This is a genomic window from Neobacillus driksii, assembly GCF_013409995.1.
Taxonomy (GTDB): Bacteria; Bacillota; Bacilli; order Bacillales; family Cytobacillaceae; genus Neobacillus; species Neobacillus driksii.
Window position 1 is genome coordinate 461374 of the sequence record NZ_JACCBX010000004.1, and the last position, 57671, is coordinate 519044.

At 37.0% G+C, this 57671-nt stretch carries 47 protein-coding genes and 3 pseudogenes (2 of these 50 only partly in view); 16 read left to right on the plus strand and 34 right to left on the minus strand.

Annotation, left to right across the window (positions count from 1 at the left end; genetic code table 11):
- The 3 genes and pseudogenes from F4694_RS11625 to F4694_RS11635 form a co-directional block, all read left to right on the plus strand.
- Positions 1–167, plus strand: the 3' portion of a protein-coding gene (locus tag F4694_RS11625; protein ID WP_179597996.1) for a hypothetical protein. The gene continues 109 nt to the left of window position 1, outside the view; the window shows 167 of its 276 coding nt (coding positions 110–276); its start codon lies beyond the left edge, outside the window; the stop codon is at positions 165–167.
- 629 nt (positions 168–796) lie between these two features.
- Positions 797–1309, plus strand: a complete 513-nt coding sequence (locus F4694_RS11630) for a DoxX family protein (protein ID WP_179597998.1) — start codon at positions 797–799, stop codon at positions 1307–1309.
- Positions 1310–2093: 784 nt separating this feature from the next.
- Positions 2094–2180 (plus strand): annotated as a pseudogene (locus tag F4694_RS11635) (NADPH-dependent oxidoreductase); the annotation flags it as partial.
- Between the two features lie 63 nt (positions 2181–2243).
- Here F4694_RS11635 and F4694_RS11640 read toward each other — a convergent pair.
- Positions 2244–2996, minus strand: coding sequence for a GTP cyclohydrolase II (locus tag F4694_RS11640; RefSeq protein WP_179598000.1), 753 nt, complete (start codon positions 2994–2996; stop codon positions 2244–2246).
- A 231-nt stretch (positions 2997–3227) separates the two neighbouring features.
- Between F4694_RS11640 and F4694_RS11645 the strand changes: the two genes are divergently transcribed.
- Positions 3228–4097: a cation diffusion facilitator family transporter gene (locus F4694_RS11645; protein ID WP_179598002.1), complete on the plus strand. Its 870-nt coding sequence runs from the start codon at positions 3228–3230 to the stop codon at positions 4095–4097.
- Between the two features lie 475 nt (positions 4098–4572).
- Here F4694_RS11645 and F4694_RS11650 read toward each other — a convergent pair.
- The 3 genes and pseudogenes from F4694_RS11650 to F4694_RS11660 form a co-directional block, all read right to left on the minus strand.
- Positions 4573–5151 (minus strand): annotated as a pseudogene (locus F4694_RS11650) (transposase); the annotation flags it as partial.
- 192 nt (positions 5152–5343) lie between these two features.
- Complete coding sequence (locus F4694_RS11655) at positions 5344–6753, minus strand: SpoVR family protein (RefSeq protein ID WP_179598004.1); 1410 nt, start codon at positions 6751–6753, stop codon at positions 5344–5346.
- 80 nt (positions 6754–6833) lie between these two features.
- The gene (locus F4694_RS11660; RefSeq protein WP_179598005.1) at positions 6834–7829 is read right to left on the minus strand and encodes a M14 family zinc carboxypeptidase; all 996 of its coding nucleotides are present in this window, start codon (positions 7827–7829) and stop codon (positions 6834–6836) included.
- A 156-nt stretch (positions 7830–7985) separates the two neighbouring features.
- On the opposite strand from F4694_RS11660, the gene F4694_RS11665 reads away from it, so the two are divergent.
- Entirely contained in the window at positions 7986–8237 is a 252-nt protein-coding gene (locus tag F4694_RS11665; RefSeq protein WP_179598007.1) for a YhdB family protein, read from the plus strand.
- A gap of 143 nt (positions 8238–8380) precedes the next feature.
- Here the strand turns inward: F4694_RS11665 and F4694_RS11670 are convergent, their stop codons facing one another.
- Complete coding sequence (locus tag F4694_RS11670) at positions 8381–10123, minus strand: phospho-sugar mutase (protein ID WP_179598009.1); 1743 nt, start codon at positions 10121–10123, stop codon at positions 8381–8383.
- Between the two features lie 157 nt (positions 10124–10280).
- Entirely contained in the window at positions 10281–10667 is a 387-nt protein-coding gene (locus F4694_RS11675; protein ID WP_034675142.1) for a YhcU family protein, read from the minus strand.
- A gap of 133 nt (positions 10668–10800) precedes the next feature.
- Here F4694_RS11675 and F4694_RS11680 point away from each other — a divergent pair, with 133 nt between their 5' ends.
- Positions 10801–11718 carry an RluA family pseudouridine synthase gene (locus tag F4694_RS11680; protein WP_179598011.1) on the plus strand — a complete coding sequence of 306 codons (918 nt, stop codon included), beginning with the start codon at positions 10801–10803 and terminating at the stop codon, positions 11716–11718.
- A gap of 46 nt (positions 11719–11764) precedes the next feature.
- Here the strand turns inward: F4694_RS11680 and F4694_RS11685 are convergent, their stop codons facing one another.
- Entirely contained in the window at positions 11765–12019 is a 255-nt protein-coding gene (locus F4694_RS11685; protein WP_179598013.1) for a GlsB/YeaQ/YmgE family stress response membrane protein, read from the minus strand.
- Positions 12020–12338: 319 nt separating this feature from the next.
- On the opposite strand from F4694_RS11685, the gene F4694_RS11690 reads away from it, so the two are divergent.
- Complete coding sequence (locus tag F4694_RS11690) at positions 12339–12953, plus strand: DUF47 domain-containing protein (protein ID WP_179598015.1); 615 nt, start codon at positions 12339–12341, stop codon at positions 12951–12953.
- An 11-nt stretch (positions 12954–12964) separates the two neighbouring features.
- The gene (locus tag F4694_RS11695; RefSeq protein WP_179598017.1) at positions 12965–13957 is read left to right on the plus strand and encodes an inorganic phosphate transporter; all 993 of its coding nucleotides are present in this window, start codon (positions 12965–12967) and stop codon (positions 13955–13957) included.
- Between the two features lie 51 nt (positions 13958–14008).
- Here F4694_RS11695 and F4694_RS11700 read toward each other — a convergent pair whose 3' ends face one another.
- Positions 14009–14308, minus strand: a complete 300-nt coding sequence (locus F4694_RS11700; protein ID WP_179598019.1) for a hypothetical protein — start codon at positions 14306–14308, stop codon at positions 14009–14011.
- A 223-nt stretch (positions 14309–14531) separates the two neighbouring features.
- Between F4694_RS11700 and F4694_RS11705 the strand changes: the two genes are divergently transcribed.
- Positions 14532–15086, plus strand: a complete 555-nt coding sequence (locus F4694_RS11705) for a YitT family protein (RefSeq protein ID WP_179598148.1) — start codon at positions 14532–14534, stop codon at positions 15084–15086.
- Positions 15087–15771: 685 nt separating this feature from the next.
- Here the strand turns inward: F4694_RS11705 and proC are convergent.
- From proC to F4694_RS11745, 8 genes are all read right to left on the minus strand, one after another.
- Positions 15772–16575, minus strand: a complete 804-nt coding sequence (proC, locus tag F4694_RS11710) for a pyrroline-5-carboxylate reductase (RefSeq protein WP_179598021.1) — start codon at positions 16573–16575, stop codon at positions 15772–15774.
- Between the two features lie 17 nt (positions 16576–16592).
- The gene (locus tag F4694_RS11715) at positions 16593–19835 is read right to left on the minus strand and encodes a hypothetical protein (RefSeq protein ID WP_179598023.1); all 3243 of its coding nucleotides are present in this window, start codon (positions 19833–19835) and stop codon (positions 16593–16595) included.
- Complete coding sequence (locus F4694_RS11720) at positions 19832–21244, minus strand: glycosyltransferase family 2 protein (RefSeq protein WP_179598025.1); 1413 nt, start codon at positions 21242–21244, stop codon at positions 19832–19834. Before F4694_RS11720 ends, F4694_RS11715 begins: the two co-directional genes overlap by 4 nt.
- A gap of 3 nt (positions 21245–21247) precedes the next feature.
- Complete coding sequence (locus F4694_RS11725; protein WP_179598027.1) at positions 21248–22279, minus strand: HEAT repeat domain-containing protein; 1032 nt, start codon at positions 22277–22279, stop codon at positions 21248–21250.
- Entirely contained in the window at positions 22276–22698 is a 423-nt protein-coding gene (locus F4694_RS11730; RefSeq protein ID WP_179598029.1) for a response regulator transcription factor, read from the minus strand. Before F4694_RS11730 ends, F4694_RS11725 begins: the two co-directional genes overlap by 4 nt.
- A 263-nt stretch (positions 22699–22961) precedes the next feature.
- The gene (locus F4694_RS11735) at positions 22962–23129 is read right to left on the minus strand and encodes a XapX domain-containing protein (RefSeq protein WP_179598031.1); all 168 of its coding nucleotides are present in this window, start codon (positions 23127–23129) and stop codon (positions 22962–22964) included.
- A gap of 22 nt (positions 23130–23151) precedes the next feature.
- A complete protein-coding gene (deoC, locus tag F4694_RS11740; protein ID WP_179598033.1) occupies positions 23152–23826 on the minus strand; it encodes a deoxyribose-phosphate aldolase in 675 nt (224 codons plus the stop codon).
- Positions 23827–23950: 124 nt separating this feature from the next.
- Entirely contained in the window at positions 23951–24895 is a 945-nt protein-coding gene (locus F4694_RS11745) for a sugar-binding transcriptional regulator (protein ID WP_179598035.1), read from the minus strand.
- Positions 24896–25163: 268 nt separating this feature from the next.
- On the opposite strand from F4694_RS11745, the gene F4694_RS11750 reads away from it, so the two are divergent.
- Complete coding sequence (locus F4694_RS11750; RefSeq protein WP_179598037.1) at positions 25164–27338, plus strand: MMPL family transporter; 2175 nt, start codon at positions 25164–25166, stop codon at positions 27336–27338.
- A 25-nt stretch (positions 27339–27363) separates the two neighbouring features.
- Here the strand turns inward: F4694_RS11750 and F4694_RS11755 are convergent, their stop codons facing one another.
- Both F4694_RS11755 and F4694_RS11760 read right to left on the minus strand, forming a co-directional pair.
- Entirely contained in the window at positions 27364–27705 is a 342-nt protein-coding gene (locus F4694_RS11755) for a cupin domain-containing protein (protein ID WP_179598039.1), read from the minus strand.
- A gap of 513 nt (positions 27706–28218) precedes the next feature.
- Complete coding sequence (locus F4694_RS11760) at positions 28219–28539, minus strand: hypothetical protein (RefSeq protein ID WP_179598041.1); 321 nt, start codon at positions 28537–28539, stop codon at positions 28219–28221.
- 200 nt (positions 28540–28739) lie between these two features.
- Between F4694_RS11760 and F4694_RS11765 the strand changes: the two genes are divergently transcribed.
- Positions 28740–29861 (plus strand): metallophosphoesterase, encoded by a 1122-nt coding sequence (locus F4694_RS11765; protein WP_179598043.1) that lies wholly within the window; start codon positions 28740–28742, stop codon positions 29859–29861.
- 113 nt (positions 29862–29974) lie between these two features.
- Here the strand turns inward: F4694_RS11765 and fabF are convergent, their stop codons facing one another.
- The 11 genes from fabF to F4694_RS11820 form a co-directional block, all read right to left on the minus strand.
- Positions 29975–31216, minus strand: coding sequence for a beta-ketoacyl-ACP synthase II (fabF, locus tag F4694_RS11770; protein ID WP_179598045.1), 1242 nt, complete (start codon positions 31214–31216; stop codon positions 29975–29977).
- Between the two features lie 150 nt (positions 31217–31366).
- On the minus strand, positions 31367–32929 hold the full coding sequence (locus tag F4694_RS11775) for a response regulator (protein WP_179598047.1): 1563 nt from the start codon (positions 32927–32929) through the stop codon (positions 31367–31369).
- Positions 32922–34724 (minus strand): sensor histidine kinase, encoded by a 1803-nt coding sequence (locus F4694_RS11780; protein ID WP_257029205.1) that lies wholly within the window; start codon positions 34722–34724, stop codon positions 32922–32924. Before F4694_RS11780 ends, F4694_RS11775 begins: the two co-directional genes overlap by 8 nt.
- Before the next feature lie 141 nt (positions 34725–34865).
- Positions 34866–35987 carry a type I phosphomannose isomerase catalytic subunit gene (locus F4694_RS11785; RefSeq protein WP_179598049.1) on the minus strand — a complete coding sequence of 374 codons (1122 nt, stop codon included), beginning with the start codon at positions 35985–35987 and terminating at the stop codon, positions 34866–34868.
- A gap of 87 nt (positions 35988–36074) precedes the next feature.
- The gene (locus tag F4694_RS11790) at positions 36075–38978 is read right to left on the minus strand and encodes a fibronectin type III domain-containing protein (RefSeq protein ID WP_179598051.1); all 2904 of its coding nucleotides are present in this window, start codon (positions 38976–38978) and stop codon (positions 36075–36077) included.
- Between the two features lie 97 nt (positions 38979–39075).
- Positions 39076–40197 (minus strand): glycoside hydrolase family 88/105 protein, encoded by a 1122-nt coding sequence (locus F4694_RS11795; RefSeq protein WP_179598053.1) that lies wholly within the window; start codon positions 40195–40197, stop codon positions 39076–39078.
- Positions 40198–40288: 91 nt separating this feature from the next.
- Positions 40289–41632 carry an ABC transporter substrate-binding protein gene (locus tag F4694_RS11800; protein WP_179598055.1) on the minus strand — a complete coding sequence of 448 codons (1344 nt, stop codon included), beginning with the start codon at positions 41630–41632 and terminating at the stop codon, positions 40289–40291.
- Positions 41633–41659: 27 nt separating this feature from the next.
- Positions 41660–42496, minus strand: coding sequence for a carbohydrate ABC transporter permease (locus F4694_RS11805; protein ID WP_179598057.1), 837 nt, complete (start codon positions 42494–42496; stop codon positions 41660–41662).
- A gap of 8 nt (positions 42497–42504) precedes the next feature.
- Positions 42505–43446, minus strand: coding sequence for a carbohydrate ABC transporter permease (locus tag F4694_RS11810; protein WP_179598059.1), 942 nt, complete (start codon positions 43444–43446; stop codon positions 42505–42507).
- A 151-nt stretch (positions 43447–43597) separates the two neighbouring features.
- On the minus strand, positions 43598–44935 hold the full coding sequence (locus F4694_RS11815) for an ABC transporter substrate-binding protein (RefSeq protein ID WP_179598061.1): 1338 nt from the start codon (positions 44933–44935) through the stop codon (positions 43598–43600).
- Positions 44936–45092: 157 nt separating this feature from the next.
- Positions 45093–46400, minus strand: a complete 1308-nt coding sequence (locus F4694_RS11820) for a Gfo/Idh/MocA family protein (RefSeq protein ID WP_179598063.1) — start codon at positions 46398–46400, stop codon at positions 45093–45095.
- Between the two features lie 218 nt (positions 46401–46618).
- Here F4694_RS11820 and F4694_RS11825 point away from each other — a divergent pair, with 218 nt between their 5' ends.
- The gene (locus F4694_RS11825) at positions 46619–47629 is read left to right on the plus strand and encodes a DUF1646 family protein (RefSeq protein ID WP_179598065.1); all 1011 of its coding nucleotides are present in this window, start codon (positions 46619–46621) and stop codon (positions 47627–47629) included.
- Positions 47630–47676: 47 nt separating this feature from the next.
- On the opposite strand, the gene F4694_RS11830 is transcribed toward F4694_RS11825, so the two are convergent.
- Positions 47677–48702: a GGDEF domain-containing protein gene (locus F4694_RS11830; protein WP_179598067.1), complete on the minus strand. Its 1026-nt coding sequence runs from the start codon at positions 48700–48702 to the stop codon at positions 47677–47679.
- Positions 48703–48934: 232 nt separating this feature from the next.
- On the opposite strand from F4694_RS11830, the gene F4694_RS11835 reads away from it, so the two are divergent.
- Positions 48935–49594 carry an FMN-dependent NADH-azoreductase gene (locus F4694_RS11835; protein ID WP_179598069.1) on the plus strand — a complete coding sequence of 220 codons (660 nt, stop codon included), beginning with the start codon at positions 48935–48937 and terminating at the stop codon, positions 49592–49594.
- 42 nt (positions 49595–49636) lie between these two features.
- Here F4694_RS11835 and F4694_RS11840 read toward each other — a convergent pair whose 3' ends face one another.
- Positions 49637–50638: a DoxX family protein gene (locus F4694_RS11840; RefSeq protein ID WP_179598071.1), complete on the minus strand. Its 1002-nt coding sequence runs from the start codon at positions 50636–50638 to the stop codon at positions 49637–49639.
- A 147-nt stretch (positions 50639–50785) separates the two neighbouring features.
- Here F4694_RS11840 and F4694_RS11845 point away from each other — a divergent pair, with 147 nt between their 5' ends.
- The 3 genes and pseudogenes from F4694_RS11845 (at position 50786) to F4694_RS11860 (ending at position 53353) form a co-directional block, all read left to right on the plus strand.
- Positions 50786–51352 (plus strand): LytS/YhcK type 5TM receptor domain-containing protein, encoded by a 567-nt coding sequence (locus F4694_RS11845; RefSeq protein ID WP_179598074.1) that lies wholly within the window; start codon positions 50786–50788, stop codon positions 51350–51352.
- An 85-nt stretch (positions 51353–51437) separates the two neighbouring features.
- Positions 51438–51934: pseudogene (locus tag F4694_RS11855) on the plus strand (diguanylate cyclase).
- A 156-nt stretch (positions 51935–52090) separates the two neighbouring features.
- On the plus strand, positions 52091–53353 hold the full coding sequence (locus F4694_RS11860; RefSeq protein WP_179598079.1) for a sensor histidine kinase: 1263 nt from the start codon (positions 52091–52093) through the stop codon (positions 53351–53353).
- Positions 53354–53397: 44 nt separating this feature from the next.
- On the opposite strand, the gene yhbH is transcribed toward F4694_RS11860, so the two are convergent.
- The 3 genes from yhbH to nfsA form a co-directional block, all read right to left on the minus strand.
- Positions 53398–54564, minus strand: coding sequence for a sporulation protein YhbH (gene yhbH / locus F4694_RS11865; protein ID WP_179598081.1), 1167 nt, complete (start codon positions 54562–54564; stop codon positions 53398–53400).
- A 296-nt stretch (positions 54565–54860) separates the two neighbouring features.
- On the minus strand, positions 54861–56756 hold the full coding sequence (locus F4694_RS11870) for a PrkA family serine protein kinase (RefSeq protein ID WP_179598083.1): 1896 nt from the start codon (positions 56754–56756) through the stop codon (positions 54861–54863).
- 390 nt (positions 56757–57146) lie between these two features.
- Positions 57147–57671, minus strand: partial view of an oxygen-insensitive NADPH nitroreductase gene (gene nfsA, locus F4694_RS11875; RefSeq protein WP_179598085.1) — the 3' portion only. Its footprint extends 225 nt past the window's final position; only the last 525 of its 750 coding nucleotides appear in the window; the start codon falls outside the window, past its right edge; the stop codon is at positions 57147–57149.

Consider the following 57671-nt stretch of genomic DNA (forward strand, 5'->3'; position numbering starts at 1 on the left):
TAGTAGAGGAAATAACAAGAGCCTACCTCGTAAACATAACAGGTTGTTTAAAAAATTCTTCTACCATTTGTCCTATGGGACAATTCCTTCCAGATAAAACAATTAACAAGAAACCTATTACAGAAGGTGGCAATACCAATGGATGGAAACTTTATCTGTTTTGGTAAGGCCACCGAATGCCTTAATCTTTTTTTTGAATAGTTTCGTAGGTACCATTAATACTAATTCATTTCCAACTATATCTGTTCCTTTTGACTTGTCGTTTAGTCCGTCTTGCACCAGAGTATTAAATTTGTCCTCAGCGGCATAGAAGAAATGATTGACAGGTGCTCTCTGAGAAAATTTGTTCTTGAAGTGCTCCTGAAGCTCTAAAGTTATAGTTTACTTTCAAATTAGAATGTTTTTTCTCAAAGGTTCCTTTAATCTCATTTAAGGCATCTTATAGGCTAGCAGCTGCTGAAATCGTCAACTCCACTTTCTTTTCAGAACTTCTTGTTTATGCGTAAAAGGAACTTTGAATAATGTAATCTTTACTTACAGACATCCCTGCTTATTTCATTTTTTACAATATATTAATATTAAGTACTCCGGTATTTAACAAATAAAAGTTAATATTAAAACAAGAAAAGAGATGGAAAGAATTGAGTTCTAGCAAAATAACTTACTTATTATAGGAATATTTAACTAAATTAGAAAAATTATTGGTCCCTTTTCCTTATTGAAAATAACAATAGAATAATTGATAATGATAATCAATATCAGTGATAATAGTTATCACTTACTTAGGAGGTTTATTATGTTTATTCAATTTTTAAAAGAAAACCGTTATGTAACACTTTTGCTAACTGTATTCCGACTCTATCTTGGATGGCAGTGGTTAAATGCTGGTTGGGGAAAAATCTCTAGTGGAAAATTTGACGCAAGCGGCTTTATTAATGGAGCAATAAAAAATATGACTGGTGAACACCCTGCTGTACAACCTTGGTGGGGAAATTTTTTAAAAGAGGTTGCATTACCGTATGTTGATCTTTTTAACGTTATAGTTCCTTGGGGAGAATTTTTAGTAGGTCTCGGATTAATTTTAGGTATTTTCACATCATTTTCTATACTAATGGGGCTTACTATGAACTTTGCTTATATGTTATCAGGAACAACGAGTACAAATCCCCAGATGGTTTTACTAGGAATGTTGATTCTTATGGCAGGATTGAATGCTGGAAAAATTGGATTGGATCGTTGGTTCATACCATTACTTGGAAAATTGATATATAAAAAAGAAAGGAATGAACAATTTTCCCAAAGTGCATAATGAAAATAGCCCTTTTCATAGTTAAGAGGGGTTTTATTTTAAAAAAGCTATTTATCAACATAGTATTGAATTAAATTTTCTTATTAAGATCAATACTAAACACATAATTTCCTTGATATATTCTTAAAGAGACTTGGGACTACTCCTCTGCTAGAGTAGTCTTTTTACTCTTATTATTCAACCTGTTGGATTTGTAGCAGATACGAGGGACTTAAAACTTTATGTACTACTTACCTTGAAAACCACATATGTTCCAAAAGAAAGGTTGCCCACCTTTTTCTCAATCCATCCGTAGGCCAAACTGCTACGGATTTTTTATTTATTTAATTCGAGATATTTTGCTCATTCCATAATATCTTCAAAGCGTACATTAAAGTATGTTGATTCATGCATCCTCCTTCAAGCCATCCTTGTGATGGTTTTTTGCATATATCGTCCGAACTTGTTTTTACTAACCCTTTATTTTAAGTACATTAATTCACAATTATTTCTACATCAGTTAACAAAATTAGATTTAGGTCCCCAAAGTCACCCCTATCGTCATTCAATTGAGACCTAACACATTTATTTAACAAGAATAGACCACCTCAATATACCTTGAAGTGGTCTGTTCTTTCATCTTTATACGTTCATTGATAACATTAAAGCAAAATACATGGTAAATATAAAACTACATCCTAAAAAAACAGCAACAATCGGTTTTACTTTCTTGAAACTAATAACAACAAATGCTAAAAAAATTAGCGAAATCAATATTAACAATAAAGTAAGTATTCCGAAATCAAAACCTCAAGATTTGCACCTTAATAATGTGAATGCGATGCTTGACCAAGTTATTGCTTGGAGTGGTGCATTAAAAACTTTGCGATAAAAAATAAGAAAAAGCACAAGCCCATAGAGCAAATGGCTCCGTTGGCTTATGCTTTTTCTGTTTTTAATCATTACAACAAGTGCCCTCGACTTCTAAATGCCCTGATTTGTTCACCTTTGTTTTCAAATACTTCTCATTATATTTGGAAATATCCCCCCATAAAGGTTCTCTTCCTGAAACCTCAAGTCCAGCATTCTTTAGTGCTTGTAATTTTTTAGGATTGTTTGTAATAAGTGTAACAGGTTTTGTGCGTAATGCTTTAAGAACAAGAATGGCGTCTCCATAATTTCTCGAATCGTCTACAAAGCCAAGAGCTTCGTTTGCCTCAACCGTGTCATAACCGTTTTCTTGGAGAATATAAGCCATTGCCTTACTGAATAATCCAATTCCTCTTCCTTCGTGGTTAGCGAGATAAAATAACGCACCATTCCCGTGTTCAGCAATCATTTTCATCGACTGCTTTAGCTGGAAGCCACAATCACATCTTTTACTTCCAAATATATCTCCCGTATGGCAGATAGAATGAAATCTTATAATTGCATCTTTGTCATATTCAAAGTCACCATATACTAGGACGCTGGATTGTTGTAGCTCAGCTAAGTTTACAGAAGATAATTTATTAATGATCCTTTCAAAATCCTCCGTTACCTCGTCGCAATTCAGCCAACAATACCATTGAAAAACCACAGTTTCTCCATATAAATTAACTGGGAGTCTAATAGGACCTACTAAATATATGGCACCTTTATCCGTTTTAATTAACTTGATCTTGTCCTCCAAAACCTCTAAAACTTTAGAATCAAATGTTTTTTTCATTTTCGAACCCCTTTTTTAGAATAGTTTTTACTACATTTAAAAATAAACTCATGGAAATGAATTTACCCTTAATTTTCATCATGATTTTAGAATATCCTTATAAAGTTTCCTGCGAGAAACTTTTTTTCGTCACTTTTATATTGTTAGAGAGCAGACAAAAGGTTTCTCTAGACCCACTAGATATTTTTGTTCCATAATATATAAGGTAGTCTAAGTAACTGGAGGTAAAGCATGGAAGAACAAGCATATTTGGATTTAAAAAGAGGAGAACGAGGTGCATTTATAAGTATTATTGCTTATCTTTGTTTGTCCTCATTAAAAATAATTGTGGGGTTTTTCGCTGGTTCTGAAGCATTAAAAGCGGATGGATTGAATAATGCCACTGATATTGTAGCCTCAGTTGCTGTATTAATTGGACTAAAATTATCCCAGCGACCACCAGATGATGACCATCCTTACGGACACTGGAAAGCGGAAACCGTTGCTTCTATGGTAGCTTCGTTTATCATGATGGGTGTGGGAATTCAGGTTTCTTATCAAGCCATCACTAGTGTTTTTAATAGAATAGAAGAATCTCCAGATTTAATTGCAGGTTGGACAGGACTCTTCTGTGCACTCGTTATGTTTTTTGTTTATCGTTATAATAAAAAACTTGCAAATGAAATAAATAGCCAATCAGTAATGGCTGCTGCCAAGGATAATCTTTCAGATGCATGGGTCAGTGTTGGTACATTCATTGGAATTGTCGGTGCTCAATTTGGTCTTCCCTGGTTAGATCCGATCACGGCTATCATCGTTGGCTTAATTATCTGTAAGACGGCTTGGGAAATTTTTCGTGACGCCTCCCACCATCTCACAGACGGGTTTGATCAGAAGGAATTAGAGGCATACAAAACAACTATCACCAATTGTTATGGTGTCAAAGGTGTAAAGGACATTAAAGCAAGAAATTACGGTAATAACGTTGTCGTAGATGTTGTAATCCTTGTGAATTCGCAATTAGATGTTAAAAATGCTCATGATATTGCGTCAATGGTTGAAGATAAATTAATCAAAGAGCATAGTGTATACGATGTGATTGTCCACGTTGAGCCGAATTAATCTCATATAATATCCACATTTCAGCTTTTCCCATATGTAGTTTTTGGCAAATAACCAATATTGTTTTATGTCTACTTGAAATTTTAGTACTAGTCATTTACACCTTGAATTGACGGATATGATTAATTGAAGGGGTTACCTAGGCACCTTCAACTCATCTTTCAAAACCACTCAAATTATTTGGGTGGTCTTTTTTTATTTTCCAGCATAGTCTAACTTGTAAAAATCCCCAAAAGAAAAAAATAATATATTATCCTCAAACTAGATAAAAAGTACTAATAATCTGACAACTAATACCCTATTTTTGTAAGGTCAACCCACCCTTTTCAACCTTTGCCGTAGCATTTTCTAAGCCACGGCTTTTTTTAATACCTTTGGAGATATATAAAATAAATAATAAATGAGGGGTTGTAAGCGCCTGGGGGGTCTCCCCAGCCCCGTACTCCAGCAGGAGTCTTCGCACCTTCCGCTCCAATCAACAGGGAGAAATAACCAGGAGATTGCCACACACTTTTTCCAAACTGGCTAAGTGTGTGGCAATCTTTTTCATGTTTTGGCATGCTGCGGTGAGTAACACTTGCTCACTCGCATTGTGCAATCCCCGTAACCTGCAATAGCAAAGCCCTTGCAGTTCTTTTGAATCTGCGAAGCTTCGCTCTACTTTTTCTTTTCTAAATTTATATAGTATTTTACCTGACTTTGAAAGTCTGTTAAATCGAATCTTTTCCTTATGTTCCTCCCAAACATGTCTGGTAACTACTTTTGTTTTATTTTGAGATTTTGTACACTCCGGGAGGAGTGGGCAGTTAGTACACTTTTTAGGATCTGACTTATATTCCCGATAACCTTCTCTTGTAGTTGTACGATATTGTAACTCCTGACCATTTGGACAAACATACAAATCTCTTTCTTTATCATATGTAAACTTCCATTTAGGAAATAACCCTTTTGTTGATTGATATCTTCTGTGAGCGATAACTCCAAAAATATTGCGGTCATTAAGTCCCTTACAAATCGGATTTGTCAGGTAACCCGAATCAAGCGCCTCAGCTTCGTTTTAAATTTCTCTTTTTGGCTTATACATTCTATCCACCGTCCTGTTATTTATATTTATATCATAAAATATTAACGCGGTGAATTACTAAAGTAAATTACAAAAATAATAGCTGTCGAGATTTTCTCGACAGCCTGACGCTTTCAGCGTCTTTTTTTATACGAGCCATATTTAGCAATAGTTTCCATAAGTTTACAAATATTTTCGATGAACACCTTTTCCGTCATAAGAAAACAACATTCTGCGATCTTCAATCATCGTTTCAATGTGAACCGGTCTTCCCCATAATTGTTGAATATATGGTAATACTTTTTCAAGATATTTGACATCTAATTCTACATCTTCATACCAATGCTTTAAATAAAGTTCACCATTCTTTAAATAGTCCCCATCATTGACAGTAATGTATGGGAAACCTCCATTTACACGCATATTAACCAACTGATCACGAACATGTTCCCATGTTTTATCAACAATTTTATAATCCCTTCCTTGTTTCTGAAAAAGATACATATCTTCTCTCATTACAAGGTCTTTGTTTAAATAGTTCCGCAAAAATGATATATCGGATTCAACTTCGCGGACTTCAAACATCTTCTCCCGCCCAGAACCAGGCGAAACCCCTCTTCTGATCATATCCTCTGTCGGGTTATTATAACGCTCCTCAATATCCTCAAAGATTTTAATACCTAGGTAATACGGATTAATTCCTGTTTTTGATGGCTGCACAACCCCGGCATTTAATTTTGCAAACTCAATTGCTTCACCACTAGTTAGGTCCATCTCTCTGATAATTCGTTGGTGCCAAAAAGAAGCCCAACCCTCATTCATAATTTTCGTTTCAAGCTGCGGCCAAAAGTAAAGCATTTCTTCACGCATCATCGTTAAAATATCTCGCTGCCAATCGGTTAGCTCTCTGCTATATGTTTCAATAAACAATAATAAATCCTTTTCAGGTCTCGGAGGAAATTGTTTTTTTCTTGGCTGAGACGGCTGCTTTTTGTCCTTATCATCTAACTTCCACAGATCATCGTATGGAGAGGCTGATTGTTGGACCTCTTCTTCAGCATCATCCTCAAGTGACCAAGAAAGTTTAGGTCTCATCAGTGAAGGGTCAATATGTTCATCAATTGCAAGTACGGCGTCTAGAAATGTCTCAACTTCCTTTTTCCCAAATTGAATTTCATAACGGCGAATTCTTTCAGCTGTAGCTGCCATGCTTTCAACCATATCCCTCTTCGTATTTTGGAAACGGACATTATTCTTAAAAAAATCACAATGAGCAAGTACGTGAGCGACAATTAATTTGTTTTGAATGAGCGAATTGGAATCCAATAAGAAGGCATAACAAGGATTTGAATTAATAACAAGTTCATATATTTTACTTAGACCTAAATCATAATGAAGCTTCATCTTATGAAATTGCTTCCCAAAACTCCAGTGTGAAAATCTGGTAGGCATTCCATAGGCACCAAATGTGTAAATGATTTCTGCTGGGCAAATTTCATATCGCATTGGATAAAAATCTAAACCAAACCCTCGTGCAATTTCGGTAATCTCACTAATTGCATATTCAAGAGCTTTGCGATCGTCCCCATTCATCGCCATTCCCCCTTTTCCTCTTAACACAATGTATGAAGAAAATCTGGGAATGATGAAACAAGATGTTAAAAACAACAAGTCTATCTGCTTATTTTGGCTTTTTTCAAATTCTTTGCTTCTTCTGCAAGGGTGAGTCCCACATATTTATTTCTTTCCCATTCGGTCTCAAAGAATGACAGCGGCGGGGATGTTTCTCCAACAAGCGGACTAATTTCGATGGTTAATGCCGGACGTTGATAGTAGGTGATAAACCAATCGGTAAATCCTCCTCCTGTGGCATGTTTAGGCGGCTTACCAAGCTTATATCCAGTCAATTTTGACACCTTTTTAGCAATGTGTTTATCACGATGAAGATATTTGCCATTCTGATATTTCCAAAAAACCTCTTCACCCGAGGAATGGTATGCCACTGCAATCTCTGGATTAATTTCGCGAATGAATTGTGTTAATACCCTTACCTCCTCAGCTTCTAGGGGTTTCCTGCCTTTGTAAAATTGATAAGAAGGGGAATCAGGTTGTTGCTTTAACTCTTCCCATCCAGCAGGATATTGCCTGTTCAAATCCACCCCTAGACCGTTTGCTTTCCACCTTTCAAAATTGTCTAATCCTTCATTCATGGATAACAGATGTTTTTGGTGATCATACGGGAATTTATTCAGAGTATTTTGTTGAATCGTAACACCATCTGGATTGAGCATTGGAATAAACCAAATCGAAACATCGTTTAAAATATCGGTTGATCGGCTTCCAAAATTGGTCTGATCTTGAAACGCTATAGCGTATCCCTCAAGCTTCTTCATTAAAAGCATGGTGGTCATCCATTCACGGCCATGATGTGCCCCTATAAGAACGATACTCCGCTTTCCTTGCCCCAGTTTAATGGCATAGATTGTTCTGCCAAAGTAGGTCTTCCCAATCCCTTTTACTTCAACTTCCTCATAGGTATGATGGATTTTCGAAATATCCTGTTTCAATATTTCGTACGAATAAGGACGTGTAGTTTCGACAGCCTTTACCTTTGAACCAGGTTCAAATTGTAAAAATAAATACATCAAAATTAATAATAACTTCTTCATATGACCTCCTTGTTAAAAAAAATCCAAACCCTTACTTGTTTATACAGGTAAAAGTTGAAAACAGCGTAATCTAGGCTTGTCCAACATTTTCTGTGAAAGTTATTTGCTAAATGTCATAAAATAAACTCAACTCCTAGTAAGGAGGAGACAAAACAAATGAATAAAATGGATTATGATCGAGCCTTGTATTATACACATCGATCTGAATGGGATAATTTGCTAATACTCATGGTACGAACAAAAGACCAATTTTTATCAAAGCGGATAGAGCAATTCCTGCATGCCTATCACTTTGAACGTGACTATTCAGTCATTGAAAACAAATTATATTCACTGCTTCGTTACATCGACCATGCGAACGAAACGGTTGAACCTGATAATGAGTTACCGATGTATAGTCTTTCCTGAAAAAACAAATGGATACTGTTGAGAAATATTTACCAAACCGGACCAAAGAATTCCACCAAAAAAACGGCCTCCCTTTAGGGAAGCCGTTTAATCGTTAATATAATTTTCAATTTTTCAAAAACTCTAAGTTGTTAGGAAGGTATTTAGTTTTCCGTTACCATTTTGACTTTTTCGTCTACCAGTCCCATAAAATTCTTTTCAATTTGAGATAACTTACTTCTGCTTTCCTCTAAACTATTACTGTTTACTCCAAAATAAAATTTAACTTTCGGTTCAGTACCTGATGGTCTTAAACATACCCATGAGCCGTCTGTAAAAGTATATTTTAATACATTTGATTTAGGCAAGTCGATTTTCTCATCACCGTTGGATGTTTGACGAATCCCTGTTAGATAATCTTCTGACATAGAAAGGGTTAAGTCACCAAGCTGCTTAATTGGTTCAGATCGGAAAGAAGCTAAAATGCGCTGAATTTGTTCTGCTCCTTCTTTACCCTTTAATGTTAATGATCGTAGTCCTTCCTGATAGTAGCCGTACTTTTCAAATACTTGCATTAAACCATCATAAAGTGACATACCCTGTTTTTTATAATAAGCGCACACTTCTACTGCTAAAAGCGCCGCTTGAACCGCATCCTTATCACGGGCAAAATCCCCAATTAAATAGCCATAGCTTTCTTCATACCCGAATAAGAAAGTGTGCTCTCCAGTTGACTCATACTCATTAATCTTTTCAGCAATAAATTTAAATCCAGTTAGAACATCGATTGTTTCTAATTTGTAGTCTTGGGCAATCTTTCTGCCAATTTCTGATGTAACAATCGTTTTTAGCACTACTCCATTGGAAGGAAGAGTACCTTTACTTTGCTTTTGTGAAAGAATGTAATCTAATAGTAGTGCTCCGGTTTGGTTCCCAGTTAGAACTACATATTCACCTTCAGGGTTAAGAACAGCAATTCCTAACCGGTCCGCATCTGGGTCTGTTCCAATCAGCAGGTCTGCACCCACTTTTTTACCATCTCTGATGGCTAGTTCAAATGCTGCATGTTCCTCAGGATTTGGACTTTTTACAGTTGAAAATTCGGGATCTGGCAGTTCCTGTTCCTTTACAACTGTTACGTTTGTATAGCCCAATGCAGCCAAAGCTTGGCGGACTGGTTTATTGGCTGTGCCATGTAAAGGTGTAAACACAATTTTTACATCTGTTTCATTTGAAATCGATGGGTTTTCAGAAATGGTTTTTAATTTTTCAATATAAGCTTGGTCAATTTCTGCACCAATGGTATTAATTAACCCAAGGGATCTGAGGTTTTCTTCAGTATCTACTTCTATCAACAATTCATTTTCAATTTCGTTGACTCTTGCAATTACTTCGTCGGCTGCATCTGGAGGCAGCTGACCGCCATCTGAACCATACACTTTGTAGCCATTGTATTCTGGTGGGTTATGGCTTGCTGTAATCACAATCCCAGAAAAGGCGTTCAAATACCTTAAGGCAAATGATAATTCCGGTGTTGGTCTTAATTCATCAAATACGTAGGTTTTAATCCCTTTCGTTGCAAGTGTTCTTGCTGCCTCCATACAAAATTCAGGAGACTTATGTCGTGAATCATAGGCAATTACTACACCTTTTTGTTTTGCATCAAGCCCTTGTTCTTCTATGTATGCTGCTAATCCGGCAGAAGCCTTGCGAACCGTATATAGATTCATCCGATTGGTTCCAACGCCAATCTCTCCACGCATTCCGCCAGTACCAAACTCAAGATTTTTATAAAAAACTTCCTCAAGTTGTTTTTCATCGTTCTTAATTACCTCAAGCTGCTGCCTCAACTCTTCATTCAAATTAGCGTATTCTATCCATCTGTTTGCATTTTCTTTCCAATCCATGACTAAATCCTCCCTGTTGTTTCCTATTCCTATTGTTTGAATTTCCCATAAACTTACACCTGCTTTTTATTTTATATTGTATCTCTGTTATTTCCTAGGGTAATTAGTAATTTTGTATAAAAAAAATGCCTGCAAAACGCAGACATTTTTTTCCATATTAAACAAGTAGTTCATTTGCTGCTTTGGTATAAATACTAAATACACTGTTTTTCATATTTTTTGCTTCAACAAATTGTTCAAACTCAAACGGAAAGAAAAGACCAAATTCTTGTAGGTTAGTAACATTTTTATTAAATAATGCTGCATATTGATCATCGAGAGTTGGAGACTCCAGTATTGAAATCACTGTTTGCATACTAGCCATAACTTGAAAGGCATCCTTTAATGTATTAAAGTCATCTGGAGTATGCAATACTTTTAATTGTTCAAACTCACTTATTTCCTTATCCGTAAAATAGAGTGGAAAAACAGTTGAATAGATATACCTCACAAGTTCACAAATTTCTTCTTCCTGACCCGGCGTCGAGGCAAAAACAATTTTCACTTGTAACCCACCTTTGCGATAGCGATAATCTATCGTAATATATACATAAGAATAGCATATTTGTGGATGAATGTTCGGTGGTAATTATAACCACGGTATATACTGGAGAAATCTCAAGATAAAAGGAGAAAAAATGTTAAAAACAACGCGTAAAGGCAATTGGATGGAAATGATTACACCAAGAGTTTGGGAAGGAAAAACCATTGAGGATATCTTTCGTACGGAATGGGAGGTGCCTAAGAAGCTAACCCATCAATTCCGGATGGAACATAACGTTTTAGTAAATGGGATGAAAGCAAATTGGAATAATCCTCTGAAAAACGGGGATAAGGTTCTAATTAAACTATTTGAGGAAGCGGTACCTCCAATCCTACTGGACTTTTTCTATGATATACAGGTCCTATACGAAGACGACCATGTGATTGTTTTTAATAAACCAGCTAATATGAGTACACATCCGAATGATGAAAATGATAAAAATACACTGTTACATGCTGCACAATTTCATGTACAGTCATACGGTGAAAAAGTGTCGGTGCGTCAAGTACACCGTCTAGACAAGGATACGACAGGTGCGATCCTGTTTGCAAAACACGCATTATCTGGTGCCATCTTAGACAGAATGCTTGAAAAACATGAAATAAAGAGAACGTACCTGGCAATCGTCGATGGCCGTATAAAAAAGAAGAAAGGGAAAATATGTGAGCCAATTGGACGCGACAGGCACCATGCAACCAGAAGACGCGTTTCAACCTCTGGGCAAGCGGCCACTACACATTATCAAGTTATTAAAGAGGAACATGATCATTCTTATGTCAAATGCTGGCTTGAAACGGGGAGAACACACCAAATACGTGTTCATTTAAGTCACATAGGACATCCTTTAATAGGCGATACATTATATGGCGGGAAACCGTTATTTAAAAGGCAGGCATTGCATGCAGCAAAATTAGAATTCACACACCCTATTACTGGTGAAAACATTAGCTGTTATGCTCCATTTATCGATCAGCCACCTATCTTCAAAAATATTGATGTTTATAGCTTATAAGTCATATTAAAAGACCTCCTGTCTAGGAGGTCTTTCATATCTATTACTAGTCTGCTTTTCTAAATGCGCGCATTACTAATGATAATAGGAATACCAATGCTACAGATCCAATGATAGCGGGGATAATTGCAAAATCGGCAACATTTGGCCCCCAATCTCCTAATAGTAAAGTACCGAGCCATGCGCCAACAAACCCAGCAATTATATTACCAATAATGCCGCCTGGAATATTTCTTCCTACAATAAGACCAGCTAACCAGCCAATCACGCCACCGACAATTAATGCCCATATGAAACTCATTCTGAACACTCCTTTTTGTGATGATTTAATTTCTAACACGGTTTTATAACAAAATTAGTTGCCGTGTACGATTAAAGTACCCATTTTTTTGATTTTTATTCGTAGTTAGACCCTAGGTTTATGTCGATACATATTACTATTTTGTTCTGGAGATATTAAAAAAATAATAAATACGGCTCCTTACAACAATTTTCAGAAAATTCTATTGTTAAGTTTTTGTAAATTAGGTTAACTTTTTATGATTTTTTTGTCTATTTTCGGTAAAATGTTGTCCGTTAGTGTAAAAACTTTTTTACATACTATTTAGGAGGATTCAAAAATGGCAAAAAAGGTTGATAAATTTTCAGCACTACTAAGTAATATTTCTTCTAACTTAAAGGAAGGCGCAAATTACTTTGCTGATTATAAATTAAAAAATATAAGTGATTTGAAAATCTTCTCAGAAAAGATGAAAGAAATTGAAACAAAGGGAGATACCTTTGTCCATGAAGTGATCAAACAATTAAATGATGCATTTATCACGCCTATAGAACGTGAGGATATTCTTCACCTAGCAAACAGCATGGATGATGTCCTGGACGGTCTAGAAGCGACTGCAGCGTTGTTTGAAATGTATTCCATCACTCAAGCCGATGATTTTATGCTCCAATTTGTTGATGCGTTAAAATCAAGTGTCCATGAAATTGATGAGGCGATGGAATTATTAGCGAATAAGAAACTTCCTCAAATGAGAGAACATGCAATTAAAATAAAAGATTATGAATCCAAATGTGATAATATCCTGCGTCAGTCGATTAAGCAATTATTTACAGTAGAAAAAGATCCAATCAGAATTATTCAGTACAAGGAAATTTATGAAAATCTTGAGGACATTGCAGACAGCTGTCAATCCGTTGCAAATACACTTGAAACCATCATCATGAAAAATGCATAAGGAGCTAACAAATGGAAATTTTAATTATTTTAGTTGTCATTGCTGCTCTTGCATTTGACTTTATTAATGGGTTCCACGATACTGCTAATTCAATTGCGACCTCTGTTTCAACAAAGGCACTAAGACCTAGGCAGGCTATACTCTTAGCAGCGATTATGAACTTTGTAGGTGCGATGACATTTACCGGTGTTGCGAAATCCATTTCGAAGGACATTGTTGACCCTTTTACGCTTGAAAATGGGTCAGTGGTTATTTTAGCCGCACTAATATCAGCCATATTTTGGAACCTGTTAACTTGGTATTACGGCATCCCGAGCAGTTCATCACATGCAATCATTGGGTCTATTGCCGGTGCTGCACTTGCATCTGCTGGTTTTGGTGCACTTAACTACAGTGGATTCTTAAAAATTATCCAAGCCCTTATTCTTTCACCAATCTTAGCCTTTGCTGTAGGTTATATTGTTTACAGTATTTTTAAAGTGGTGTTTAAGAATGCTAATTTAGCGAAGACCAATCGGAATTTTCGTTATATGCAAATAGCCACTGCAGCATTACAATCTTATTCACATGGAACAAATGACGCCCAAAAAGCGATGGGGATTATCACGATGGCTCTTATTTCCAACGGTTATCTTGGTGCAAATGCGGAAGTTCCATTCTGGGTACAATTTGCTTGTGCAACGGCAATGGGACTGGGTACCTCCGTTGGAGGTTGGAAAATCATTAAAACCGTTGGCGGAAAAATCATGAAAATTCGTCCAATTAACGGAGTAGCGGCAGATCTAACCGGTGCAGCAGTAATATTTGGTGCTACTTGGCTACATGTTCCCGTTAGTACAACCCATGTTATTTCTTCCGGTATCTTAGGGGTAGGTGCCTCACACCGATTAAAGGGAGTTAAATGGGATACGGCTCAAAGGATGCTAATCACTTGGGTTATTACGCTTCCGATTTCAGCAGGTATAGCCGCAATTTGTTATTTTATCTTAAATCTTTTCTTTTAAAATAAAAAAAGAGCAATACAATTCATTCAAGACGAATTGTATTGCTCTTTTTTATTCATTTTTAGCTATTTTGCGTTTTAAGTCATTATACAAAGCTACGATAACTTCAATATTATTATCAATAAAACTTAGCCGTTCTCTTGAAACCATTGTCCATTCATCTGAAAAATTAATTGCTGACAAAATGTGTCTGAAACTAAAGCTATATCTATCGTGTAGCTGGGAAATGACATAACTTACTCCGGTATGTCTCCCTTCATTTTTCAAAATATCTTGTATGTCACTTATGAGCCAATCCGGAGCAACCTCAAGCGTACGTTTCAGCAATAATTCATAATCGTCTTGCAGCATCATATACCTCCCTGATTTTTGCCAAAAAAACTTATAACTTCATCCTATTATACCATACGTTAAGTATACTCCTTATACTCTGTCACCATACAACATCTATAACAGAACGGTTTTGTTCGATAATCCTTTTTTATTTTCTATACTTCTAAATAAAAATCCAATTCATACTTTGTATGTAGGGACAAGTTTGGGGTGATTTTCATTGAAACAAAAAATTATTGCGATGCTGATTGGCAGCTTACTATTAAGTCTCGGAGTAAATGGGTTTCTGGTTCCTTATCATCTGCTCGATGGCGGGGTGATTGGTTTAGGGTTAATCTTTCATTATTTTTACGGATGGCCTACAGGTCTTACTATGATTGTACTAAGTCTTCCTCTCTATATCTTGGCATGGTTTTTTGAAAGAAGGTACTTTTACTACAGTCTACACGGCCTTATAATTTCTTCTTTTTGCATAGATTTACTTTCATTTATAAATGGAAAAATCCAGATTGGGATTTTTCCTAGTACCATTATTGGAGGTATTCTGGTAGGAGTTGGTATTGGTTTAATGCTCCGTTATGATACAAGCACGGGTGGAACTGATTTACTAGCCCAGATAATTACTAAATTTACTTCTGTTAATATTGGGATTATTATATTTCTGATTGACGGACTTGTCATTACTAGCGGGATTCAAGTCGTAGGTTTAGAAAAATTCTTTTATTCACTAGTAACCATTATCTTTGTAGGTTTAATGACTTCACTGACAGTGATTAGAAAACCTGAACCATATTAGGGTCTTAAGAACAAATCTAAGAAGGCTATTAAAGGATTTGTCCTTAATAATGGGGCTTGTGGACAAATCTTAGAAGGCTACTGAAAGTTTTTGTCCTCAATAATGGGTCTTGTGGACAAATCTCACAAGGCTACTGAAAGTTTTGTCCTCAATAATGGGGCTTGTGGACAAATCTCACAAGGCTACTGAAAGTTTTGTCCTCAATAATGGGTCTTGAGAACAAATCTCACAAGGCTATTGAAAGTTTTGTCCTCAATAATGGGTCTTGAGGACAAATCTCACAAGGCTACTGAAAGTTTTGTCCCCAATAATGGGTCTTGTGGACAAATCTCACAAGGCTACTGAAAGTTTTGTCCTCAATAATGGGTCTTGAGGACAAATCTCACAAGGCTACTGAAAGTTTTGTCCTCAATAATGGGTCTTGTGGACAAATCTCACAAGGCTCTGAAAGTTTTTGTCCTTAATAATGGGTCTTGTGGACAAATCTCACAAGGCTACTGAGAGTTTTGTCCTCAATAATGGGTCTTGAGGACAAATCTCACAAGGCTACTGAAAGTTTTGTCCTCAATAATCGGTCTTGAGGACAAATCTCACAAGGCTAATAGAAGGATTTGTCTTTAATTACTAGAGTTACCTTAAAAAATAAATGAACCTACGCCGGAGTCGTAGGTTCTTACTTTGAATGTTACTGTAATGACTTTACCTTTCTTGTACAGCTTTCCATCGCGGCCAATACGGAACCTCGAAATTGTCTCTTTTCGAGCTCAGCTACGGCCTCTATGGTCGCACCTCCTGGTGTACAAACATTATCTTTTAGTTCTCCTGGGTGTCTGTCTGTTTCGAGTACCATTTTAGCTGCTCCAAGGACTGCCTGTGCGGCAAGTCGATATGCTTTATCCCTAGGAATTCCCTGCTTAACTCCTCCGTCCGCCATCGCTTCTATCATCATATAGACATAGGCTGGGGATGAACCACTTATCGCTGGGACAGCATCCATTAATCTTTCATCCAGCCTCTCTGTTTTTCCAAACGTATGAAAGAGAAGTTCAACTTCTAATACCTCTTCCTCATTGAGCCTCTCATTCGAACAAATAGCTGTCATGCCTTCACCGACCAAGGAAGGAGTGTTTGGCATTGTCCTGACTGCTTTTACATTAACACCAAACTCTCTTTCAATATCATCCAATGTAATTCCAGCTGCTATAGTAATAATTATTGAGTCAGAGTGAACGTCATTCTTTATCTCCTGAATAACGTTCGAATGCTGGTCAGGTTTTACAGCTAGAATCAAAATATCTGCAAACCTCGCTACGTCTTGATTATTTTGGGTGGTTCGTATTTGATAGTTAGATTCGATTTTTTCAAGAGTTCCTTCTGTTTTAGCGCTGGCGATAATATTTTCTTTTGGAATCATCTTGGATTTTAGGATTCCTTCTAGCATTGCTTGAGCCATTTTTCCTGCACCGATAAAGCCGATTTTTTTATTCAAACAACTGCACCTTCTTTTTAATTTTCTTGCTTTGTTTTTCCGTATGTTTTCTTGATCATATCATAAGATTTTTTTAGCCTTTCATAGAATAAAGGCTGTTCCCACTCATTCCACGAATACAGAAATACATCTTTTTGCTGAAGTACGTTATTTGATTGTCTTGGTATTGTTTGGACGAGTTTACCTTGTTTCATTGCTGCTGCTGCAACCCGAATTCCTTCAATCGTTTCACTTTTTGATAAACCATCCTTCCAGATGTCCCCCATCACTTCTTTTAAGCTAGGATCCTTAACGTTTACAAGCTGCCAAGGGATTCTGATTTCGATGACTTTTTTATTATCGCTCATACTAACATCTGTCAGCGAGTTAAACTGTTCATGTTCGGGGTTACCATTGCCAAACTTCAATACACCTGTTTCATATCCCTCAAACGGAACTACAGTGTTTGTTGTCGGGATTGTCAATTCTTTCGTAAGTGCTAACCGAATTGGATGAAACACTCCATTGTTTTTTTGATTTGCATAAGGTTCTCTTTTTACCATATTGAGCATATGTGCGTATTGATAGTAGTAGGCATCATAATAACTGTCTACCATAATTCGAGAATTTTCTTTTCCTGAAAGATTAATTAAAAAGTCTACACCTAGATCCGTTTGAAGCAAAGTATCTTTTGATAAGGGTATAGCATTCTGTCCCTGTTCACCAATGGTATCAAGGAGTAAATAAAGAGATTGATTTGCAAAGTTGACGGGCTTTGCTAAAGATAAAAGAAAGTAAAGATATCCACTATCAGAAGAAATTCTAACCTCATTTATTATCTCCTTCTCTTCTTCCGACTCAAAAACTTTTTGACTATTCGTTTTCTTCCAGTCAATACGGTTACCGTCTACTAATATGGCTGAATCCTTATCACCTGGTTCAAAAGAAAGCAATCCAAAATGCTGTTCGTTTGTTTGCTGATTATTCCAGTAGGGTCTCCGGTCTGGATTATCAAAATCCATCGTATTCCATGTACGTTTAAACCATTCATCCTGCCAGGAGAAAATCAGCCCCCCTGCATACCCCTCCGAAACAATAGATTTAAATAATTTTTGATTAATTTCCCCTTGTTCTTTTTCTGAATGAAAACCCTGATCCATTCCAAAGGCATTTTTGTGTGTTAATCCCCTTGAAGATGGAACCCCAAATTCGGCAACTAGTACAGGCATATTATGTGAACCGATCAATTCATTTAAATATCCTGCGTAATTATTCCTTTTACCTGATGAATCCACGTACTCTAGATATTTTTTCTCGTAATTTAAAAAATCAGGATAGTATGGATAAATATGATAGGAAGCGAATAATCCGGCATAAAATTGATCAGCTCGCAGAATATGGTTTGGATTTATTGAAACTAAATCTTCATTTTCTAGTGGCTCTGATGGATGCTCTAACAGGTCAGTGGTTACCCAGTTAGTAAAACTCATCGTATGCTGCCAATTGTATTGTGTTGTTTCATAAGCGGCTGCATGCTCCATCAATTGAGCTAACCAAATTTCAAATGGACTGGCATCTGTTGTTTTGAAATATTTACCGTTAAATACTTCCATATCTTTATGCTTAAGATTGGTGTTATTAACCATGTATGGGTCCCACTCTGTGCCGACGATAATCCCAAGCACATATTTTGAAATATCATATTTATAAACACCAGAGGCGTGTCCTGGCCGTTCAGGCAGCTCCGCCTGCCCATGAATGATATCAATTAAATGTTTGATTTCCGTTTGAGCATCCTCGACATTTTCGGCAGCGAAGGCATCTTGATTTTGAAGCAGCTTTTCTTCATTCACCCAGGAACCATGAAATAGAAACAATGGTTTTTTTGCAGTCAGATTATATTCATAGAAAGCTTGGTAAAACTGAGGAGGATGCAGTGTATAAATTCTGATTGCATTCGCGTTCATTTCACCAATTTTTTTAAACCAACGTGAATATTCTTCCTTCGTAATCGCTGTTTCTCCTGGAAAATATCCAGGCTTCCCAATCCCCATATTGACTCCTTTTATCAAGAAATCGTTCCATTCACCATTCTTTTGGACTTGAATAAAGGAATCTCCTGTGGCACTATTGGTCTTAATCTTGTTAACCTCAACTACTTCTACTTGCTCTTGTTTGATTGTCTTGTTCAAACCGCTGTCTAATAAACGCTTCATCATGGGAACATATACTTCCCAGTAGAAGGAATCTTGTGTTCCAAAACGCTCCTTCCAGAGGTCAAGCCCTTTTGTTTGATAAATGGCTGTAACCTCTGCTTCATCAGCATAATCCCCTGCAAAATAATAAGAATTATATCTTGCATTTTGATGATGGATAATGGCTGGGAATTTAGTGGGTATCCCCAATCCCTGTAACTCTTCCTTCTTCTTGTCTGAGATTGGCAACTGATATTCTGCAAGTATTTCTTCTTTGCTTCCTGCAATATTGACATCAAACCAATACTGATATTCTCCCTGCAGCTCCCGATTAAAGAAGTTTTCTCCCTGTTTGGTTAAATTAAATATGGCCCCGCTTTTTGTTACATCCTTTTCGTCGACTACCACAATTTCATTATTTTTATTAACAAAAACAAAACCTTTCCCGTTATAATCCCATTTTGCACCATTATCTTCATATTGCTTTCTCACCCACACAGGTACTTCTTTATTGTTAAGGTCAGGAAAATACCTGCCAATCCAGCCAGTCCACTCTAGATTTAAGAGATTTGCTATTTTATCCCGGACATCAGCAGGAGTCGGACTGGCAAATGTATTAAATTCTGCAATCAAGGTTTTCCCTTTAGAGGAAAGTAAAGCCTGTTCAATTCGATCTACATCCGATGATTCTAAGCCTCCGTAAATGATGGACGATCTCTCACCGGTCTTGTTTTCACCAATAAAGTCTTCTTCGTACACTCCATATTGATCCGTTAAATAAAAAACATCATAATTTTTTAAATCATTAGGTAAAGAAGTGATGGAATATTCTTGCCCATCTTTTGGAATAAATCCTTTATAATCCTCATTTATTTCATATGTCTTATGATTTTCCTTTACATATTTAGCATTATTTAATATCCAGACGAGTCCTTTATGTTCCCTATATGATTGATCAGGAACGGTTTTATCATAGATAAGTACATTTAATTCTTTAGAAGGCTGTAACAGCCAGGACCAAAAAGGACTTAATAGAATTAAGAGGAATAGTATTGCATAAACAATTAAGGAGGTTTGTCTTGTCATTTTGAAACACCTTTTCTTTTCATTTCTCCCCAGCTCGTATCCCCTATTAGCATTTGCCAGACCCCTTCACATCGCCAAAAGACTGTCATAGGACGATACCAGATGGTTTCTGTTAATGAGTATAGAAAGAGCTTTATAATATCAGTTACTTTCGGGTATTTGGTTAAACTCCACTCTTCTAATAACACTGCTGCCATTGAAAAAAGTGACCCATACAGGCAAGATAGAAGAAATAATAGTATCGCAAATTCAATATAAACACCGCCTAAAAACAGACATAGAACCATGAAAATATATCCAAGGAACTCTATAATCGGTCCTAAAAATTCAACTACCCAAAAATAGGGGAAGGAAATAACCCCAATCGATCCATATTTGGGGTTAAAAGTTAGCCCGCGGTGCGTCCATAAGCTTTCAAACAATCCCCGATGCCAGCGCCGTCTTTGTCTTCTTAAGATGGTCATATCCTCAGGTACCTCTGTCCAGCACACTGGATCGGGTACATAGACAATCTTCTTGTTTACCTTCTTCTCTTTTAACAAACGGTGTATCCTGACAACTAACTCCATGTCCTCGCCTACGGTATCCGTTTTATACCCGCCAGCCTCAATGGACCAATGCTTAGAAAAAACACCAAAAGCACCAGAAATAATTAACAGCAGATTATGTCTGCTTAACCCAATCCTTCCCATGAGGAATGCACGAAGATATTCGATAATTTGCATGATGACTAAAGGATTATTAGAGAGACCTATTTTCAAAATATGTCCATTCTTTATTTCACAGCCGTTTGCAATTCGCACACTGCCACCAGAGGCAATTACCTCTTCATTGGAATCTATTATGGGCTTCATTACCTTAAGAAAGGCATCTGGCTCCAATACAGAATCACCATCTAGTGAGCAAAAATAGGGATAATGGGAAAAATTAAGGCCAACATTCAGCGCATCCGCCTTCCCGCCATTCTCCTTATCAACTAAAAAAAGATTAGAAAGGATAGTGGATTGATAGATAGTCTTTATCGGTTTGGTATTAATTTGTTTACGAACTACTTTACTAATTACTTTCATCTCATATTGGTCAATCATTTTTTCTAATGTCCCATCCGTCGATCCATCATTGACCACAATGATCTCAAAGGTGGGATAATTCACACTCAAAAGTGAACGTACACTTTGAATAATTCCTGCTTCCTCATTATAGGCAGGAACAATGATTGAGACCGGTCTTGTGTAAAATTCATCCATATAATCTTCATAAGCCTGTATTCGGTCTAATTGATATTCTTTTCGGAGCTGTAACATGGAGATCATTAAAATAACAGAATAGAAAACAATAACAATCACCATGTATACAGCAATAAACCAAGCGAAAACAGATACAATATCCAGCCATTGCACATTTAGCATGTTCTATACTCCTTTATGCAGCCAATCCCAAGCCATATCTCTAGCAAAAGTATCCTTGGATGTTTCTAAAACGGATTGCAAAATTGCCTTCCCATTTGGGAACTGACTAATTGATTGGCCAGCCTGCGAACGCACCCACCAAATCTGATCATGCAGCAGCTCAATTAATCTCGGAATTCCTTTTTCTTCTTGAATGGAACCTATCAGTTTTGCCGCTACCATCCTTTCCTGCCAGCTAGAAGAGTACAGCAATTGCAAGTACGGCTCTATATTACTTACATAGCCTATTTCTGCTAGAGCCTTCAAAGCCCTTAATTTTACTTCGCCTTTATAGGACATAAAAATATTCTCGGTAAAAAACCGGTATTCTATTGCTTTTTTCAATGAGATAACATCCAGAATGGCATATTGCAGCGGGGGAGTGCTTTTGTGAAAGCTTAAAACGAACTGATCAAATAGGTCATGATTCAATCTCATTAAAATACTGCGATACTCATACTCAGATAAATCATGATAGTAAAGTACTTCCTGGAAACCATTATATTGAAATGTTGCTAGGATTCTCAGAACATGGATCATTTCTTGATGTGTGATGTTTTTTTTCTTACTCAAGATAACTACTTCGTCTAATAGCTTTATCATATAAAAGTCCTCGATATGATAAAGTGCATTCATACGATGGCTCCATTTCTTACTTTTGAGACGTTTCCGATAGTATCCTTGTAAACAATGAGAAGCCAAATCCGATAATCTTTTTTTCTCATCCTCACCTTCTAGAATTTTCACATACCTGCTCAGCAGCTCTTCCATTGCCTTTTGTTTTATGGATGTTTCGCAGCCTATTCCCCTGTAACGTTTCCCTTCAGCTATTATTGAAAAAATTTGTGTGTTTATTTTATTTTTATAGTCTTCGATTTCTCTTCTTTTTTTTATTTCTTTTGCCTTCCGAATTGTTAAATAAAGCAATAGTAAAAATAATAAACACATAAGTGATAAAGTAATAATAGCAAGAAACAAAATATCCTGATTGATCATTGCTTCATCCTTTGAATGATTTGTTGTACTCTTGTCTGGAGCTCCTTAATACTAAATGGCTTCGTCACATAATCATCAGCACCTAATTTTAGTGCCTTGTTAATTTCATTTGGACTTTTTCTGCCTGAAAGCATCAAGACATAAACCTGTTTACTCAAGTCACTTTTCACTTTTTGCAAAATCTCGATACCATCCATAACTGGCATAATACCATCAACAATCAAAAAATGTTCTCCTCGATCATCCAAGCGTTTAGATTCAAAAAACTGCATACCATCTTCATATGCTTTTATATCTATTTCAAACCGATCAATATTCATCATCTTGAGAATTCTCACAAGCATCGTTTGAATCATCACATCATTATCGATAATCGAAATAAAAAGTTTCCTTTTGTTTTGGTGCCTGCTAGTTTCCACTCTCTTCTTCCTCTTTCTTCTTTATCCAAAATTATAAATTTCTGCTTTTTATTCTTTTAATTATGCCCTTTTCCATAAAAAGCATGAAAAGATATATATAGATTCTAATCTTAATTTACCGTGGCTACAATAAAATTAAATCAGAAAATGACGAAGATTGAAGAATTTTGTCGATTACAATGTCCTTAATATATAAAAAAAGAAGCAGGATTCACATCCTGCCTCAAAATTATTTTTTAAAATCTTTTGGAGTCATTTATATTTTATTGGAAAAGTTTAACCATCCAACTTGCAAGGACGCCCCCAAAATATACACCAAAGACGCCAACGACTGCGGAAAATACGGGGGGAGCAGGTAATGGCAGCTTCATAAATTTAAATATCATTCCAACAATTAGCCCGGCAATTAAAGCTAATACTACTTCTTTCATTTTCTATCCCTCAAATCGTTGGTTAATAATTGCTTTGAGAAATTTCACCTTTACTAATAGACACTCCGGAACTTGCACCGATACGAGTAGCTCCAGCTTCGATCATGGCTAATGCATCCTCACGGCTGCGAACGCCTCCAGAAGCTTTTACACCAATTTCAGGTCCAACTGTTTCTCGCATTAAACGGATATCTTCAACTGTAGCACCGCCTGTAGAGAACCCAGTTGAGGTTTTTACAAAATCTGCTCCGGCCTTAACGGAAAGTTGACATGCTCTTACTTTTTCTTCATTCGTTAAAAGACATGTCTCAATAATAACCTTTGTAAGTGCTCTACCCTTCGCAGCCTCAACAACCGCTTTGATGTCTCTTTCGACTAAATCATCTTGTTTATCCTTAAGTGCGCCGATGTTGATCACCATATCGATTTCATGTGCACCATTTTCAATCGCATTTCTTGTTTCAAATGCTTTCGTTTCAGGTGTCGATGCTCCTAAAGGAAAACCAATTACGGTACATACTTTTACTTCTGGCGTATCTTTAAGCATATCTGCTGATATTTTTACCCAAGTTGGATTAACACATACGGAAGCGAAAGAATATTTCTTTGCTTCTCCGACTAATTTAAGGATTTCATCCTGGGTCGCATTTGCTTTTAGTAATGTATGATCAATCATTCGAGTAACATTTTGAGTCATGTTGTACATCCTCCCTCTTTTATTCAAACTAGATATTCTTTGTTTTTATTTACAATGAAACTATATCAAACAAATTGAACATTTGTAAACACATAAGTGAACAAATGTAAAAATAAATAGAAACCTACGTGTTTTTATCCAGTAAAAATTTCGCTGTGAATTGATCCGTTATTAATACATTGGCATATTTTCCTTTTAAAGCCCCATATATCCCTTCAATTTTATTTGGACCGCCCGCAACGAGAATGGAATATTCTTTTTTTCGTAAGTCCTCCAGTTTTACCCCTAATGTTCTTTCATTAAGACTTTCATCACATAATTCACCATTGTTATCAAAGAAACGTGAACAAATATCCCCGACTGCTTTTTCATTTAAAGCTTTTTGGTCACTCTCGGTAAAATAGCCCATTTGGAATAATAACGAGTCCATCTTGATAGAACCAATGGTAAATAGTGCGATATTTGCCTTTTTACCTAATTCAAGAATTTTTTTAATATGGCGGTCTGCCTCCATTGCCTGTTTTACAACAACATGATCCACAATGGCAGGCAACGGAAGATTGAAAGGTGTCGTGTTGTACGCTTTGCCAAAAAGATACAAGATTTCTGAAGCGTAATTATTGGTTTCTGCGTGACTGACACCTCCTTTTAATTGGACCACCTTGACATCTTTGACGAATTTCTGTTTTAGCTCCACAGCAATGTGATATAGCGTTGTTCCCCAGGTAACGCCAATAATGTCCTGGTCCTTAACAATTTCATCAAGATATAATGCCGCTTTTTCTCCCAAATAATTTTTGATAATATGATTTTCGAATTGTGGAATAGGCGTAACGATGGCTTTCTTTAAATTGAACTTTGTTTCCAGCTGTTCAGCTAAATTTTCAACATTTTCAGTTGGGTCCATGATATTTATCTGAACGATTCCCTTTTCTTTTGCCTGCTGTAATAAACGGGACACTGTGGGGCGTGAAACACCCAATTTCTTAGCAATATCGCTTTGATTATGATCCAACAAATAATATAATTTTGCTGCTTCGATGACTTTACTTAGTTTCTCTTGGTCCACTGTTCATCACCTTCTATCCTGACTTTTTTATAATTATAGCAAGACTTACTATTAAATCCATAATTTTTTTACATTTGTAAAATATACGATGAACATTATTTTACATTTAATCTCTTCCTTTATCTTTGTATTTTCGTTATGAATTGAGGGAATGATTCTTATCATATTTAATCTATCCATTTCATTTGCCACGAAATAGTCATCCAACACTCTTGATGGGTTCTGCTATACTAGGTAAGGGAATTATTTCCTAAATGGAGGTCTTAAAATGGAGAAACTAGGAGGCTTCATATACCGTTATCGCAAATGGGTAATTGCCCTTTGGCTACTGCTAATCGGAATATCAGGGGTTTTCGCCTTAAAACTACCCTCCGTATTAAGCGGAAATGGCTTTGAATATAAAGGCGAGTACAATGAAACAAGAAAACTGCTTGAGAGAGATTTTGGGCAGGCAAAATCTTCGATAATTCTTGTCTTTCAAAGAGATAGCAGTGTGAGTGACGATGATTGGAAACAATTCATCCAAACCACCTTTAAGGATCTGAAAAAATTCGATGGTACAAAAAGTATCACCACCCCTTATAATCGAGAGGGAATGGTAAAAGAGGATTATGCTTATGGGCTTTTATCCTTTAATAAAAGTGCAGAAGACTTAAGTGATGAAATACAACAATTGAGTAAGATTCTAAAAAATAAAAAGGGATTAAAGGTTACGATGACAGGTGAACCTATCATTGTTCAAGACCTTAATATCGCAAGTCAAGAGGATTTAGCCAAAGCTGAAATGATTGGATTGCCGATTGCTCTGATTGTTTTGGTCCTTGCCTTTGGAGGGTTAATCGCCGCCTCGATTCCGATTGTCATCGGGGTTATATCAATATTAACAACAATGGGTGCTGTTTTCTTTTTTAGTTACGGTACTGATTTGACAATCTTTATTTTAAATATTGTTCCGATGATCGGGCTCGCATTAAGTATTGACTTTGCCCTATTATTAATTAATCGTTACAAAGAGGAATTACATACTAATTCCATTAAAGAAGCCATTACGATTAGCGTAGCTACCGCTGGAAGATCTATTATTTTCTCTGGTCTTTGTGTTTTTATTGGCTTATCGGCATTATGGTTTATTCAAATTGATATTTTTCAAAACGTTGCTCTTGGCGGTATGGCTGTAGTGTTTATCTCTGCCTTCTGTGCCTTAACCTTTCTCCCGGCATTATTGGCTGTTCTTGGAGTTAAAATTAACAAATTCAGCATCCTTCGGGTAGCCGATAATAAAACGAGCATTTGGCATAGATTTGCAAAGTTTGTAATGAAGCGCCCATTGGTCATGGCTGTGGCTGCACTAGCAATACTCCTTGCTGGTCTAATACCAGTCGCACAGATGACGCTGTCAATCCCGGGGACAGAATCCCTTCCGGAAAAGTATCCATCAAGGGTAGCCTTTGAAGCCTTTGAAGAGCATTTTATTCCTAAAGATAAACGGAATGAAAAGAAGGTATCCATCGTGCTAGAAACAAAAGGTAATGTTTTAGAAACAAATAATCTTGAGAAGGTAACCAGCTTTCTCGAACAACTTTCGAAGGATAATTTGGTGGAAACGGTGAATTCACCTTTTTCTGCGACGGGCATTGAAGAGGAAGAAATGTTATCTCAACTGCTTCAGTTTGGACCAAAAGAACAGACTGCGCCCATCCTTGATTATTTTGTTCGAGATAATAAAATGCTCGTTGAAGTTTATTTAAATACAAATGATCATTCTGCGGAAGCTAGAGAATGGATTCGTGAATGGTCCAACAGGGACTTCGAACTAACGGCACATTTCGGAGGAGCAATAAAGTTTGAGCAAGAGATTTTTGATGAGATTTTTGAGAAGGCGCCTTATGGATTGTTATTAATTGTTGTCTCAACTTTCTTCATACTTATGGCCGCTTTTCGCTCGATTCTTATCCCACTAAAGGCAATTTTAATGAATATATTAAGCCTTAGCTGTACGTTCGGAATTGTTGTCTGGATTTTTCAACAGGGGCATTTAGGTGTAGAGCCTGCAGATATTGCCCTGATATTACCAGTATTCGTTTTCACCCTTGTATTTGGACTTTCAATGGATTACGAAGTGTTTTTGATTTCAAGAATTCAGGAGTTTTATTTGAGAACAGGTGATAATACGGAAGCGACCATATTTGGCTTAACGTATACTAGTAAAATTATTACATCCGCGGCAGCAATTATGATCGTTGTCACAGGAGCTTTTGCCTTTACAGGCGTCATGCCGATTAAGCAATTAGGTGTCGGAATTGCCATCGCGATTTTTATTGATGCCACTATTGTCAGGATGGTCCTAGTTCCGGCATTGATGAAGTTGTTCGGTGATTGGAACTGGTGGTTCTTTGGATTTAAAAATAATGGATTAACAAAACACAAAAAGAAGCCGGCCTAATTTTACAGGCCGGCTTTATTCAATCTTAGATATTTTTAGCGTATTGTTCATTTGGTACTTTACTTAATGTAACATATAAGCTTACAGGTTGATTTCCTGTGTTATTAAAAGCAAGCTCCTCTTCACCGCCTACATGTACTAAATCCGCTTCAGATACGACAGTTTCTTGACCATCAATAATGAACGTACCACTTCCCGTTACTACATAAAGATATACCTCTGTTCCGGGGTGCTTATGAAGGGGAAGCTGCTGTCCAGGTAAGAAATTCAAAACGAAAGCTGTCGTCTCACCTTTTTTGTAAATGATTCTTTTTGTGAATCTCTCTTCGCTGTATTCTTGGTAGGCTTTAACTGAATTTATTTCCATCCGATTTCCCTCCTAGTGATGTCTTACCTATATTGTAACTGAAAATCATTTTCAATTAAGTGAAGCGTATCACTGTTTATTATTTCAAATCATTCTAGGAAAAAACGTGAAGTTATTTATGTTAAAACAAAAAAAGACGTTAACCCTTTAGGATTAACGAGTCTGTTTTCTATGTAATCTTTTTATGCCCTCGGTACAAACCAGGCTTCCAAAAAATCCAATTAAGATACTAGATGAAATAATTTTTAATGCATAAAAAATACCTGTACTAGTAAGACAATCTAGTATTAAAAATTTTTTAATTGTTGAGCCTTTAATAGTGTAGAAAACAACCTGATTTTGTTTCTTCATATTCCCTTATCACACCCAAATTATTTTTCCTAAAGATATGATTGGTTAAGATTGTCTTATTCCTCTTACATAATCCAAGGATGCCCATTTATTAAGTCCTGCCACTTACCTATATTGACCAATATCACTTAAAAGAAGAAAAAAGAAGTTCAATGAACTTCTTTATGACATATAGGAAATGATAACTTTTTGCGGAACTTCTATCTCATCTTCATTTTTTGTTTTCAGTCGGCCGCATGAAGGCATTTCAAATGAGAAGTCCTCCACCTTTGAAGGAATAATACCCTCTTGCTTTAATTGCGAGAAAACTAGCTGCATTGCATCTTCTGTCGAAAGGGTTTTATTCGACCCTTCTAATTGAAAACACTCCACACAGGTTTCAATAATATTTTCAGAAATCTGTTCCTCTGCAAACACTAATTTTGCTCCGGCTATCTTCTCTACTTCCATATTTTCCAGTTCAATGATTGTTGTAATATTCATCTCTAATACCTCCACCTTTTGTCTCTTTTATTATAAGTAATCTCCCTTAATAAATTTTTTGAAACCCCTTTAATTCACTTTTTATTCATATGTTTTTGACAATTTTCTGTCACTTTTGAGAATTTTCCACCAATGTATCAACGGCTTCAAATTGTTAAATAATAACACGTAAAGTAGAAGTTCAGAGGAGGCTTGTATTTATGAACTATAAAAGGTTATTCCTACTACTCTTTATTAGCACAATCATCTGGTCTCAAGTCCCATCTAGTATGTTTGCTGAAGAAAGCAGGGCAGCGAACAACCATGGAATAATTGATTTGCGAATACTTGAGACGACTGACCTCCATGCGGCTCTAGTGAATTATGATTATTATCAGACTAAAACTGACAATACTATTGGGCTTGTAAAAACAGCTAGTCTTATTCATCAAGCAAGAGGTGAAGTAGTCAATTCCTTATTGTTTGATGACGGTGATCATTTAAAAGGGAATCCGCTCGGTGAATACTTAGTACGAATACGAGGAATTCAAAAAGGTAATGTGCATCCTGTATACCGTGCTTTTAATTATTTAGAATATGATGCGATAACAATTGGAAATCATGAATTTAATTATGGTCTAAAGTTTCTAAACAGTGTTCTTAAGGGAGTGAAAATGCCGGTTGTAAATGCAAATGTTTATTCCGTTAAGGAGAATAAACCCTATTTTAAACCTTATGTAATTTTAAAAAGAAGTGTTGTTGATAAGCAAGGTATGGAACATGAATTGAATATTGGGGTAATTGGATTTATGCCTCCGCAAATAATGAGATGGGACAAGGCAAATTTAGAGGGAAAAGTAACGGCTAGACCTATGGTTGAAAGTGCAAAGGAATTTGTACCTATCCTAAAGACAGAAGGTGCTGATATTATTATCGCACTTGCCCATACTGGAATAGATAGTGAACCCTATCACCCAGAAACGGAAAACGCAGTTTATTACCTTAGTGAGATTCCAGAAATTGATGTCATTTTAGCTGGACATTCTCATAGCGTATTTCCAGGACCTACCTTTAAAGAATTACCTATGGCTAACATCAACGAAGGAAAAATCAAAGGAAAACCTGTAGTAATGGCAGGTGCCTTTGGCAGCCGTCTTGGGATTATTGACCTCAAGCTTGAGGTTAAAGATGGGAATTGGAAAGTGGTAAACAGTACATCTTTTACAAGATCAATTGCAGATGAAACCGGAAATCCTCTTGTGAAGACTGATAAAAAATTATTTAAACTGATTAAACCGGCACATCAGGAAACAGTCGATTTCTTAAAAAAGCTTGGTTTATAGCATATATTAATCGATGAAAAATAAGCTGGATCCTTATAGTGACTTAAACTCTTAGCTTTTTTAGGTTTCGGTCACTATAGAGCCCTTATAGTGACCAAAACTCTTTGCTTTTTTTACATGTTAAACTTTTTAAAAATTAAAGTTGCATTATGACCGCCAAATCCTAACGAGTTGGATAAAACCACTTGAACATCCTTCGTCTTAGCAACGTTTGGGACGTAATCTAAATCCAATTGTTCATCAGGTGTTTGATAATTAATGGTTGGCGGGATGATACCATCCTTAATTGCTAGAAGAGAAAAAATGGCCTCTATAGCCCCAGTTGCTCCCAACAAGTGACCGGTCATGGATTTCGTGGAACTGACAGATAATTTATAGGCATGTTCTTTGAAAACATCCTTGATGGCTAACGTTTCATACAAATCATTATAATAGGTCGATGTACCATGAGCATTGATATAGTCGACTTGTTCAGGGGTAATACCAGCATCTGCTAATGCTAATTTCATTGCTCTTCCTGCCCCTTCTCCTTCTGGTGCAGGGGTCGTAATATGATGGGCATCACCTGTAGCTCCATACCCTGCTAATTCTCCATAAATGGTCGCACCTCGAGCTAATGCGTGTTCTAATTCCTCTAATACCAGGATACCTGCGCCTTCCCCAATGACAAAGCCATCTCGATTCTTATCAAATGGCCTGCTTGCTGTAGACGGGTCTGGATTTTTTGACAGTGCTGTCATATTTGAAAATCCCGCGACCGTCATTGCGGTAATGGTGGCTTCCGTTCCGCCAGCAATCATCACATCCACATCCCCCTTTTGAATCACGCGGAATGCATCTCCAATAGAATTGGCACCGGACGCACATGCTGTAACCGAACAATTGTTGATTCCTTTTGCACCAATCGAGATGGAAACTTGTCCGGCCGCCATATCGGGAATAAACATCGGGATCGTAAACGGGTTAACCCTTCTTTGGCCTTTTTCAATAAACTTCCGATGTTGTTCCTCGAATTCAGCCAATCCGCCAATTCCTGAACCGATCCAAACTCCGACTCGTTCCGGTTGAATCCCTTCTCCAATTTGGATTCCCGCATCCTTAACAGCCATTTGACTTGCTGCAATTGCGAACTGGCTATAACGCCCCATCCTTCTGGCTTCTTTTTTATCCATAAACTCTTCTGGTGCAAAGCCCTTAACTTCCGCTGCAATCTTGACGTCAACCATTTCTACATCAAAAAGGGTCGCAGGCCCAATACCGGAAACACCATTCTTAACCTGTTCCCATGATGTATGAGCATCATTTCCCAAAGGAGTGACTGCTCCAATACCTGTAATCACTACTCTTTTATTCATTAAATGCTCACTCCCAAATAGATTTCGGATGATTCTTACACTCTTTCTATAGTTTAACGAATAAAGAGTGGACGGACAAATTAATTCACTTCGCCAGCTTTAGTAAAAAAATCCGAATGGATTCTTCCACGCGGATGAATTTGACTCAATTTATTTAAACTTTTTCTTATATTCTGCTGGTGTAACACCAGTATATTTCTTAAAACAAATACTAAAATATTGAGGGTTACTATAACCTACTTGTTCACAAACTTCATAGGTTTTAATATCACCCTCTCCCAATAGTTCCATTGCCTTCTTCATTCGTAGCTCTAACAAGTAATCCCCAAAGTTAAACCCTTTCTCCATTTTAAAGAGATTACTTAAATAAGGGGTACTAACGTGGATTAACTCTGCCACCTTTTGAAGTGTTAAACTGCTGTCATGGAAATTCCCCTGCATATACTTGATTGCTTGGTCAACATGGCTATAATAATTCTTTTCTTTCTTTCTAAACATGGCAGTAGACCATTGGTCGATTAGAATATGTAATAGATCTATCATTTCTGTCAGCGTTGTTAACTCCATGATATCCTTATAAACAACTGATGAATTAAAGCTATTTTTTAAATCTTCCTTTTTCCATTTTTCAATTTCAAAAAATAGCATGGTACTAAATTTGAGCCCTAGGACTTTTAAATCTGATAAAGCAACACTTTTTCTATCCACTATGGCCGTACTTAAATCCACTAATGTTTCTTTTGCCTTTTCTGGTAAACCAGACTTAATATGATTTTCTAATTTCATCTCCAAATCCTGAACAAGATTTTCTTGTTCATCACACTTAGAAACCGTTTCATCCAGAGAAATCACTCGGCCTGTACCCATTATATGTCTCATATCCATTGCTACCCTGGCTTCTAGAAAAGATTTACCAACTTCAAATAGATTAGGATATGCTCGTCCATGTGTAATGGTAATGGTATCGTCTATTTCTTTGTTTAGAAAATTAAACAAAGCTTGGGCTAACTCTGCTTTTCTCGAATCCTGGTCGTTTTCCAAGGATAAAAGAATTGTATATTCACCGATATCCGAATTCATCACCAAACAATTTAATTCATTAAAATAAGAAGAAGTAAAACTTGTAATTTTTTCCTTAAAAAAGTATCCCTCAACATCTTGCTCAATTGTATTCTTAACAAGAATAACAGCAAAGAAAGGACCCTCCATTTGGACATCAAGACCTAATAGCTCCTTCTCGACATCAACCCTGTAATCTCCTTCCCGAATCAACTTTTGAAAAAACTTCTGCTGCAGTAATGGCAAGGACTCTATGATTCTTTTTTCTTTGACTGATTCCTTTTCCCAATCAGCTGCTGCTTCTTTGGCTTTTGTTAGCAAATATTCTGAATCTACTGGTTTTAAAAGATAGTCAAACGCCTTCAATTTAATGGCTTCCTGAGCATATTTAAAATCTTCATACCCTGTCAGAAAAATAATCCTTGTCTCAGGGCTTCTTTCTTTAATCTGTTTGGCCATTTCTAACCCACTCATAAAAGGCATATTAATATCGGAAACGACGACTTGCGGCTGTTCCTTCTCAATTAACTCTAATGCCACCTCACCGTCTCCTGCTTCTCCCGCTATAACAAATCCATGCTCTCCCCAAGGAATTGCCTGGCATATGCCCCGACGAATAATTCTATCATCTTCTACAACAATTACTTTATGCATACTGGTTAATCTCCCCTTTTGTTTTGGGAATTTTAATGCTAACTACTGTTCCATTGCTAGGTTCACTTGCAATGGTAAGACCATATTCGTTTCCGAAGTGAATTTTAATTCGTTCATTTACGCTTTGCAGACCAATACCAAGATACCTCTTTTTCTCCTGATACGAGGCTTCAATTTCTAGCAAAATATCTTTTAATTTTTGTGGTTCGATCCCATTCCCATTATCACTAACCTCTAGATGGATGGTATCTCTAAGTTGATATCCTCGAATGGTTATTTTGCCTTGGCCTCGTTTTTGCTTTACCCCATGGTAAATGGCATTTTCAATGAGTGGCTGCAATGAAAGTTTAATAATATTATAGGAAATGATTTCCTTATCGATTTCAATTTCATAGGAAAAATCATCGCCATAACGCATTTCCTGAATAAACAGATAATGCTGAATATGTTCCATTTCTTCATGGATGGAAATGATTTCTCTTCCTTTACTAATACCAATCCGGAAAAAACTTGCAAGTGCACTTATCATTTGACTAGCATCTTTATTCAGACCCATATCACACAATCCTTTAATGGAATACATGGTGTTATAAAGAAAGTGTGGATTAATTTGGGCGTGCATAATCGCAAATTCTAATTGTCGTTTTTCTTCTTGTTCTAATCGGATTTGGTCCATTAACGTATTAATCCGAACAATTAACTCTTTAAAGCCTGTATGGAGGATTTTCATTTCTTCGGGACCTGACATTTCAAAATCAAAGTCTAGATTACTTTTATTAATCATACCCATTTGTTTTGCCATTTTTTTAAACGGATCCGAAATATATTTTCCTACGATGTTAGTAAGAATAACTGCACTAAGGATCATCAATACGACCAATAGAATGGTGAAGCCTTTGATGTAATTTACTTTATTTAAGATTTCATTTTGTGGGATAACCGCAGCTATTTTCCAGTTATTAGAACTTAAAGTATCGTAAATAACAATCATGTCTTCCCCTTCTACATTTTCGTAAGTGAACTTCCCATCATCGTCTTTTAGGCTTTGGATGGAGTTTAGTGTTGGCTTATCCAGTTTGTATTTCTTGTTTACTTTTTTAGATTCAAAGATTCCATCTGGACTAATAAGGGTCAGGTATCCATTCTCTCCAATTAATGATTTATTCAATACTTGTTCGAAAAATTTTGCCCGTAAATTAAATAAAACGATTCCTTTAGATGTTTGATTCTTATCAATCAATCTAAATATCGACATTACTTTATTATCTTCATTAAATACCTGATCTTCATGAATGTTTCTCCAATAAAACCCCTCTTTGTTTCCATTGTATTTTGAAAAATACTCTTCGTAATTTATCGATGGATTGGAATTATAGCTGCTATGATAAAGCAAAAAGCCATTTTGTTTATGATTAACAAGAACAGATTCAAGAATGACATTATATCTTGAATAAATAAGTTTCAAATTATTATCAATTTCTACATAAGATTCTGGCTTAATCTCTGGACCTTCTTTATCAACTAATGATAAAATCCTTGGGTCATTCGATAAGGAGACTAATTGCTGAAAAACGTCTGCCAGCATATTATCAAGATAATTTTTTGTCTGGAAAATGGTATCATTTACATTTTTATAGGCATTTTCTTCGATTTGTGCAGTCGCAAGTAAAGAAGAAATCCAGCCTGTCGTTAATATAAAAAAGATAATAATAGGTAAATAGAGAGAATTAATGGTCGATTTAAAAGAATAGAAAAAATGTTTGTGAATAAAGCTTTTAATCTTTACAGCCATCATAGAAAGAACTCCCTGTTAGTATACAAATTGATTATATTCTCTTATTCTATTGTAACCGTTTTCCGCATTTTTTCATAATAAGAAATTACCGGTCAATTGGATAAAAAAACAGCAGCTAGTTAAAACCTAGCCGCTGTTAGACTATTTTACTTCGGGACCGAATAATCTCAATGCTTTCACTTGTTCATTACCACTATTTACTATAATAAAACTAGAAACTTTAGCAGGGATAAACAGTTGGTCACCCTTTTTTACTGATAGATGATCCTCACCTGTGATGACCATGGCATTTCCAGATAGAATATATAATCCAGAAAACACTCCTTGACCCTGAACTTCAGCCTTCGTGTTGACCTCTATTTGAGTCATTCTAAAGTATGGAGTTCGTTTATAACCGATGAGTTCGATTTCTTTACTGCCTTCAGATTCTAATACTATTTCTGGAGCTACCCGCCAGTTCTCCAATGTTTCTTCTCTTGTAAAAGTGTCGTATTTAAAAATATCAAACATCTTTTCATATCCGAGTCCTTGATGTATTAAGAAATCATCAATTTGTAATCCTGAAGGTGATGTTTTTTCTAAGCGGATGGTAATGTCTGAAGGTTCTTGTATTTCGACCAATAAGCAGCCAGAACCGATTGCGTGTGGAATACCTGCTTCAATTAAGAAAGTATCTCCCGGCTGTACATAGTATTTATGTAAACAATCCAGCATGCCTTGGACATCTTGTTCGTCAAACAAGGCTTTCCATTGTTCCCTGTTTACACCTGGTTTAAAGCCCATATAAACATGGGGGAGCTCACCGCCGATTTCCCTTCCCCCAACAAAGTGCCAGCATTCTGTTTTTCCATACAAAGAATTAAAAAGCTCTTGTGCTTGTTTCTTGTCTGGATGGGTCTGAATAATCAAACGCTCCGCAGTGTCGATCAACTTTACTAATACTCCTGTTTGCTTACCAAACTTTTCAACATGTTTTTCCCCTAAGAACTCTACAGGATTTTTATCCACAAGGTCTTTCAAGGAAATGTCCCTGTCAGGTAGGTCTAACTTGCTTAGTCCTTCCTCTTTTAGATGCTGTCGATCTGCGTTTCTGTTAGTAGAAACAATCGACATCATCCATTCTTCAGGGTAACGACTATCCTTGGGGTCCCTTATCCCATGCAATTCATCTAGGAGCTTTCCACCTAAATAAGTCCTCCATGACCTAGTAGGTGATAACTTGATTGGCTGGGAACCATCAATCTTTATTGTACTAACATTCATCGTAAAAACTCCTTCTTTTAATAGGTTAAAAGAATAGAAAGCTCCCCTATTAACGGAAGCTTTCTATTCAAGTTAGTATGAAAATCCTTATTTTAAAGTGAGCGATTTACTTGGTCCAAACCCACTCCAACGATAGCCTTCTACTCTGATAAGACCGTTCGGAATGACATCGGAAAGTCTTTCTCTCTTTGAATACTTGACTCCTTTTCCGACTGCTTCTACTTTAAACGTATACTCTTTTCCTGGTTCAAGACCGTTTATGGTATAGGTAGTATCAGCCGTTGTCATTTCTGAGTTAATTGGCGTAAACTCTGCTCCTTCAGGTTTAATTGGCTGCCCATTTACATATACGCGGTATCCAATTACCTCTTGATTATTGGCTTTTGCCTCGTTCCAAGAGAGAGTAACACTTTCGTTTTCTTTATCGACTTTTGCCCTTAATACACCATTAAAGAATGGTGCTCCAATTGCATATGGAACTGCTGTTTCGACTTCAAGAGAAGTGTTATAAGGTGTCTTGTTTCCCGCAAGATCGACCGCTTCAACAGTAACATCATATTTTGTACCTGGTTGAAGATTGGATAATGTATAGTTGCTAGATTTAGCAAATCCGTGTAGTTTGCCGTTTGCATATACATTGTAGCCGGCAATACCAATGTCATCACTTGCAGCTTCCCATGAAACTGAAGCCCATGTAAAGCCTGGATAAACAACCTCAACTGCCTTGCCGCTAAACGTTTCACTAGCTGGAATCGTCGTTGTTGGTTCTTTAATCTCTGTATTTGCTGGAGGGACCGGAGCAGTTACATCAGCTTCTCCATTTGTTTTTACTTTGATTGTCGGGCCATCAGAAGTACGATTTCCAATCGCATCCGTTGCTTCCACTTTAAATCTGTATTTATTAGCAGGTGTTAAACCGGACACAGTAAAGCTTGTTTCTTTCGTTGTCGTATAGCCAGAGCCAATTTTCTCACCATCTTTATAGATAGTGTAGCCCGCTACCCCTACATTGTCGGTTGCTGCATCCCAAGTTAAGCTCACACTCTTACCATCTTCAGAAGAGATGGCTTGAACCGCCGAGTCTTTAGACCACTTAGGTCTTTGTGTGGCATCTACAGGTTCAGCTGTTGTATTTTCAAACGCAAGTTCTGTAGAATTTTTTATTCTCCAAGGATTTCCATTATTATCTTTGACGTTTGTGAATGCAACATTAATAAACTTAAAGTTTTTAGCGTAATCCATATTTACGGAATAAACATTATCAAACTTTACATCTTTAAAAGTAATATTTTCATGATATACTTCCCCGGCATCATTATTTCCTTGGACGAGGATTGCTTGTTTCTTACTGCCACCTTGATTGCGTATTGTCGTATTTTCAATCATCATATCTCTGAATTGCGAAATTTGCTGTGCAGGTTCATAAAGGATTGCTGCATTCGCATCTTCATAAGAAGAAGTGAAAACAAATGGACCATCGCCGTCAATGCCTTCTAAAGCATTATCCCGGAACAGAATGTTTCTTGCTCCGCCTCCCATAGGTGTATTGGTTTTGCTGCGTAAACCAACATCAGTTTTATACATGATGTTGTCTTCGACTACAAAGTCTTGGATCCAGCTGCCTGTATGACTGCCTGTCACCACGCCGCCGTGACCTTCACGAATATAATTATTGAAGATCCATGCATCTCCAGTCGGTTCTTTGTCTGCTGCTGCCTGTCCCATACCCGCTGCAAAGTTAATCGCATCATCTCCGGTATCAACAAAGTTATTGAAAACCATAATATGCTGGGAGTCACCAAACTCATAACCATCCGCATTATTGGCATCATATGTTTTTGAAATAGTGCCGTTTACAACAATGTTTTTACTATGAAGGTTCACAATCCCGTGGAAAGCAGGATTCAGTTGTGTAAATCCTTCATAATACATGCCATCTACACCACGTACCGTAATCAAGCTTGAGCGTGTGGAATATGCGGATTTCACGTTCATCCCCATCTCTTGAGAGGCGTATGATTGGGTGGCTCCTAAAATCCCCAGGGTATTCGGAGAATTAAGATTGAGCGGACTCATCTTTCCTTCTTCCACTGTTACATTTCCTGTAACTTTAGAGTTATTGCCAGCAAAGTAAAATGGAAGTTCCTTACCTGCTTCATCAATGGTTGGATTCTTAGAAGGATCGTGCTTCCAGCCATTCCCATCAATGGTTCCTTTCCCTGTAATTCTGATATTCTTAAGACTGCCGTAATCGTATGTATGAGCATTGATTAGGGAATAAGAACGCTCATCTGTCGAATAGTCATATACCCAAAAATTCCTGCTATAATCTTTTGGGTCATCTGAACCAAGTAAATAACCGTCAACTTGTAACGTCATATCAGATTTAAGCCAGATTTCACCGGAAATAAACTTTCCTTCTGGGATTAATACTTTCGCCCCTTTTGTTGCTGCATCAATGGCAGCTTGAATAGCTTTGGTATCCTTTGTGTCATCATCTGGAGTAGCACCAAAATCAACAATATTGAATACCTCTGGTAGTGGCGTTGTTTTTCCTTCAATTTTGTTTGAAGGTGCTGATTCAACTCCATCTTTATTTACTGAAGTGACATAAAATTGATAGGAACGGTTTGCTTCCAAATTTTCTACGGTGAAATTATGAATAAGAATATCGACATGAAAATCATCTTTATCGATATTTTCGTAGAAATTATCAATATACTGTTTTGCCGGACCCCCGTTATCCTTTAAAGCACTGCCGATTTTCTTCCCATCCATATATACATTAAAATCGACAATATCGATATAATTCTCAGGTTTTTCCCACACAAGAGTGATGCTGTCTTCGTCAAATGCAAGGGTCGGTATCTGTAAATTTACTGGTGCTCCTGGAGTAGAGGTTTGTGTTTTTGCCAGAGATGCTGCTCCGGAATTACTGAATACTAGCAATATTGCAAAAAATAGAGAGAGACTAGTTTTAAATATCTTCAACTCTTTTAACCCCTTTCATCTTTCTTTTATGAAGACCTTTTCCTATGCAAAAAAGCTGCATAAGAAAAGGTCCATATCAAACTATACATCATTGCCGTTACCCTAACACTTTTTGCTTAATTATGTCGTAGTACGCCATGCTTGCTAAAAGGAATGCACCCATTCCATGAAGATCATTTTCAGATGTTGGACGTGAAACATAGTAATCGTATGTTCCTGCGGAAGTTCCAATCACAATTCCTTTTAAGGTAAAAGAAGAATCATCACTCTCCACCATGTGCTCTAATAATCCTGCATAGGCTTTATCACAAACTTCACGGTAAGAATCATCTACTATGCCATGCTTAATAGCTTTCGCAATAAAGTATAGGAAGAGAGCAGAACAAGAAGATTCTAACCAATTGTCTGGACGGTCTCCTTTATCGACGACATTGTACCAAAGGCCAGACTGTTCATCCTGGAATTTGACGATAGCAGGAATGAAACTTTGTAGGGATTGAATCCACTCCTCTTGACCGCGTTTCTTTTCCCCCAAGACCTCTAACAGATCAATCAATGCAGCACCGTACCAGCCAACGGAACGCCCCCAGAAGTCCGGTGAACAGCCTGTTTCCGGATCAGCCCATGGCTGCACTTTTTTCTCATCCCAAGCGTGGAAAAGCAAACCAGTTTTAGGGTCTGTCATATGCTTTCTCATTAGCTTTTCCTGAAGTAAAACATGCTGAACCAATTCTTCTTCTTGAAAATGCTGGCTGTACATAAGCATAAATGGTCCACCCATAAAGAGACCATCCAACCACATTTGATAAGGGTATTTTTCTTTATGCCAGAAACCATTTTCAGTGGTTCTGTTGATTGTATCTAAGGCACTCCTTAATTTCTTTGCCGCAATCATATATTTAGGATGCTTCGTCTTTTCATATAATGGAAACAATAGAATCCCCGGCATGATAGAGTCTAACTGATCTCTCTCAAAAACGACATTTCCTTCTTCATCAATTAAGTGATCAAAGTATGCTTTGATGTAGTTGAAGTACTCATCCTTACCTGTTTCTTCCCATACTCTATACATTCCATATAGAAAGACGCCTTGGTGATAATGGAACCAATTTACTGGAGGTAAATCCTTAGCTTGGAAAGTATTCATTAATGCCTGGCATGCCTTTTCCGCCATCATAAGCGGTGTTTCTGTTCTGACTTTATTTGCTGTATTTCCCATTCTCCTAATCTCCTTTTCATTTAACAAAATTTATTCGTCTAAATAGGCAAACTGGGTGTTAATAGAATCAACACCCAGAATGTAGATTTAATTATTTCTTAAAAGTTTGGTCATATTTTGCTTTAGAGTCTTCAATTGCTTTTGCCCACTCATCTAGGAAGTCTTTTGCTGACATTTTTCCACTCATCACGGCTTGTACCCCTGGGTCTACTACGTCATCAAGGATTGCACGATAATCTGGCAAATAGAATGGTGGTTCATATAGTTTTGTATCTGGATTATTGTATACTTCAAAAGCAGTTTTGATATGCTGTGCGTCTTGCACCCATTCATCATCTAACACATCAGAGTTTGTAGGAATTTGACCAGTTTGTTGGTTCCAATAGCTTTGTGCTTCTTCTGAGTTAACAAATTCTACGAACTTCCATGCTTCATCAGCATGTTCAGTTGATTTGAAGATTGCTAGGTTAACTGCATTACCACCTTCTGCAACATATTGACCTTTTTCTGTAGTTGGCAGTGGAATTAACTTGTAGGAACCTGCTGGTAAGGCTTTATTGTGCTCTCCATACGAACCTGGATTGTGGTGTACCATTGCTACCACACCAGTATCAAAGCCGGCAATCATTTCTTTATAACCATTTGTGATATCACTCTTAGGCGTTAATTTGTCGTTATAAGAGAAATACTTCTCAACAAATTCTACGTGTTTAGGGTCATTGATGTTTGTCTTACCATTTTTATCAAAAAAGTCTAAACCGCTATAAGCAAACATGGCTCTCTGGATGGTGAAGGAAGCCCCTGCACCTCCGCGGATTGTAAATCCATACCGATTATTTGCTTCGTCTCTCATTTTTTCAATAACCGTAAAGAACTCATCCCATGTTTTTGGCTCTTTTACACCAGCTTGTTCAAACCAGTCAGTACGGATCCATAGGGCATCTAAATTCTGAGCATAAGGAATACCATAAAGCTTGCCATCTTGAGTTATTTTCTTATTTACTCCCGTAGCACTTGGGTTAATTTTTTTGCTGATATCAGACTTTTTGAAATATGAATCCAGTGGCAGCAAAGCCTCACGAATTGAAAACTCTGGCAGCCAAGTTGTTTGTACAGACCCAATATCCGGCGTATCCTCTGCTGCAATTGCTGCATCATATTTTGATTTAGCTGAAGCATTTGGAATACCTACATACTCAACATCGATATTCGGGTTCTTTTCTTCAAAGCGTTTAATTACTTCTTCCCAAACAGGAGTACGTGCTGGACCTGCATTTTCATCCCAAAATTGGAGTGTTACAGGTTCATCCGATTTCGTAGCTGCTTTTTTAGTATCCTTAGTTGCAGCTTTTTCTTCACCGCCGCAGCCTGCAAGCAACATTCCGGTTGCCATTGTTAGTGCAAGAACAGAGGTAGTCATTTTTTTCTTCATCATGGTAATGCCCCCTTAAATTTTTTATATTTAGCCTTTTACAGCTCCACCCATACCGTTTACAAGGTGCTTCTGTGCATAGGCAAATAAGATAACTGCAGGAATTAAAGCGATTACACTTCCGGCCGCCAAGGCACCATAGTTGATACTGAATTCACCCATCATCGTACTTAGTCCTACTGGAAGCGTGAACTTTGATTGTTGATTGGTCAGCATGAGTGCGATTAAAAATTCGTTCCAGGTATAAATGAAGGTAAATACTCCTGTTGCTACGATTCCAGGCAGCAACAATGGAAATACAACATGACGCAGTGATTGTAATTTTGTACAGCCATCAATCATCGCAGCTTCTTCTAATTCCTTTGGAACATTTGAGATAAAACCACTCATCAAGATTGTAGTAAACGGAATTTCGATTGCTGTATAGGTAATGATCAGTGACAGTGGATTACTAATCAGCCCAAGATTTTTGAAAATGACGAACAATGGAATAATCATCATCGCTCTCGGGATGAACTGTGTACATAGCAGCATAAGCATGAAGCTGCGTTTTCCTTTGAATTGGTATCTGCTCAATGCATAACCAGATAAAGTTGAACATATTAGAACAGCGATTACTGTAAAAACACCAACGATTAAACTATTTTTAAAGAAGGTAGCAAAACCGACATTGGTCCAAGCCGCGACAAAGTTTTCTGTTGTCGGGTTTACCGGCATATATTGCAGGGGACGTTTTACGATATCCCCTTCAGGCTTAAAAGCCGTATTTAGTGTCCAGTAGATTGGAAAGATGGTAAAACTCAATAACATCGTTAAAGGAAGGTATAGCGTTAAGATTTTGTCAACTTTTTTATTTACTGTAAACATCCTTCAAATCACTCCTTTTCATAACGGGATAGTTTCAGATAAAGGATGGCGAAAACTAGTAATATTCCAAATGACACGACCGTTAACGCCGAACCGTATCCAAAATTGCTTCCATGAACTGCTAAATCAGCAATATACATGGTAAGCGTTGTGGTTGAATGTGCAGGTCCACCACCCGTTAAGTTAAACAATAGATCGACGTTATTAAACTCCCAAACTACTCTTAGTAATGTAGTCAAGACAATCGTATTTTTTAATTGCGGTAATGTTACAAAAATAAACGACTTCCATCTGCTTGCACCATCTACTCTCGCTGCTTCATATAATTCATCTGGGATACTTGATAATGAAGCTAATAAGGTAATAGCAAAGAAAGGAATACCCCTCCATAATTCAGCGATAATCACTGCTGTAAAAGCTGTTGACGTATTTGCTAAGAATGCTTGAGGTTCATTAATGATTCCCATTTTCATCAGTAGGTCATTGAGTACACCCATATGTTCATTAAACATCAATGACCACATAGTGGATGCCAGGACCCCTGAAACCGCCCAAGGGATAAAGGCTGCTGCACGTACCAAACCTCTAAACTTAAACGTTTGGTTCAAAAGTAAGGCAAGAATCATACCAAACACTAATTGAAGACCTACTTCTGATACAACCCATTTCAAACTATTTATTAAACTAGGTATAAACATCTTGTCAGTTGTAAATATTTCTTTAAAGTTCTCTAATCCAGCAAACCCATTATAATATGGTGCCGACACATCGTAGTGTTGTACACTATAATAGAATACAGTTGCTATCGGATAAAAAAGAAATCCTAAGATAATAAGGAAAGAGGGCAGAATAAAAAGGTAGGGAACCCATTTATCCTTTTTGATCTTCTTCCGATTCACCGTCTTTTTGCTGTTAATAGCTGTTTCAGTAACACCTTGTGATAAACTCATCTAGTTTCCTCCTCTCTGTTTTTTATAATAAATGAAAACGGTTTCTTAAATAATTAAAGATTTTAAGATGATTGATTAAAATTTTAAGATATTTCAAAATATGGCTGAAAATAAAAAAGACATCCGCTGTTTAATGCAGCGAATGCCTAAATTATCTTAGATTAACGAATGATTCATCGTATTGTCTTTGAGACTCTTCCATTGCTTCTGCCCATTTATCTAAAAACTCTTCGACGGTTATTTTCCCACTCAACACCGATTGTGTACCTGTATCAACAATGGTATTTAGAATGGTACGATATTCCGAGAGATAGAATGGCGGCTCAAATAGAATCGTATCCGGGTCATTATACACTTTCTGGGCTATCTGAATATGTGGTGAGGCCTTTATCCAGTCTTCATTAAGTACATCCGAATTAGTAGGAAGCTGACCAACGCTTTTATTCCAAAAGCTTTGTGCTTTCTTTGAATTTATAAAAGTGATAAATTTCCACGATTCCACTGGATGTTTCGTTCCTTTAAAAATACTTATGCCAATGGTGTTTCCGTCTTCCGCTACATAATGACCTTCAACTGATTTTGGGAGGGGGATCGCCTGAAATTGGTTGGAATCCAGCGCTTCACTATGCTCTGCAAAGGAACCTATATTATGTTGTAACATCGCAATACTCCCTGAATCAAATCCAGCAATCATCGCCTTATAATCATTTGTAATATCACTAATAGGGGTATAGGTTTGATACATAGCAAAATATTTCTTTAAAAATTCTACATGCTTTGGGTCATTGATTGTACTTTTCCCATCTTTGAAAAATGTTTCAATTCCTGAATAGGCATACATCATCCGTTGTAACTGAAAAGAGCCCCCTGCGCCCCCACGGATTGTATATCCGTAGCGGTTATTTGATTTATCTGTTAATATTTCAACAGAATCAAAGAACTCATCCCACGTCTCAGGTATGTTCAAATTGGCGGCTTTAAACCAATCGGACCGGACCCAAAGGATATCGAGGTTTTGTGTATATGGAATCCCGTATAACTTTTGATTACTCACAATCCGCTTATTAAACTCTATCGCACCCTTATTTATCTTGTCCTTTTCGCTCCATTTTGAAAAATAAGAATCTAAGGGCAACAATGCATCACGATTCGAAAATTCTGGCAGCCAACTCGCATAAACACTAGCAACATCAGGCGTTTCCCCTGAAGCAATAGCCGCGTCTAACATTGCTTTTGCGGAGTCCTTAGGCAAACCAACGTATTCAACATCAATGGCTGGATTTTCTTTTTCAAATGTAGTGATTAATTTCTCCCAAATTGGGGTCCGCTGTGGTCCTGTATTGTCATCCCAAAAAACTATTTTGACCTTTTCTGCTTTTTGGGGGCTTGATTCTTTAACTAAGGATTCTTCACCAATGCACCCCGTAAGTACCAATCCCATTATCATGATCAGGGTCAACACAGAAATTGTTAGTTTCTTCCTAAACATGTTTTAATCTCCTCTTTGAACAGCCACTTACTAGAAGTATAAAATCATTCTACTCATTTTGAAGTCATCTGCAAAGGTAATCTCGATGAAAAAAAGAAAAAACATACTAAATCAGTCTTGAAATAACTAATAGTATGTTTTTTCTCTGAACTCCCCTTTAAAACTTGGTTAGTTGATGGTCAGTTTTTTGATATAGGACTTCTTTTATGTTAATTGGTTTCTTTTCAGCAACTGATCGCCATACCCCTTCACCAACTGCAATAGAATATGCACCTGACTCAGCACCAGCTAATATTTCATAATTCCGGGCAGGGTCCGGACCGAGAAAAAGATCTGCTAGAAGAATAGGGTCCCCGCCACCATGCCCGCCAGGCTCTTTAACAAGTTCAATCGTTTCTTTTCCACCGAAAATAGGATAATAATCTATCTTTTGTTCAGGATATTCAAACGGTATTCGAGAGGGTTCATGGTATTCAGTCGTTTCAATTCTTCCCTTCGTTCCATTAATAGCCAACCGATAACCTTCATATGGGGCAGAAAAATTAATTGAGTAGCTCAGCATACTCCCGCCGTCATATTTCACTGCAGCGACATAGGTATCCTCAATCGAAATCTCTTCATCAAAAATACAAGCGTCCGGCCGATAATTTGTATAAGGTACTTCCTTTTCATACACTCCTGCTAAGAGATGGTCATCTCTTACTGTAGTCGTGCCGATTCGTGGGTTCCATCGTCTAAAATAACTGCAGTTATTCCTAACATCGCAAGTACCGCAATAACGACCGGACTCTTTCCTTGGGTTCGCTTCACCATTTTCCCCAAAGTAATTCAGAGCACCGTACGCGAATACTTCTTCAGGCCTTTGGTCTAACCACCAATTGATAAGATCAAAGTGATGGGTAGATTTATGAATGGATAAGCCTCCAGAAATTTCACGACTCCGATTCCATCTTTTAAAATAGCTCGCACCATGATAGGTATCAATATACCAATTTAGGTCAATGGAAGTGATTCTTCCCACTTTCCCTTCCAGAATCATTTCTTTTATCTTCCGGTGGAATGTACTGTATCGATAATTAAATGTGACAATGACTTTCCCTTTGCTTTCTGCTTCGGCTAGCATCACCTTATAGGCATCCGCTGCATTTGTTACCATCGGTTTTTCCGTTATCACATTCACCTGTTTATATAATGCTCTTAAAATATAGTCAACGTGAGTATCGTCTCTCCCTGTAACAAGGACATAATCTGCCTTAGTTTGATCAATCATGGTTTCAAATTGTTCAGGATTGAAGGTTGGTACTTGTTCTAATTTCGGATATTTTTCTTTACAAATAGAGAATCGAAGTGGGTCAGAATCTAGTAATCCAACAATTTGATTTTCCTTTGAAAACTCATTTAAGATTGGTTTGATAAACATTTCTAATGCGCGATTGCTCACGCCGCAGATTACATACTTTTTCATAAAAATGTCCTCCAATTTTTAATAAAGGCCTATTAACTTGCTCTCATTTTATATAAAAACGTTTTCTATCTTAATAGATAATCTTTAGACTTTTGTGTAAATATTTAAGATAATATAGTTAGACATTCATTTAAATAAATTACAATATCCTATTATTTAAAGAAAAAGTTTATAATAAATTAAGTGATAAGACAAAAAAGATAAGGGATTTGGTATGAATGATTGGATTAGTAGTTATTTTAATTTTGGTTTTATTTTTGCCTTTTTCAGTAAAAAAGGTGGAACACAATTTAGAAATCTTTTTGTTTGTGATGGGGGTTGCTGCAGCTTCGATTAGCGGAATGATGAATCATCATCTCATTGAAAAAGCCCTGATTGACCCTATTACGATAACTCTAGCTGTCTTGATTGCAGGATTAATCTGTAAATGGGGGCAAGTTCAGTTGGAGAAATCTATCCTGTGGATGAACCGAATCCTTTCTCCTAGGATTTTCTTCGGATTAACTGTCATTATTTTAGGATTAGCCTCAAGCATTATTACGGCGATCATCGCTGCGATAGTGCTGGTTATTATCATTAACGTACTTCCTCTTGACCGTAAGTCTGAAATTCGCTTTACTGTTTTAGCATGTTTTTCAATTGGGCTGGGTGCAGCCCTCACCCCCATTGGTGAGCCCTTAGCAACCATTACCATTAGTAAGTTAAATGAAGACTTCTTCTACTTATTGAAATTAATCGGTCCTGAAGTAATTCCAGCGGTTGTAATATTTGGGATATTGACAATGTTTTTAGTTAATCCCCGTGAAAGTACTGACGGTTTAACGTCTGACCAAAAGGTAGAAAGCTATAAAGAAATACTGATTCGATCTGCTAAAATCTACTTATTTGTCATGGGACTAACCTTTCTTGGACATGGGTTTGAGCCATTAATTAATGAGTATATTCTTGGCCTTCACCCAATGCTGTTGTATTGGATTAATATGATCTCCGCTATTTTAGATAATGCTACACTTGCAGCCGCAGAAGTTAGTCCATCAATGGATCAAGCAACCATCCAGGCTGTTTTAATGGGGCTAATTATTAGCGGCGGTATGCTCATTCCTGGAAATATTCCAAATATTATTGCAGCAGGAAAACTTAATATTACAAGTAAAGAATGGGCAAGTTTTGGCGTCCCCGTCGGTCTTATAACCATGGCGGTTTATTTTGTTGTTCTATTTATGTTTTAAGAAATAAAGAAAGAATCGATTCCACTTGAAGTGGTGCCGATTCTTTCTTATTTTGTCAGCATATTCATTCGGGAAATCGCATTTTCCTTCATTAACGGAGTAAATAGGGAGTAACAATTTCTTCCCTGCTCTTTAGAATGATACATAGCAAGATCCGCGTATTTTATTAGATTTTCCATATCTTCACTATGAACCGGATGCAAACTAATGCCGATACTAGGAGAAATTGTAAAACTGCGTCCGTAAATAGAGAATGGTTCTTTCATCACTTTTAATATCTCATTACTTACTTTAAATACATCATCTGGTGAAAGAATTTGCGGCATAAGGATTATAAACTCATCCCCGCCAAATCTAGCTAAAACATTGTCAGCATGAATGACCCCTCTTAACCTGTTAGCAACTGCCTGTAATAACTGGTCACCTGCTTCATGTCCCAAGCTATCATTTATCACTTTGAAATGGTCTAAATCTAACAAAAGAACCCCCTTCATCTTATCTATTTCATCGGTACTTGAATGACAATCCTTTAGACATGTTTTTATAAACCAGCGATTTGGCAATCCTGTTAACGCATCATGGTAAGCCATATGCGAAATCTTCTCTTCCGCATTTTTTAAATCGGTGATATCCAATCCAAATCCAAGTAAATAGTCTTGATTAGATTCTTCAAGATGGATAATGGTTTTTCCTGTAAGCATATGGCATTTTTCCCCTTGGAATTCTGTGACTACCTCATTTGTTTGAATGGTACGCTTCTCCCATACTTCTAAGTCTATTTCACGCTGTCTTGAAGCAATCGCTTTAGGAAAGAAATCAAACACTGTTTTTCCTACAAGTTTTTCCATGTTTACACCGTGCGCTTTACAAGCCTGTTGATTTGCAAATATGGTTCGACCTTCAGGGTCCTCTAAGAAAATATTTATTGGCAGGGCATCGAGAATCTTTGAATGCAGTGATTTATTCATGCGAAGACTCTTTACAAGCTGTTTTTCTCTCTCCTCTAATTCTTCTACTCTTCTTCGTAACCTCTCTACTTCACTTTCATCGGTCATTTGGGAATTTAGTTTCATGATTAATTCCGCCTTTTAAGTTTTTAAATCTTCTAATAGTTTAATTTAATCATATTGCATTCGTGCTTCAATTTCTAATTTATTTCTAACAATTTAATGAAGAAATAGTTGATTTACAAAAATAAATCTTCACCTAATGTTCAAGAACTTCACCTATTTTACAAAATTGGAACACGTTATTTTTTTTATAATACTAGTAATGAGGTTTATTAAAAGGATTGGATGTGTTTACGTGGGAAAATTATTATATATTACAGCAAATCCTAAAGGACTTGAGAAATCAAAGGGTCTGAAAATTGGAGAAGCATTTATCAATGCCATTAAAGTAGAATCCCATGACACCGAAATAAAAACGATCGATTTATTTTCCTTAGATATCGCACATATGGATGCCGAATTAGTGTCTGCTAGAGGTAAATTAGCGGGATATGGTTATACACTAGATCAATTAACCGACGGTGAGCGAGAGAAAATACTAAAAATGCATGCCCTAGCAGATGAATTCCTATCTTATGATTACTATTGTTTCGTCTCGCCGATTTGGAATTTAAGCTCCCCAGCGGTTTTAAAGGCATACTTAGACAACCTGTTTATTGCTGGTAAAACATTTGCACATACAGCAAATGGTCCGAAGGGTCTTCTAACAGGTAAAAAGGCGATTCATATCAATACCCGTGGCGGTCTTTACACCGGAACACCAATGAAGGAGTTAGAATGCGGTGATCGCTATTTAAGAATTGCGCTTAATTTCCTTGGCATTGAGGTAATGGACACAATCATAGCAGAGGCTTTAGACCTTTATCCTCAAAGAGTCCCTGAAATTGTAGAAAAAGCAAAAGAAGAAGCCGTTCTTGCAGCAAAAGAAATGATAAAGTCCCCGGTTGTACTTTGATAGCATGAAGAAAAGCTTCCTAAAAAAACAGGAAGCTTTTCTCTATGCAAAACGATAATAAATTAGAAGGAAAGTAGACAATGCAAACACAAAATTCAAAAATACAAATACCATTTGAGAAATTTTTGTTCTATGAATGTTAATGGGCGGGTCATAAAACGATACTCCCTCTATGATGAAGATAATTAAGACGATATGAATCATAAGGTGTCCGATAATTTCAGTTACACCAAACAACATAGTCGTTGAAATAAATATCAACGTGAGCACAAATGCTAAAAGACGATTTAGGATTCCCACAATCAGCAAATAACCAACAACAAATTCGATAAATGCTGCAAGTACCACAAACGTCGCTGGAGGAAAACCAAACGTAGGGACACCATGCTGATGAATAATATCCATACTCATTGCAGGGTAGACCCATTTCTCAACGGCCACCCAGCACAAGGACAATCCGGTCCCTAAATATAGGAAAGGAAATCCCCAATCTTCTAGTTTCGTTTTTCCCACTAATAATACACCAATAATCGCTAGATAAAAGCCATAATCAAGCATATGAAATAAACCTGAACGGGTTAATTGGTATATAAATAAGCCCAGCAAGATAAGGGCACCAGCTTTTGTGGCATAATGATACGGAATCAATAATAGGATGATGGTTATCCACATTAAAATCCGTATCATTTGGTTCGTGATAGCAAATTCGGGCGCAAAAATAGTTCCTGCTAAAACCTGAATTATTAAGGCAAGTGCCGTTCCATATTTTAAAATGTATCGAGAAGATTTCCGGTATTTGTCCAAAACTTTATCAATTTTTTGGGTGAGCGGGATTTTATCAAGCACTGGCAAAAGCTGCGTCAATACAGCCAGCAGGGCGGCGACCAAAACGGTAATAGTCATAAACATCGGCGATAAGATGTGTTCTATTTCTTCCTTTTCCGGTGTAACTTCTGTAAACCACTTTACATGTGCATCAGTTAAAAAAGGCGAACAAATAATAATAAAAACCAACAATATGAAGATCATAGCTTTATTTTTCATTAGAACCTCCCAAAAAACGTACTCCTCTATATCGTTTTCGGATGACTGCACAAATATTCTTTTCTAAGAAATATCTACACTTGTTCATTCACAGAAGAATATTTTTCTTCTATAATAAGTTGATGGCTCAAAATTATTAGAACATGAATGTTAAAAGACTTTTTTTCAAATGTAACGATACTGATTGCTTCGTTTACAGTAATGGGGCAAATTTTAAAGAACAACCCATTGCATCATTCCTCTACATATAGGACAAAACTTTATTGGGGCATCTGTTATGGTATTTTAGGAAATATCTTAATGTTATTTAGTTTTCAAATTAACCCCACTACCATTGCCGATTTGCGTCATCTTGCAATCGTAATCGCAGCTGCTTTTGGAGGATGGGTACCTGCAATCATTGCTTCTGGATTAATTGCTATTGGAAGAGTTGTTCTCTTTGGTTTGACTGACACTGCCATTGTTGCAGCGATCAGTGCATTCCTAACAGGTTTAGTGTGTGGAGGATTTTCTAAGTTTAACATTCCGCCAACCTTAAAGGCATTTTATATGAACCTGATTGGTTTATTTTTTATTTCGATCGTATTCGCCCTTTATAGAAGATATACAGACGCTTTTACATGTTTTAATCCTGCATTATATTATTTCTTTAATAGGCGGATTTTTCGCTTATCACTTATCCATTTACATTGCCAATTCAAATGCAGCAGTTAGAGAATTAAATTATAGCCTAATAAAATTACAGGAAAGTGAACAGAAATTAAATAAAGCAAATGAGTTTCTTAATCGATTATCTTATTTGGATGGCCTAACAGGCATCGGAAATAGAAGGAATTTTGATGAAGTTCTTAACAAGGAATGGTCTAACCTGCAAAAAACGAATTCACCTCTAACTCTTCTAATGTTTGATATTGATTATTTAAGAAGTACAACGATACATACGGTCACCTCGCTGGAGACCAATGTCTGCAAATCATAACATCTGCACTAAAAGACCTTATGGCTAATAACCCATATAGCACATTTTGTCGATATGGCGGTGAGGAATTTGCCATTATCTTAACGAAAACGAAGTTGGATAAGGGCATCGCTATCGCTGAATTGATTCAACAGAAGGTGCAATCACTTAAAATTGCCCATCGCAGCTCTGAAATATCTGATATTATTACCATCAGTATTGGTATTGCCACAATCATACCGAGCTCGGAAACTCAGCCAAAGGATTTAATCCATATAGCAGATACTTGTTTGTATACCTCGAAAACAAAAGGACGAAATACCATTTCAACTCCATAAATATAATCGGAAGGATTCTCCCTTCCGTTTTATACATATTTCTACAATATCCTTCTCTTTTCATGTGTTTATTCGAAATAATTAGTAAATTTAGTTGTAAAAGGACGAAGTTAAATGTAAAATTTTTCTTATAAGCCCTTGGGACGGTGAAAATAGATGGAAATCACTAAACACCTTTTCTTAAATCTTTCCATTTTAATAATATTGCTTCTCTTTTGCTTAATTTGGCTGGACCGCAGCAGAAAAATTACATTAACAAAAACCACTATGATTATCATTTCTGTCCTAGTTCTATGGATTTGTATCCAGTTCTCCTATAATCCCGTTCCCTTTGCACGATATGATTTAAGAATCATTCCAATTGTCATTGGCGGATTATATCTCGGGATCGGTCTGATTATTGTTGTTGCCATGATAATTATAAGAAGCTTTTATGGCTTGGACACTGGTTTGCTTGCAACAATCCTTCTTTACGTCCCACTTGCGATAACTTTTTTCCGACTAACACCTTGGTTTTGGAAACAATCTTCTAATCGTCGAATCTCTGTAGCTATTTGTTTAGGGGTCATACTTGGTATCCTAACTACTGGAGGAGAATTAATTAGGTATACAGGCAGCCCATGGTACGATGTTTTACTTGCATTCTTTGTGATTCCCCCGCTAGGTATTGGTCTTATTGCGTATTCAATCGAATATATCAAAAAAAGTGTAGAATTAAAACTTCAATTAATCAAAGTAGAAAAACTAAAGGCTGTCGAACAAATGGGTGCAGCCATTTCCCATGAAATTCGGAATCCACTGACTGCTGCAAGCGGGTTTGTCCAATTGCTAAACGATGACTATCTTCCAAGACATAAACGCAGAGAATATCTCTCGATTGTAAAAGATGAACTTCAATCTGCCGAGCGAGTCATTCAGGATTATTTAACATTTGCCAAGCCATCCTTAGCATCGATTGAAGAGCTTAATGTCAAAAATGAACTAAAACAAATCATTAACATCGTCACTCCGATGGCTAACCAAAATTCAGTGGAAATTATTACTGATTTTTCAGTGATTGGATTTATTAAAGGTGATAGGCAACGCTTTCGCCAATGCTTTATTAATATCCTCAAAAATGCTGTAGAGGCAATGCCAAATGGCGGTCAGCTATATATTGAAACTAATTTTAGTCAAGATTATGTGACGATTTGTATCAAAGATACAGGGATAGGGATGACTTCAGAACAACTTGAACGACTCGGTGAACCCTATTATTCTACAAAAGGTAAGAACGGAACTGGACTTGGAATGATGGTAGTTTATAGTATTGTACGTGCTATGCATGGTCTTATCAAAGTGGAAAGTGAACTCGACGCTGGCACTACATTCCATATTAAATTTCCTACTATTACCTTAATCCAGAAGAGTGAAAATTGACGTACAAAAGAAGAAATCGACAGGCATTGTACCTGTCGATTTTTTTAAGCATACATTTTGTTTTCTTCTTTTTGGAAAAAACTCTTCATTGCATGGAATACATCCGCTTTTTGTTTGAGAATATAGTACCGGAATTGCTCATCCTTAATATTTTTGTAGGCAGACATTAAAGTAGAATGGCGATTATACTGATTTACCTCGCCGTATCCAAACATGTTTGAGACTTTCATTAATTCTTCAACCAGCTTGACGCAGCGTGCATTGTCAGATGTAAGATTATCACCATCAGAAAAGTGGAATGGATAGATGTTGAATTTTCGTGGGTTATATTTCGCATCAATAATTTCTAGGGCTTTACGGTATGCGGAGGAACAGATGGTTCCGCCACTTTCACCCTTGGAGAAGAAATCCTCCTCTGTCACAACCTTCGCTTCTGTATGATGGGCAATGAATTCAATTTCAACCGTTTCATATTTTGTTCGTAAGAAGCGAGTCATCCAGAAGAAGAAACTTCTAGCCATATACTTTTCCCATATTCCCATCGATCCACTCGTATCCATCATGGCAATTACGACTGCCTTTGAATCTGGTTTAATTACTTCATTCCATGTTTTAAATTTTAAATCGTCTTTGTAAATCGGATGGAAAGCAGGTTTTCCGTTCATTGCATTTCGCTTAAATGCAGACATCATGGTACGCTTTTTATCAATATTGCCCATTAGACCTGTTTTGCGGATATCATTGAATTCAATATTTTCCACTAGATGTTCCTGTTCTTCTTTTCTTTTCAGATTTGGCAGCTCTAGTTGTTTAAACAAAGCTTCCTCTAATTCCATTAATGACACTTCAGCTTCAAAGTAATCCTCACCGGCTTGATCACCAGCGCCTTGCCCTTTTCCTGGACCTTTTTGCTGGCCTGATCCGTCACGAGCAATTACGTCACCTACTTGGCTCTCACCGTCACCTTGGCCCACGTGTTTGTTTTTGTCATAATTGTAGCGGATTTTATATTCGTCCAATGAACGAATTGGAATTTTCACGACATCGCGTCCATTAGACATAATGATGCTTTCTTCTGTAATTAAGTCAGGAAGATTGTTTCGAATTGCGTCCTGGACTTTTTCTTGATGCCTTTGCTGGTCATCGTGGCCTTTACGGTGGAGGGACCAATCTTCTCTTGAAATCACAAATTGATGGTTATTGTCAGACAATGTAAACCCCTCCTTATGAATTTTTTGATTTGTTGCGTCACATTTTTTTTCAAATGTCATAAAATAACCCGAGTGTAAAAATGCATATAATGTTGATTACTTTATCCTATGCAGAAGCCGCAAATAATTTACAAATTATTTTGACAATTGGGCTTAACCTTTTAAAAATGGACGAGCATTGTTAGAGTTGATTTGCGCCCCACGAGAGAATGCTTTCAGCAGTCGGTTCGTATTGAAAAAAACAGACTGGCAGATCTTTCCGCCAGTCCATGCTATTTTTCTAGGAAAATTCCTAATTAACGGTTTAATAAGCTGCCTACATAACGCAGGAGTTCGTTTGCGGATGTTGAGTTATAGCCGTGTTCGTCAATTAATCTAGCAACAACATCATTAATTTTCTTTAACTGCTGCTCATCAGGCGTTTTGGATGAAGTGGTAATTTTCACAACATCTTTAAGGTCAGCAAATAATTTCTTTTGAATGGCTTCACGCAGTCTATCGTGGGAGTTGTAATCAAATCGTTTACCTTTTCTAGCAAAAGCTGAAATTCTTATCAAGATTTCTTCTCTAAATGCCTTTTTCGCGTTCTCGGAAATACCAATTTGTTCTTCAATCGAACGCATTAGTTTTTCATCAGGATTGATTTCCTCACCAGTGAGCGGATCCCGAAGTTTAGCTTTGTTGCAATACGCTTCAACATTATCAAGATAATTGTCCATTAAGGTTTTAGCAGACTCTTCATAGGAATAAACAAAAGCTTTTTGAACTTCATTTTTGGCAATATTATCATACTCTTTACGAGCAACCGAAATATAATTCATATAGCGCTCACGTAGTTCAGCTGTGATTGAAGGATGTTGATCTAATCCGTCTTTTAATGAACGTAATACATCTAAAGCATTAATAGAAGGTACTTCTTTGCGGATAATAGTAGATGAAATTCGATTAATGACATACCGCGGATCAATTCCACTCATTCCTTCATCTGGATACTCTTTCTTTAGTTCACTTACGTCAACTGCATTAAAGCCTTCAACATTTTCCCCATCATAAAGACGCATTTTCTTTACTAAGTCGATATCGCCTTTTTTAGGTTCTTTTAGGCGAGTTAGAATCGTAAACATCGCAGCTACACGTAATGTATGAGGTGCGATGTGAACATCCGATACATCACTTTCACTAATCATTTTTTCATAGATTCTTTCTTCCTGTGAAACTTTTAGATTATACGGAATTGGCATAACGATAATCCTGGAATGCAAGGCCTCATTCTTCTTGTTCGAGATAAATGAGCGGTATTCCGTTTCGTTTGTATGTGCTACAATCAGCTCATCAGCCGAAATTAATGCAAACCTGCCGGCTTTAAAGTTTCCTTCCTGCGTTAATGAAAGCAGGTGCCATAAGAATTTTTCATCACACTTCAACATCTCTTGGAATTCCATCATTCCGCGATTTGCTTTATTCAGTTCCCCATCAAAGCGATAGGCACGCGGATCAGATTCTGAACCAAACTCGGCAATCGTGGAAAAGTCAATACTTCCTGTTAAATCGGCAATATCCTGTGACTTCGGATCGGATGGGCTGAACGTTCCAATTCCAGTTCGCTTATCCTCGGAGAAAAAGATTCTTTCTACTAATACATCTTCAATTCTTCCGCCATATTCTTGCTCTAGCCTCATCATATTTAATGGCGAAAGATTTCCTTCAATTCGAATACCATATTCTTCATAGAAATCACGACGTAAATGATGCGGGATTAAATGAAGAGGGTCTTCGTGCATTGGGCACCCTTTAATGGCGAATACAGAGCCTCTATCCGTATGAGAATAAGCCTCTAAACCACGTTTTAGCATGGTAACAAGTGTAGATTTACCACCGCTTACTGGACCCATAAGCAATAATATCCGCTTCCTTACATCCAGCCTTTTAGCCGCAGGATGAAAGTATTCCTCAACTAATCTTTCAAGTGACTCCTCTAAGCCAAATAATTGATTACCAAAGAAATTGTAATTCTTAGTGCCTTTCACTTCCTCAATTCCAGCGTCTTTGATCATATTATATACTCGTGAATGTGCAGATTGTGCTACCCATGGCTTCTCTTTTAACAACTGTAAATAATCTCCAAATGATCCTTCCCAACGTAGCTTTTCTTCCTCTTCTCGAAACATCTCAATTTTTTTTAGGATATCCATAAGGCCCTCCCCCTGTAGAGTTATCAGAGACGATTAATATACTCTATGCGCCAATGAACTTGAACATGCGTAACGTTGAAGTATTCTTGCCTATCTTTTTTGTTTTAAGAAAAGATTGGAATATTGCTCTTTTCATTTTTTCGAGATAGGCTATAATAAATGTATATGTGTCTAATTAAAGAAATATCTTAAAATTAAGGAGGCTTTACATAAGCATGGGAACTTTTCTAATTGTTTTAGTTATGGTGGCGTTTCTAGCAGCTATCTTTACAGCAGGTTATAATGATAAGCCAGGTTCAAATAAATAATATTTTTCCATCAAAATAGGCTGCCTTGGAGGCAGCCTCTTATTTTTGTAAAGCTTATTCGTTTTGTAAAAGCTGTACGCTTTTATCTCAAATCCATCTTATTTTTTTGAACAAATTCTTTCATATACATCCGTGTTTGTTTTTCAAGCATTTTCGCCATTTGCTCTGACCAGCGATCTTTCCGCTTGCCGTCAGTGCGCTGTTCATAATAGGTAGAGATGATTTGGTCGTATTCTTGAAGCTGTTGTAAATAGACTTCTTTATTCTGCTCGTACTCCTCTTCATGATAAACATGCTCTAGTGGCAGCCTTGGCTTTTGATCATTAATACGTTCCGGATAACCGACTGTCATACCGAAAAGAGGAATGACTCTTTCTGGTGTTTTTAATAATTCCTTGACTGCCTCGAGATTATTACGGATTCCACCTATGTAACAAATGCCCAGCCCCATCGATTCCGCTGCGATTGCCGCATTTTGAGCTGCTAATGCCGCATCAATTAGCGCCACCATAAATTTCTCTGTACTTTCAATTGAAGGGAGTACATCTTTCCCTTCCATTTCTCCAATGCGTTCATGCCGGCCTAAATCGGCGCAAAACACGAACAG

What these genes read in the sequence shown, in the direction of transcription:
- F4694_RS11840 (WP_179598071.1), bottom strand. Translation starts at nt 50,638, where the DNA reads ATGAAAAATAAAGCTATGATCTTCATATTGTTGGTTTTTATTATTATT.
- F4694_RS11785 (WP_179598049.1), bottom strand. Translation starts at nt 35,987, where the DNA reads ATGAATGTTAGTACAATAAAGATTGATGGTTCCCAGCCAATCAAGTTA.
- F4694_RS11735 (WP_179598031.1), bottom strand. Translation starts at nt 23,129, where the DNA reads ATGAAAGAAGTAGTATTAGCTTTAATTGCCGGGCTAATTGTTGGAATG.
- F4694_RS11630 (WP_179597998.1), top strand. Translation starts at nt 797, where the DNA reads ATGTTTATTCAATTTTTAAAAGAAAACCGTTATGTAACACTTTTGCTA.
- F4694_RS11680 (WP_179598011.1), top strand. Translation starts at nt 10,801, where the DNA reads ATGTTAAAAACAACGCGTAAAGGCAATTGGATGGAAATGATTACACCA.
- F4694_RS11715 (WP_179598023.1), bottom strand. Translation starts at nt 19,835, where the DNA reads ATGACAAGACAAACCTCCTTAATTGTTTATGCAATACTATTCCTCTTA.
- F4694_RS11815 (WP_179598061.1), bottom strand. Translation starts at nt 44,935, where the DNA reads ATGTTTAGGAAGAAACTAACAATTTCTGTGTTGACCCTGATCATGATA.
- F4694_RS11845 (WP_179598074.1), top strand. Translation starts at nt 50,786, where the DNA reads ATGTTAAAAGACTTTTTTTCAAATGTAACGATACTGATTGCTTCGTTT.
- F4694_RS11775 (WP_179598047.1), bottom strand. Translation starts at nt 32,929, where the DNA reads ATGCATAAAGTAATTGTTGTAGAAGATGATAGAATTATTCGTCGGGGC.
- F4694_RS11795 (WP_179598053.1), bottom strand. Translation starts at nt 40,197, where the DNA reads ATGGGAAATACAGCAAATAAAGTCAGAACAGAAACACCGCTTATGATG.
- F4694_RS11760 (WP_179598041.1), bottom strand. Translation starts at nt 28,539, where the DNA reads ATGAATATTACAACAATCATTGAACTGGAAAATATGGAAGTAGAGAAG.
- F4694_RS11805 (WP_179598057.1), bottom strand. Translation starts at nt 42,496, where the DNA reads ATGTTTACAGTAAATAAAAAAGTTGACAAAATCTTAACGCTATACCTT.
- F4694_RS11800 (WP_179598055.1), bottom strand. Translation starts at nt 41,632, where the DNA reads ATGATGAAGAAAAAAATGACTACCTCTGTTCTTGCACTAACAATGGCA.
- deoC (WP_179598033.1), bottom strand. Translation starts at nt 23,826, where the DNA reads ATGACTCAAAATGTTACTCGAATGATTGATCATACATTACTAAAAGCA.
- F4694_RS11765 (WP_179598043.1), top strand. Translation starts at nt 28,740, where the DNA reads ATGAACTATAAAAGGTTATTCCTACTACTCTTTATTAGCACAATCATC.
- F4694_RS11825 (WP_179598065.1), top strand. Translation starts at nt 46,619, where the DNA reads ATGATTGGATTAGTAGTTATTTTAATTTTGGTTTTATTTTTGCCTTTT.
- F4694_RS11660 (WP_179598005.1), bottom strand. Translation starts at nt 7,829, where the DNA reads ATGAAGAAGTTATTATTAATTTTGATGTATTTATTTTTACAATTTGAA.
- F4694_RS11755 (WP_179598039.1), bottom strand. Translation starts at nt 27,705, where the DNA reads ATGGAAATAAATTCAGTTAAAGCCTACCAAGAATACAGCGAAGAGAGA.
- F4694_RS11725 (WP_179598027.1), bottom strand. Translation starts at nt 22,279, where the DNA reads ATGATCAATCAGGATATTTTGTTTCTTGCTATTATTACTTTATCACTT.
- F4694_RS11780 (WP_257029205.1), bottom strand. Translation starts at nt 34,724, where the DNA reads ATGATGGCTGTAAAGATTAAAAGCTTTATTCACAAACATTTTTTCTAT.
- F4694_RS11645 (WP_179598002.1), top strand. Translation starts at nt 3,228, where the DNA reads ATGGAAGAACAAGCATATTTGGATTTAAAAAGAGGAGAACGAGGTGCA.
- F4694_RS11685 (WP_179598013.1), bottom strand. Translation starts at nt 12,019, where the DNA reads ATGAGTTTCATATGGGCATTAATTGTCGGTGGCGTGATTGGCTGGTTA.
- F4694_RS11665 (WP_179598007.1), top strand. Translation starts at nt 7,986, where the DNA reads ATGAATAAAATGGATTATGATCGAGCCTTGTATTATACACATCGATCT.
- F4694_RS11640 (WP_179598000.1), bottom strand. Translation starts at nt 2,996, where the DNA reads ATGAAAAAAACATTTGATTCTAAAGTTTTAGAGGTTTTGGAGGACAAG.
- F4694_RS11700 (WP_179598019.1), bottom strand. Translation starts at nt 14,308, where the DNA reads ATGCTGCAAGACGATTATGAATTATTGCTGAAACGTACGCTTGAGGTT.
- F4694_RS11870 (WP_179598083.1), bottom strand. Translation starts at nt 56,756, where the DNA reads ATGGATATCCTAAAAAAAATTGAGATGTTTCGAGAAGAGGAAGAAAAG.
- F4694_RS11670 (WP_179598009.1), bottom strand. Translation starts at nt 10,123, where the DNA reads ATGGATTGGAAAGAAAATGCAAACAGATGGATAGAATACGCTAATTTG.
- F4694_RS11820 (WP_179598063.1), bottom strand. Translation starts at nt 46,400, where the DNA reads ATGAAAAAGTATGTAATCTGCGGCGTGAGCAATCGCGCATTAGAAATG.
- F4694_RS11695 (WP_179598017.1), top strand. Translation starts at nt 12,965, where the DNA reads ATGGAAATTTTAATTATTTTAGTTGTCATTGCTGCTCTTGCATTTGAC.
- F4694_RS11655 (WP_179598004.1), bottom strand. Translation starts at nt 6,753, where the DNA reads ATGAATGGGGACGATCGCAAAGCTCTTGAATATGCAATTAGTGAGATT.
- F4694_RS11810 (WP_179598059.1), bottom strand. Translation starts at nt 43,446, where the DNA reads ATGAGTTTATCACAAGGTGTTACTGAAACAGCTATTAACAGCAAAAAG.
- F4694_RS11830 (WP_179598067.1), bottom strand. Translation starts at nt 48,702, where the DNA reads ATGAAACTAAATTCCCAAATGACCGATGAAAGTGAAGTAGAGAGGTTA.
- F4694_RS11750 (WP_179598037.1), top strand. Translation starts at nt 25,164, where the DNA reads ATGGAGAAACTAGGAGGCTTCATATACCGTTATCGCAAATGGGTAATT.
- F4694_RS11860 (WP_179598079.1), top strand. Translation starts at nt 52,091, where the DNA reads ATGGAAATCACTAAACACCTTTTCTTAAATCTTTCCATTTTAATAATA.
- fabF (WP_179598045.1), bottom strand. Translation starts at nt 31,216, where the DNA reads ATGAATAAAAGAGTAGTGATTACAGGTATTGGAGCAGTCACTCCTTTG.
- F4694_RS11705 (WP_179598148.1), top strand. Translation starts at nt 14,532, where the DNA reads ATGCTGATTGGCAGCTTACTATTAAGTCTCGGAGTAAATGGGTTTCTG.
- F4694_RS11690 (WP_179598015.1), top strand. Translation starts at nt 12,339, where the DNA reads ATGGCAAAAAAGGTTGATAAATTTTCAGCACTACTAAGTAATATTTCT.
- F4694_RS11720 (WP_179598025.1), bottom strand. Translation starts at nt 21,244, where the DNA reads ATGCTAAATGTGCAATGGCTGGATATTGTATCTGTTTTCGCTTGGTTT.